Source organism: Serpens gallinarum (genome assembly GCF_014836765.1).
Taxonomy (GTDB): domain Bacteria; phylum Pseudomonadota; class Gammaproteobacteria; order Pseudomonadales; family Pseudomonadaceae; genus Serpens; species Serpens gallinarum.
The window spans coordinates 115,343-169,654 of sequence record NZ_JACSQG010000001.1 but is presented as its reverse complement, the minus strand read 5'-3'; the positions used below and the strand labels follow the sequence as shown (position 1 = coordinate 169,654).

General features: G+C 62.2%; 59 protein-coding genes and 2 pseudogenes (2 of these 61 only partly in view). 24 read left to right on the top strand and 37 right to left on the bottom strand.

All coding sequences use genetic code 11. From position 1 onward, the window contains the following. Both rpiA and H9642_RS00790 read left to right on the top strand, forming a co-directional pair. A protein-coding gene (gene rpiA / locus H9642_RS00795) for a ribose-5-phosphate isomerase RpiA (RefSeq protein WP_251834512.1) crosses the window boundary here: on the top strand, positions 1–112 show its end. Its footprint begins 560 nt before the window's first position; the window shows 112 of its 672 coding nt (coding positions 561–672); its start codon lies off the left edge, out of view; the stop codon is at positions 110–112. 77 nt (positions 113–189) lie between these two features. Then, positions 190–525: a YegP family protein gene (locus H9642_RS00790; RefSeq protein ID WP_251834511.1), complete on the top strand. Its 336-nt coding sequence runs from the start codon at positions 190–192 to the stop codon at positions 523–525. A 60-nt stretch (positions 526–585) separates the two neighbouring features. Here H9642_RS00790 and H9642_RS00785 read toward each other — a convergent pair whose 3' ends face one another. From H9642_RS00785 to H9642_RS00775, 3 genes are all read right to left on the bottom strand, one after another. Next, complete coding sequence (locus H9642_RS00785; RefSeq protein WP_251834510.1) at positions 586–933, bottom strand: YgiW/YdeI family stress tolerance OB fold protein; 348 nt, start codon at positions 931–933, stop codon at positions 586–588. Positions 934–1,218: 285 nt separating this feature from the next. Beyond that, the gene (locus H9642_RS00780) at positions 1,219–1,884 is read right to left on the bottom strand and encodes a fumarylacetoacetate hydrolase family protein (protein WP_251834509.1); all 666 of its coding nucleotides are present in this window, start codon (positions 1,882–1,884) and stop codon (positions 1,219–1,221) included. Positions 1,885–1,921: 37 nt separating this feature from the next. Further along, positions 1,922–3,316 carry an FAD-binding oxidoreductase gene (locus tag H9642_RS00775; protein ID WP_251834508.1) on the bottom strand — a complete coding sequence of 465 codons (1,395 nt, stop codon included), beginning with the start codon at positions 3,314–3,316 and terminating at the stop codon, positions 1,922–1,924. A 200-nt stretch (positions 3,317–3,516) separates the two neighbouring features. Here H9642_RS00775 and serA point away from each other — a divergent pair, with 200 nt between their 5' ends. Next, a complete protein-coding gene (gene serA, locus H9642_RS00770; RefSeq protein WP_251834507.1) occupies positions 3,517–4,746 on the top strand; it encodes a phosphoglycerate dehydrogenase in 1,230 nt (409 codons plus the stop codon). A 73-nt stretch (positions 4,747–4,819) separates the two neighbouring features. Here serA and H9642_RS00765 read toward each other — a convergent pair whose 3' ends face one another. Then, positions 4,820–5,338, bottom strand: coding sequence for a 2-thiouracil desulfurase family protein (locus tag H9642_RS00765; protein WP_251834506.1), 519 nt, complete (start codon positions 5,336–5,338; stop codon positions 4,820–4,822). A gap of 40 nt (positions 5,339–5,378) precedes the next feature. After that, a complete protein-coding gene (locus H9642_RS00760) occupies positions 5,379–5,969 on the bottom strand; it encodes a 2OG-Fe(II) oxygenase (protein WP_433962652.1) in 591 nt (196 codons plus the stop codon). A 167-nt stretch (positions 5,970–6,136) separates the two neighbouring features. Here H9642_RS00760 and H9642_RS00755 point away from each other — a divergent pair, with 167 nt between their 5' ends. Then, on the top strand, positions 6,137–6,895 hold the full coding sequence (locus tag H9642_RS00755; RefSeq protein ID WP_251834504.1) for a hypothetical protein: 759 nt from the start codon (positions 6,137–6,139) through the stop codon (positions 6,893–6,895). 37 nt (positions 6,896–6,932) lie between these two features. On the opposite strand, the gene bipL is transcribed toward H9642_RS00755, so the two are convergent. After that, the gene (gene bipL, locus H9642_RS00750) at positions 6,933–7,868 is read right to left on the bottom strand and encodes a phospholipase BipL (protein WP_251834503.1); all 936 of its coding nucleotides are present in this window, start codon (positions 7,866–7,868) and stop codon (positions 6,933–6,935) included. 125 nt (positions 7,869–7,993) lie between these two features. Between bipL and H9642_RS00745 the strand changes: the two genes are divergently transcribed. After that, the gene (locus H9642_RS00745) at positions 7,994–8,563 is read left to right on the top strand and encodes a DUF6436 domain-containing protein (protein WP_251834502.1); all 570 of its coding nucleotides are present in this window, start codon (positions 7,994–7,996) and stop codon (positions 8,561–8,563) included. 29 nt (positions 8,564–8,592) lie between these two features. On the opposite strand, the gene H9642_RS00740 is transcribed toward H9642_RS00745, so the two are convergent. Continuing rightward, on the bottom strand, positions 8,593–9,258 hold the full coding sequence (locus H9642_RS00740; protein WP_251834501.1) for a glutathione S-transferase family protein: 666 nt from the start codon (positions 9,256–9,258) through the stop codon (positions 8,593–8,595). Between the two features lie 135 nt (positions 9,259–9,393). On the opposite strand from H9642_RS00740, the gene H9642_RS00735 reads away from it, so the two are divergent. The 3 genes from H9642_RS00735 to H9642_RS00725 all read left to right on the top strand — a co-directional run bounded on the left by H9642_RS00735 (position 9,394) and on the right by H9642_RS00725 (position 12,905). Then, positions 9,394–9,678, top strand: coding sequence for a DUF1841 family protein (locus H9642_RS00735; RefSeq protein WP_251834500.1), 285 nt, complete (start codon positions 9,394–9,396; stop codon positions 9,676–9,678). Positions 9,679–9,764: 86 nt separating this feature from the next. Further along, a complete protein-coding gene (locus tag H9642_RS00730; protein ID WP_251834499.1) occupies positions 9,765–10,007 on the top strand; it encodes a TIGR02647 family protein in 243 nt (80 codons plus the stop codon). Positions 10,008–10,085: 78 nt separating this feature from the next. Continuing rightward, the gene (locus H9642_RS00725) at positions 10,086–12,905 is read left to right on the top strand and encodes a class I adenylate cyclase (RefSeq protein ID WP_286010168.1); all 2,820 of its coding nucleotides are present in this window, start codon (positions 10,086–10,088) and stop codon (positions 12,903–12,905) included. Between the two features lie 263 nt (positions 12,906–13,168). Here H9642_RS00725 and rnk read toward each other — a convergent pair whose 3' ends face one another. Beyond that, positions 13,169–13,579 (bottom strand): nucleoside diphosphate kinase regulator, encoded by a 411-nt coding sequence (gene rnk / locus H9642_RS00720; RefSeq protein ID WP_251834497.1) that lies wholly within the window; start codon positions 13,577–13,579, stop codon positions 13,169–13,171. A gap of 147 nt (positions 13,580–13,726) precedes the next feature. Further along, the gene (gene cyaY, locus H9642_RS00715) at positions 13,727–14,059 is read right to left on the bottom strand and encodes an iron donor protein CyaY (RefSeq protein ID WP_251834496.1); all 333 of its coding nucleotides are present in this window, start codon (positions 14,057–14,059) and stop codon (positions 13,727–13,729) included. Positions 14,060–14,253: 194 nt separating this feature from the next. Here cyaY and lptM point away from each other — a divergent pair, with 194 nt between their 5' ends. Genes lptM through H9642_RS00690 form a run of 5 tightly spaced genes read left to right on the top strand, consistent with a single transcriptional unit; the run spans position 14,254 to position 17,927 of the window. Next, entirely contained in the window at positions 14,254–14,388 is a 135-nt protein-coding gene (gene lptM / locus H9642_RS00710) for an LPS translocon maturation chaperone LptM (protein ID WP_251834495.1), read from the top strand. Between the two features lie 54 nt (positions 14,389–14,442). Then, on the top strand, positions 14,443–15,690 hold the full coding sequence (lysA, locus tag H9642_RS00705; protein WP_251834494.1) for a diaminopimelate decarboxylase: 1,248 nt from the start codon (positions 14,443–14,445) through the stop codon (positions 15,688–15,690). A 9-nt stretch (positions 15,691–15,699) separates the two neighbouring features. After that, on the top strand, positions 15,700–16,530 hold the full coding sequence (gene dapF, locus H9642_RS00700) for a diaminopimelate epimerase (protein ID WP_251834493.1): 831 nt from the start codon (positions 15,700–15,702) through the stop codon (positions 16,528–16,530). Beyond that, on the top strand, positions 16,527–17,207 hold the full coding sequence (locus H9642_RS00695; RefSeq protein WP_251834492.1) for a DUF484 family protein: 681 nt from the start codon (positions 16,527–16,529) through the stop codon (positions 17,205–17,207). Before dapF ends, H9642_RS00695 begins: the two co-directional genes overlap by 4 nt. A 21-nt stretch (positions 17,208–17,228) precedes the next feature. Continuing rightward, positions 17,229–17,927: an HAD family hydrolase gene (locus tag H9642_RS00690; protein ID WP_251834491.1), complete on the top strand. Its 699-nt coding sequence runs from the start codon at positions 17,229–17,231 to the stop codon at positions 17,925–17,927. Between the two features lie 90 nt (positions 17,928–18,017). On the opposite strand, the gene sutA is transcribed toward H9642_RS00690, so the two are convergent. From sutA to glnK, 4 genes are all read right to left on the bottom strand, one after another. Further along, positions 18,018–18,335 (bottom strand): dormancy-specific transcriptional regulator SutA, encoded by a 318-nt coding sequence (gene sutA / locus H9642_RS00685; RefSeq protein WP_251834490.1) that lies wholly within the window; start codon positions 18,333–18,335, stop codon positions 18,018–18,020. Positions 18,336–18,409: 74 nt separating this feature from the next. Then, a complete protein-coding gene (locus tag H9642_RS00680; protein WP_251834489.1) occupies positions 18,410–18,835 on the bottom strand; it encodes a secondary thiamine-phosphate synthase enzyme YjbQ in 426 nt (141 codons plus the stop codon). Positions 18,836–19,021: 186 nt separating this feature from the next. Further along, positions 19,022–20,338: an ammonium transporter gene (locus H9642_RS00675; protein ID WP_251834488.1), complete on the bottom strand. Its 1,317-nt coding sequence runs from the start codon at positions 20,336–20,338 to the stop codon at positions 19,022–19,024. 41 nt (positions 20,339–20,379) lie between these two features. Beyond that, entirely contained in the window at positions 20,380–20,718 is a 339-nt protein-coding gene (gene glnK / locus H9642_RS00670; protein WP_251834487.1) for a P-II family nitrogen regulator, read from the bottom strand. A gap of 466 nt (positions 20,719–21,184) precedes the next feature. Between glnK and H9642_RS00665 the strand changes: the two genes are divergently transcribed. After that, positions 21,185–21,457 carry an accessory factor UbiK family protein gene (locus H9642_RS00665; protein ID WP_251834486.1) on the top strand — a complete coding sequence of 91 codons (273 nt, stop codon included), beginning with the start codon at positions 21,185–21,187 and terminating at the stop codon, positions 21,455–21,457. Positions 21,458–21,569: 112 nt separating this feature from the next. Next, positions 21,570–23,069, top strand: coding sequence for a YifB family Mg chelatase-like AAA ATPase (locus H9642_RS00660; RefSeq protein WP_251834485.1), 1,500 nt, complete (start codon positions 21,570–21,572; stop codon positions 23,067–23,069). A gap of 144 nt (positions 23,070–23,213) precedes the next feature. On the opposite strand, the gene H9642_RS00655 is transcribed toward H9642_RS00660, so the two are convergent. Both H9642_RS00655 and H9642_RS00650 read right to left on the bottom strand, forming a co-directional pair. Continuing rightward, positions 23,214–24,209, bottom strand: coding sequence for a cytochrome-c peroxidase (locus H9642_RS00655; protein ID WP_251834484.1), 996 nt, complete (start codon positions 24,207–24,209; stop codon positions 23,214–23,216). Positions 24,210–24,407: 198 nt separating this feature from the next. Continuing rightward, positions 24,408–25,619 (bottom strand): OprD family outer membrane porin, encoded by a 1,212-nt coding sequence (locus H9642_RS00650; protein ID WP_251834483.1) that lies wholly within the window; start codon positions 25,617–25,619, stop codon positions 24,408–24,410. Positions 25,620–26,095: 476 nt separating this feature from the next. Between H9642_RS00650 and dibA the strand changes: the two genes are divergently transcribed. Next, complete coding sequence (dibA, locus tag H9642_RS00645) at positions 26,096–28,030, top strand: phosphodiesterase DibA (protein ID WP_251834482.1); 1,935 nt, start codon at positions 26,096–26,098, stop codon at positions 28,028–28,030. A gap of 67 nt (positions 28,031–28,097) precedes the next feature. Here the strand turns inward: dibA and H9642_RS18390 are convergent. The 4 genes and pseudogenes from H9642_RS18390 to H9642_RS00625 form a co-directional block, all read right to left on the bottom strand. Then, positions 28,098–28,218: pseudogene (locus H9642_RS18390) on the bottom strand (TOBE domain-containing protein); the annotation flags it as partial. Positions 28,219–28,293: 75 nt separating this feature from the next. Beyond that, positions 28,294–28,525, bottom strand: a pseudogene (locus H9642_RS00635) (sulfonate ABC transporter substrate-binding protein); the annotation flags it as partial. A 155-nt stretch (positions 28,526–28,680) separates the two neighbouring features. Then, entirely contained in the window at positions 28,681–29,217 is a 537-nt protein-coding gene (gene ssuE, locus H9642_RS00630) for an NADPH-dependent FMN reductase (RefSeq protein ID WP_251834481.1), read from the bottom strand. Positions 29,218–29,229: 12 nt separating this feature from the next. Continuing rightward, positions 29,230–29,868: a peroxiredoxin gene (locus tag H9642_RS00625; RefSeq protein WP_251834480.1), complete on the bottom strand. Its 639-nt coding sequence runs from the start codon at positions 29,866–29,868 to the stop codon at positions 29,230–29,232. Positions 29,869–30,094: 226 nt separating this feature from the next. On the opposite strand from H9642_RS00625, the gene H9642_RS00620 reads away from it, so the two are divergent. Then, complete coding sequence (locus tag H9642_RS00620; protein WP_251834479.1) at positions 30,095–30,667, top strand: xanthine phosphoribosyltransferase; 573 nt, start codon at positions 30,095–30,097, stop codon at positions 30,665–30,667. Positions 30,668–30,913: 246 nt separating this feature from the next. On the opposite strand, the gene H9642_RS00615 is transcribed toward H9642_RS00620, so the two are convergent. From H9642_RS00615 to dadA, 5 genes are all read right to left on the bottom strand, one after another. Further along, positions 30,914–31,339, bottom strand: coding sequence for a c-type cytochrome (locus tag H9642_RS00615; RefSeq protein ID WP_337955273.1), 426 nt, complete (start codon positions 31,337–31,339; stop codon positions 30,914–30,916). A gap of 256 nt (positions 31,340–31,595) precedes the next feature. Beyond that, on the bottom strand, positions 31,596–32,144 hold the full coding sequence (locus tag H9642_RS00610) for a cupin domain-containing protein (protein WP_251834478.1): 549 nt from the start codon (positions 32,142–32,144) through the stop codon (positions 31,596–31,598). Positions 32,145–32,311: 167 nt separating this feature from the next. Continuing rightward, positions 32,312–33,403, bottom strand: coding sequence for a YkvI family membrane protein (locus H9642_RS00605; protein WP_251834477.1), 1,092 nt, complete (start codon positions 33,401–33,403; stop codon positions 32,312–32,314). A 54-nt stretch (positions 33,404–33,457) separates the two neighbouring features. Next, complete coding sequence (locus tag H9642_RS00600; RefSeq protein ID WP_251834476.1) at positions 33,458–33,814, bottom strand: RidA family protein; 357 nt, start codon at positions 33,812–33,814, stop codon at positions 33,458–33,460. Next, positions 33,789–35,084, bottom strand: a complete 1,296-nt coding sequence (gene dadA, locus H9642_RS00595) for a D-amino acid dehydrogenase (protein ID WP_251834475.1) — start codon at positions 35,082–35,084, stop codon at positions 33,789–33,791. Before dadA ends, H9642_RS00600 begins: the two co-directional genes overlap by 26 nt. Positions 35,085–35,235: 151 nt before the next feature. Here dadA and H9642_RS00590 point away from each other — a divergent pair, with 151 nt between their 5' ends. After that, positions 35,236–35,724 carry an Lrp/AsnC ligand binding domain-containing protein gene (locus H9642_RS00590; RefSeq protein ID WP_251834474.1) on the top strand — a complete coding sequence of 163 codons (489 nt, stop codon included), beginning with the start codon at positions 35,236–35,238 and terminating at the stop codon, positions 35,722–35,724. Between the two features lie 254 nt (positions 35,725–35,978). Here H9642_RS00590 and H9642_RS00585 read toward each other — a convergent pair whose 3' ends face one another. Continuing rightward, positions 35,979–36,332: a YkgJ family cysteine cluster protein gene (locus H9642_RS00585; RefSeq protein ID WP_251834473.1), complete on the bottom strand. Its 354-nt coding sequence runs from the start codon at positions 36,330–36,332 to the stop codon at positions 35,979–35,981. 164 nt (positions 36,333–36,496) lie between these two features. On the opposite strand from H9642_RS00585, the gene H9642_RS00580 reads away from it, so the two are divergent. Beyond that, on the top strand, positions 36,497–37,798 hold the full coding sequence (locus tag H9642_RS00580; RefSeq protein WP_251834472.1) for an NAD(P)/FAD-dependent oxidoreductase: 1,302 nt from the start codon (positions 36,497–36,499) through the stop codon (positions 37,796–37,798). A gap of 9 nt (positions 37,799–37,807) precedes the next feature. On the opposite strand, the gene H9642_RS00575 is transcribed toward H9642_RS00580, so the two are convergent. Beyond that, positions 37,808–39,136 carry a tetratricopeptide repeat protein gene (locus H9642_RS00575; protein WP_251834471.1) on the bottom strand — a complete coding sequence of 443 codons (1,329 nt, stop codon included), beginning with the start codon at positions 39,134–39,136 and terminating at the stop codon, positions 37,808–37,810. Between the two features lie 147 nt (positions 39,137–39,283). Here H9642_RS00575 and H9642_RS00570 point away from each other — a divergent pair, with 147 nt between their 5' ends. Both H9642_RS00570 and H9642_RS00565 read left to right on the top strand, forming a co-directional pair. Then, a complete protein-coding gene (locus H9642_RS00570) occupies positions 39,284–40,225 on the top strand; it encodes an AraC family transcriptional regulator (RefSeq protein WP_251834470.1) in 942 nt (313 codons plus the stop codon). Between the two features lie 67 nt (positions 40,226–40,292). Continuing rightward, complete coding sequence (locus H9642_RS00565; protein WP_251834469.1) at positions 40,293–41,837, top strand: phospholipase D family protein; 1,545 nt, start codon at positions 40,293–40,295, stop codon at positions 41,835–41,837. A 40-nt stretch (positions 41,838–41,877) separates the two neighbouring features. Here the strand turns inward: H9642_RS00565 and H9642_RS00560 are convergent, their stop codons facing one another. Continuing rightward, on the bottom strand, positions 41,878–43,020 hold the full coding sequence (locus H9642_RS00560) for an MFS transporter (protein ID WP_251834468.1): 1,143 nt from the start codon (positions 43,018–43,020) through the stop codon (positions 41,878–41,880). Between the two features lie 150 nt (positions 43,021–43,170). Next, a complete protein-coding gene (locus H9642_RS00555) occupies positions 43,171–44,661 on the bottom strand; it encodes an aldehyde dehydrogenase (RefSeq protein ID WP_251834467.1) in 1,491 nt (496 codons plus the stop codon). A 242-nt stretch (positions 44,662–44,903) separates the two neighbouring features. On the opposite strand from H9642_RS00555, the gene H9642_RS00550 reads away from it, so the two are divergent. After that, a complete protein-coding gene (locus tag H9642_RS00550; RefSeq protein ID WP_251834466.1) occupies positions 44,904–46,091 on the top strand; it encodes an alpha-hydroxy acid oxidase in 1,188 nt (395 codons plus the stop codon). A gap of 59 nt (positions 46,092–46,150) precedes the next feature. On the opposite strand, the gene rpmG is transcribed toward H9642_RS00550, so the two are convergent. Then, entirely contained in the window at positions 46,151–46,306 is a 156-nt protein-coding gene (gene rpmG / locus H9642_RS00545) for a 50S ribosomal protein L33 (RefSeq protein ID WP_014854577.1), read from the bottom strand. Between the two features lie 11 nt (positions 46,307–46,317). After that, complete coding sequence (gene rpmB / locus H9642_RS00540) at positions 46,318–46,554, bottom strand: 50S ribosomal protein L28 (protein WP_013793374.1); 237 nt, start codon at positions 46,552–46,554, stop codon at positions 46,318–46,320. Positions 46,555–46,905: 351 nt separating this feature from the next. On the opposite strand from rpmB, the gene H9642_RS00535 reads away from it, so the two are divergent. Continuing rightward, on the top strand, positions 46,906–48,480 hold the full coding sequence (locus H9642_RS00535; RefSeq protein WP_251834465.1) for an ABC transporter substrate-binding protein: 1,575 nt from the start codon (positions 46,906–46,908) through the stop codon (positions 48,478–48,480). A gap of 60 nt (positions 48,481–48,540) precedes the next feature. Beyond that, positions 48,541–48,936, top strand: coding sequence for an NINE protein (locus tag H9642_RS00530; protein ID WP_251834464.1), 396 nt, complete (start codon positions 48,541–48,543; stop codon positions 48,934–48,936). Between the two features lie 112 nt (positions 48,937–49,048). Here H9642_RS00530 and H9642_RS00525 read toward each other — a convergent pair whose 3' ends face one another. The 7 genes from H9642_RS00525 to gshB all read right to left on the bottom strand — a co-directional run. After that, positions 49,049–50,320: a dihydroorotase gene (locus tag H9642_RS00525; RefSeq protein WP_251834463.1), complete on the bottom strand. Its 1,272-nt coding sequence runs from the start codon at positions 50,318–50,320 to the stop codon at positions 49,049–49,051. Further along, the gene (locus tag H9642_RS00520) at positions 50,320–51,336 is read right to left on the bottom strand and encodes an aspartate carbamoyltransferase catalytic subunit (RefSeq protein ID WP_251834462.1); all 1,017 of its coding nucleotides are present in this window, start codon (positions 51,334–51,336) and stop codon (positions 50,320–50,322) included. The genes H9642_RS00525 and H9642_RS00520 overlap by 1 nt, the downstream gene beginning before the upstream one ends. A gap of 11 nt (positions 51,337–51,347) precedes the next feature. Next, positions 51,348–51,857, bottom strand: a complete 510-nt coding sequence (gene pyrR / locus H9642_RS00515; RefSeq protein ID WP_251834461.1) for a bifunctional pyr operon transcriptional regulator/uracil phosphoribosyltransferase PyrR — start codon at positions 51,855–51,857, stop codon at positions 51,348–51,350. Between the two features lie 45 nt (positions 51,858–51,902). Next, positions 51,903–52,328: a Holliday junction resolvase RuvX gene (gene ruvX / locus H9642_RS00510; RefSeq protein ID WP_251834460.1), complete on the bottom strand. Its 426-nt coding sequence runs from the start codon at positions 52,326–52,328 to the stop codon at positions 51,903–51,905. Next, positions 52,325–52,891: a YqgE/AlgH family protein gene (locus tag H9642_RS00505; RefSeq protein ID WP_251834459.1), complete on the bottom strand. Its 567-nt coding sequence runs from the start codon at positions 52,889–52,891 to the stop codon at positions 52,325–52,327. Before H9642_RS00505 ends, ruvX begins: the two co-directional genes overlap by 4 nt. Positions 52,892–53,016: 125 nt before the next feature. Beyond that, positions 53,017–53,907 (bottom strand): energy transducer TonB, encoded by an 891-nt coding sequence (locus tag H9642_RS00500; protein ID WP_251834458.1) that lies wholly within the window; start codon positions 53,905–53,907, stop codon positions 53,017–53,019. Between the two features lie 106 nt (positions 53,908–54,013). Then, positions 54,014–54,312 carry the 3' end of a glutathione synthase gene (gene gshB, locus H9642_RS00495; RefSeq protein ID WP_251834457.1) on the bottom strand. The gene runs 658 nt beyond the window's last position, so only the last 299 of its 957 coding nucleotides appear in the window; its start codon lies beyond the right edge, outside the window — the gene reads right to left on this strand; it ends in the stop codon at positions 54,014–54,016.

Genomic DNA, 54,312 nt, shown 5'->3' with positions numbered 1-54,312 from the left:
AGCCGACATCAACGCCATCGTCGGCGTGGTCACCAATGGCCTGTTCGCCGCCCGGCCCGCCGATGTGCTGCTGCTGGGCACCGCTACGGGCGTGCAAATCCTCAAGCGCTGACTGCTGCCACGGACCATTGCGCGCGCCACCGTTGCGTCTAGCCTGTAATACAGACGTACACATCAGGAGGTGTCGCAATGTCCGGCAAATTCCATCTGAAACGTTCCAGCAACGGCCAATTCCACTTCAACCTGTTGGCCAGCAATGGCCAGATCATCCTGACCAGCGAACTCTACAAAGCCAAGGACTCTGCGCTAAACGGCATTAAATCGGTGCGCAACAATTCCCAGCGTGAGGGTGCTTTCGAGATCAAGGCCGGCAGCAACGAAAAGCACTACTTCGTGCTCAAGGCCACCAATGGCCAGGTGGTCGGACAAAGCCAGATGTATACCAGCCGGGGCAGTGCCGAGCACGGCAGCGAGTCGGTCAAGCGCCACGCTGTTGAAGCCGTGCTGCTTGATGAAGCGGTGTAACCGCAACTGAACACAACGAACCCGCCAGTGGCGGGTTCGTTGTGTTGATCTGCCAAAGTGTTACTGCAGCAGCTCAACGCGCTCGACGTCGATATCGCGACTGGTCATGCCCGCGTCCACTTCACCGCTGATGCGCACCTTGGCGGTTTCCGAAACGGTCTGGTTCGGCCATTCGTCATCATCAATCTCCACCTCGATGGAACCGGTGGCGTCCTTGAACTCGTAGGTTTCTTTGCCGATGCGCCGCACGATCTGGCCTTCCAGGGTGACGGGCGTGTCGTCGGCGGCTTCCAGTGCAGCAGACACAGTGGTGACGGATTCGACCCCGCCCGGACCACTGTAACCGGCCGCAAAGGCCGTGACGGAGAAGGCCGGTACCAGCAGCAAAGCCAATAGAGTACGTTTCATGAGGTTTACCCCTTGATCATGGTTTGACCAGCACAGGGTAAGCCTAGCCGCTGAAGCGAAGCTGAAGAGCGCCTTAAACGAAGCTTAAAGACCGCGTGTCTGACCCAGGCGCAGCTCGTTTGGCTGCGGCAGAGGGTCGGTACCCATAGGCGATTTGCCTTATCGGGGTCGCTTGGTAGGAGGAGCGGACGTGTCCGCGATATCGGCAGCACGGAAATGGCCCTCAAATCGCGGACACGTCGCTCCTACAGAGTCAGCAGGTGGCGAGTTATGCGAGAGACCGGTTTACAACACGCGGCTTTCGAAGCGCGACAGGCCCGGCAACTCGAGGACCAGTTCGTCACCACGCTGCAGCGGGCCAACGCCGGCGGGCGTGCCCGTGAGGATCACGTCGCCAGGCTGCAGATTGAAATGCCCGGCCATGTGCTGGATCAGCGGCACGATGGGGTTGAGCATGTCGTAACTGTGGCCATCCTGGCGCACTTCGCCATTGATGCTCAGGCGAATGCCCAGGTCGGCTAAGTCAGCGATGGCGTCGCCGGGCACGAAGGGCGCCAGCACACAGGCGCCGTCGAACGACTTGGCAATCTCCCAAGGCAGGCCCTTTTCCTTGAGCGCGCTCTGTACGTCGCGCAGGGTCAGGTCCAAGGCCGGCGCAAGGCCGGAAATGGCATCCAGCACTTCCTCGACACTTGGCCGGCGCGACAGCGGCTTGCCAATCAACACGGCGATTTCCGCCTCGTAATGCACACCGCCGCGCTCTTCGGGAATGCTGAATCCACCTATCAGCGATACCGTGCAACTGCCTGGCTTGATAAACAGCAACGGCTCGGTGGGCACCGGGTTGTTCAGCTCCTTGGCATGTTCGGCGTAGTTGCGCCCCACGCAGACCACCTTGCCCAGCGGGTAATGAATGGTGGTGCCGTCAATGTATTGGTGTTGGTAGCTCATGGCGACTCCTTGAAAGGCTTGTTGTTGTCAGAGCGAATCAAACCGCAAAAATCTTGCCGGGGTTCATGATGCCATTGGGGTCGAACACCGCCTTGACCGCCTTCATGCAGGCAATTTCCGCGGGCGAGCGGCTGTAACCCAGGTAATCACGCTTGGTCATGCCCACACCGTGTTCGGCGGAGATCGAGCCGTTGTAGCGCTCGACGGTCTCGAACACCCACTTGTTCACCGTGGCGCACTTGGCGAAGAACTCGTCCTTGTCCATGGCATCGGGCTTGAGGATGTTCAGGTGCAGGTTGCCGTCGCCAATGTGGCCGAACCATACCACCTCGAAGTCCGGGTAGTTGGCCTCGACAATAGCGTCGATATCCTTGAGGAACGCCGGCACCTTGGAAACGGTCACCGAGATGTCGTTCTTGTAGGGCGTCCAGTGGCTGATGGTTTCAGAAATGTACTCGCGCAGCTTCCACAGGTTGTGCAACTGCTGCTCGCTCTGGCTCATCACGCCATCCAATACCCAGCCCTGCTCGACGCAATGCTCGAAGATCGCCAGCGCCTCGTTGGCGATGTCTTCGCTGATGGCTTCGAACTCCAGCAGCGCATAGAACGGGCACTCGGTCTCGAACGGTGCCGGTACATCGCCTCGGCCCAGCACCTTGGCCAGAGCCTTGTCGGAGAAGAACTCAAACGCGGTCAGATCGAGCTTGCTCTGGAAGGCATGCAGCACCGGCATGACCGCGTCGAAGTCGGCGGTGCCGAGCACCATCGCGGTGAGATTCTTCGGCGTACGCTCCAGGCGCATGGTGGCCTCGACCACGAAGCCCAGGGTGCCTTCGGCGCCGATGAACAGCTGGCGCAAGTCATAGCCGGTGGCGTTCTTGATCAGATCCTTGTTCAGCTCGAGAATCTCGCCTGCGCCGGTCACCACTTTCATGCCGGCGACCCAATTGCGGGTCATGCCGTAGCGAATCACCTTGATGCCGCCGGCATTGGTGCCAATGTTGCCGCCGACCTGGCTGGAGCCGGACGAGGCGAAGTCCACCGGGTAGTACAAGCCCTTTTCTTCCGCAGCCAGTTGCAGCTGCTTGGTGACCACGCCGGCCTGGCAGCGAGCGGTACGGTCGAACTCGTTGAGTTCGAGAATCTGATTCATGTAGTCGAACGATACAACCACTTCACCATTGGCCGCCACGGCCGCAGCCGACAGGCCGGTACGCCCGCCCGAGGGCACCAGCGCGACTTGGTGCTGATTGGCCCAGCGCACAATGGCTTGCACCTGCTCGATGCTTTTCGGGAAGACAATGGCGCTCGGTGCGGGCGCGAAATGCTTGGTCCAGTCCTTGCCGTAGGCCTCCAGCGAGGCGGCGTCGGTGAGGACTTTTCCCGGCTCGACCAGGGTCTTCAGTTGTTCGATCAGGGCGGCTTGGGTCATTGTGGAACTCTCGAATCATTCATGGTCGCCCTGAGCACAGTTCAGGTCGCGACCGAGCCAGAAAAAAGGAGATCATGCTAGCATATGCCCCCCGCTAATCGTGCGCTTCGGCCGATTTCCGGGGCCGGCCGACGCCGGCCCGGCCAGCCAATGCCGCTGACCGCTCCCCTGCCATTCAAAACGGGATCACAGGTACGCAGATGAGCAAGACCAGCCTCGACAAGAGCAAAATCAAGTTCCTTCTTCTGGAAGGGGTTCACCAGAACGCCGTGGATACCCTGAAGGCCGCCGGGTACACCAACATCGAATACCTTGTCGGCGCGCTGCCGGAGGCGGAACTCAAGGAAAAGATCGCTGACGCCCACTTCATTGGCATTCGCTCGCGCACCCAGCTGACCGAAGAAGTCTTCGATTGCGCGAAAAAACTCGTCGCGGTCGGTTGCTTCTGCATCGGTACCAACCAGGTCGACCTCAACGCTGCCCGTGAGCGCGGCATTGCCGTGTTCAATGCGCCCTATTCCAACACCCGCTCCGTGGCTGAACTGGTGCTGGCTGAGGCCATCCTGCTGCTGCGCGGCATTCCGGAAAAGAACGCGGTCTGCCACCGCGGCGGCTGGATCAAGTCGGCGGCCAACTCCTTCGAGATCCGCGGCAAGAAGCTGGGTATCGTGGGCTACGGTTCGATCGGCACCCAACTGTCGGTGCTGGCTGAAGCGCTGGGCATGCAGGTCTTCTTCTATGACGTGGTGACCAAGCTGCCGCTGGGCAACGCCACACAGATCGGCAACCTGCACGAACTGCTGGGCCACTGCGACATCGTCTCCCTGCACGTACCGGAACTGCCTTCCACCCAGTGGATGATTGGCGAAGCGGAAATCCGCGCCATGAAGAAGGGCGGCATCCTGATCAACGCCTCGCGCGGCACCGTGGTGGAAATCGAGCCGCTGGCCAAGGCCATCGAAGACGAGCACCTGATCGGCGCCGCCATCGACGTGTTCCCGGTGGAGCCACGCTCCAACAACGAGGAATTCGTCAGCCCGCTGCGCGGCCTGGACAAGGTCATTCTGACGCCGCACATCGGCGGCTCCACTGCTGAAGCCCAAGCCAACATCGGTTTGGAAGTCGCCGAGAAGCTGGTCAAGTACAGCGACAACGGCACCTCGGTGTCCTCGGTCAACTTCCCCGAAGTGGCCCTGCCGTCGCACCCGGGCAAGCACCGCCTGCTGCACATCCACCAGAACATTCCCGGCGTGATGAGCGAGATCAACACGGTGTTCGCCGAGAACGGCATCAACATCTCCGGCCAGTTCCTGCAGACCAACGAATCGGTCGGCTACGTGGTGATCGACGTCGACGCCGCCTACTCCGATCTGGCGCTGCAAAAGCTGCACGACGTGAAGGGCACCATCCGTAGCCGCGTACTGTTCTAAGCGCGCGCAGCGGATAGAAAAGGGAGGCCAATGGCCTCCCTTTTTTGTTTCTGGTCACACCGTCTCACTGCCGTCAGCCCCGCAGGTTACGCCTCGCATTCGGGTCAAATTCGAGCTGCCGCAACGCCTCAGCCGCCGCGTCCAACTGCTGCTCGTTGAACACATGCACACCGGCTCGGCGCAGCGCGGCGGCCGTGACGCCTTCGCCATCGACCAGCGTGCCGCTGAAACTGCCGTCATAGTTCTGTTGATTGCCACAAGATGGGCTACGCGCCTTGAGCACCGCCAGGCGCAGGCCGTGTTCGCGCACCAACCGCAAGGCAGCCTGCGCACCTGTCACAAAGGCAGCGCTGACATCAGCTCCGTCGATACTGATCACCGCCACACGGCCATCCAGCACCGCTGCGCCCTGCCCGCCCGGAATTTCCGCGGGCGGACGTGGCGTCGGCAAGCCGCCGCTCACTTCCGGACACAACGCAACCAGTCGCCCTTCGGCCCGCCACTGGCGCAACAGATCGAACGGGCCGTGACTGCCACCGTCATAGCGCACCCGCTGCCCCAGCAGGCAGGCGCTTACCAGAATCTTTTCCACAACAGTCCCCCTGCCTAAACGGTTGAAATTCCACCGCCGGTTACAGCGGCCGGCGACGAAACCAGCCCGCCAGCGACAATCGCGGCCGTGTGGCGGGTAACACCTCATGCTCGATCCGGTCGGACATGAAGCAGATCAGCGTCCCGCCCATCGGCACCACGTCCCGTGGGCCATCCGGCAAATGCAACCGCAAGGCACCGCCATGCTCGGGCAACCAGTCAGCCTCGTTGAGATAGGCCACGACAGTCACCGTGCGGCAGTCATCATCGCGAAAGCGGTCCAGGTGGCGCAGGTAATAGCCACCCGGCGGATAGAGCGCGAAGTGACACTCCAGCTCCTCCAGGCCAAGAAACAATTCCCTATTGAGCGCCTGGCGCAACTCATCGAGCAATGCCAGATACTGATCGCCCGCTGCCGATTGCCCCGCTTCCAGCCATAGAATATGGTCGTTGCGGATCCCTTCGTTGACGATCTGCCCGCCGCCCCGGCCAATGGCCGCTGGCGCCAATTCGCCGGCGGCGTTACGGGTACGGCACTCTTGCGCCAGTTCAGCGGTCAGAGTCTGCGGAAGGAACACGGGCTGTTGCGACCAGCCGTGAGTCACGAGGTCGTCGATAATAGGAGCCAGCAAGGAAGAGTCACCAGAAGGGTGGAGGAGCGGGCATTCTAGAGTGGCGCAAATGCCTACGCATAGTGACTTGTGTAACGACGGACGAGGTGTATTCGCCATGCTCGTTCTCTCCTTTTACCTTCCCTTCATCAATCCATTTGATTACTACCCGCATGACTGGAGTTCCCATGCACTTTTTCCTTGGCCTGTGTCTGGCCCTGCTCAGCCTGCCTGCTTTCGCCGATGACCATGCTCGCCTGTACCAGGCGGGCGGCTGGCCGCAACAACGCGCCCATTTCCATGATGCCCTGAGCGTGGCACAGCAGCGCTATCGCAGCAGCCTGCCACCGGCGGTGTTCGCCGCCTTGGTGGAAAACAGCAATCGCCGTTTCCAACCTGCTGCCATGGACAACCGCGCCCTGGCGACCCTGCGCCAGCAACTCGCCGACCCGCAACCGGCACTGCGGTTTTTCACCAGCCCTCTGGGGCGCAAGATCGTCGCCGCCGAAGTCGAGGCCTCCAGCAAAGCCGCCTTGCAGCGCTATGCCAAGGGCATGCCGCTGCCCACCGTTACGGACAGCCGCCGGGCGCTGATCCAGCGCCTTGCCCAGGCCTTGCCCGCCAGCGAGGCCGGCGCGGAAGTCAGCCTGGCGCTGGCCGGCGTCGCCGCCGACAGTCTCAGCCAGATGATTCCCGGCCTGCCGTTCGGCAACGCCCAGACCCGCGGACTGCTCAATACCCAGCGCCAGCGGCTGATGCGCCAGATTGAAACCAATCTCGACAACACGCTGCTGCACGTCTATCGCGACCTGTCCGAGCAGGAACTGAGCGCCTTCGTGGCATTTGCCGATTCACCCGGCGGCCAGGCGTATTATCAGGCTGCCCTGGCCGCGCTGCGCGCAGCCCTGGCGGTGGGGCAAGGTACTGAGGAGCTTCAGCCACTCTAACCCCTGACGTTGCACGCGCCGCCGATCAGGCGGTACCTCACCCCAGATGCTCACGTAAAAAAGAAAAGTACTGCTCGCGCACCAACTCCCGTTCATTGGCCAGATGATGGCGGGCATCGCGTAATAACAAGGTGCGCGGTTGGCTGAATTTGTCTTGCAGGACATCCAGATTGTGTCGCCAATCCACCGTCATGTCCTCTTCGCCCTGCACGATCAGCGGGCTGTAGGCGCTGCGCGAGGCACCTTCGATACGCGGAATCCAGCGCGCCAGCGCGCCGACCCAGGCGGTCGGCAAGACCCGTGGCTGCAGCGGATCACGAGTGTGCACGAAATCAATGAACTGCTGATCGCCGGAATTGACACTGAAACGGCGAGGTATCGAATCCACAAAGGGCCTTGCCAGATGGTAGCTCAGCTGTGACCAGCCCCAGGAGCGCGGGCGCACCAAAGGGGCCAGCAGGATGGTTTCACCCAATTCGGGACGCCGCCGGGCATGCAGCAGGTGATCGATCAGGATTGCGGCACCGGTGCTCTGTCCGCACAAGTGCCAAGGGCGGGGCATCGCCAGGGCTTCGGCCTGGCTGAACAGAGCATGCAGAGCACTCTGGTATTCGCCGAAATCACCGATGCTGGCGCGCGGTCCGCTGGACAGCCCGTGACCGGGCAGGTCGCAGCTCAGCACGGCGAAATTCATCCGCAACGCCCAATCGATCACATGCCGATACAGGCCCATGTGGTCGTAATAGCCGTGTAGCAACAGCACGCTGCCCTCGGCCCGCGGTGGCCACCAGGCTTGCACCGCCAGCCGATAAGGCCCTGCACGCACAGTGCCGAGCCGGGTGCTGACGTCAGGATGGGCTAGGTCCAGACCATAGAAACTGCGATACGCCAGCGATTGCGGCGACTCGTCCTGCTCCGCGGCCAAGGGTCGCAGAGCGGCACGCAGAAGTTCGGGCTGGAAGACATCAATCATGGGGTTTTTACCAAGGTCAGACGCAAAGAGCAGCGGATGGGCCGCGCCACTCTGGCCCATTGGTATACTGCCAGGCCCCGCTCCATGGCAAGCTATACGTCCTTTAGTCCACCCCGCCCCTGACCATGTCTCCCACTCGCAAGACCGTGCTCGCCTGGCTGCTCGCCGTCCTCTGGCTCTTCGCCATAGCATGGGCCTTCTGGTGGTATCAGGGCCAGTATCTGCGCCCCTTCGACAACCAGACCACGCTGTTCAGCGGCCAGCAATTGCAGCTGCCGGCTGCACTTGCCGGGCCCGGGCCCATCCGCGTGGTGCATTTCTGGGATCCGGCCTGTCCATGCAATGTCGGCAATCAGCAGCATCTGGCCGAGCTGCTGGAACGCTATCAAGACCAGCCGCATGCGGTGTTCTATGCGCTGCAAAAGCCCGGCAGTCGAGGCCAGCTGCCTGCTCCGCTGGCCAGCCTGCAACCTCTGGCGACGCTTGCCGGCGCCGAGGGTTTGCCGGCCAGCCCTGCCGTCGCAATCTGGGATCAACAAGGCTCGCTTGCCTACTTTGGCCCTTACAGCGAAGGCGCGGTGTGCACCTCCGCCAACAGTTTTATCGAGCCGATTCTCGATGCGCTGCTACAGGGCCGTCCGGTACTCGCCACGCAAACCCTGGCCAGCGGCTGCTTCTGTGCCTGGCAGAAGTGACTGCAACACTGGCGAGGGATGCACAGTAATCAGGCCTGACGCTGATTTTTCACCATGGCCAGGAACGCCGGCATCTGCGCCTCCCGATCAGCGGCCACGCGTTGCACATGGGGATTCTGCTTGAGACGGGCAAGCAGCTCGGTGGCGGCCGGAAAGTCGGCCAGCAGGTCGAGGCCAAACAGTTTGCGCGCCACCTCGCAGGCCAGGTCCAGGCTGTACAGCAAATAGATATCCGCCAGGCTGAACTCTGCACCGGCTACATAGGGCGCAAAACGCCCGTGACGCTTGAGCGCGGCAATGCCGCCGAGCAACTCACCACGGGCTTTGGCCTTGATCGCCTCGTCGACCTGTGCGCCAAAGAATGCTTCCGGGTAGCACGCCCGGGCCGGCAACTCGATGTACAGCTCAATTTCTCTCATCAAGGCCCGCACCTGGGCACGGGCATAGGGTTCGGCTGGTAACAAAGGCCGTCCCTCACCACGGTCTTCCAGATAGTCGAGAATGGCACTGGTCTCGCTGATAAAGCCCGCATCGGTCTGCAATACCGGCACCTTGCCTCGCGGGCTGCTGGCCAGAAACGCTTCGCTGCGCGTATTGAAAACGGTGACTTCCTCGAACGGCAGGCCTTTTTCCAGCAAGGCCAGCTTGACCATATTGAAGTAGTTGCTGACCGCGAAACCGTGCAGACTGAGCATGAGAAATCTCCAAGCCGGACAATTGAAGCAGAGGTTATAGACGGGCTCGGAGCCGCTGCCCAGGTGTATCGATGCGCTGAATGCTCTGTGCGGCAAACCGTGCCAACATACCCGCACGCTAAACAAGGTGATCCCATGAGCGACCATGACGAAAGCGAAGAGGAATCCTTCGCCCAACAGACATTGATCCAAGCCATCGAGAACCAGCTGGAAAGCGGTGAACCTCCCGCGGTACGCGCCACGCTCAACAAGCTGACCCTGGTTGGGTATGAGCGAGAGGAGATCCTGCACCTGATGGCGCTGGTACTGGCCGAGGAAATTAACGCGATGCTGCGCGACGATCGCCCCTTCGATCAGGCGGGCTACGAGTCGGCCGTGCGTGCACTGCCCAGCCTGCCAGGCGAGGACAGCCACGAATAACCCTGGTGATTGGCCAGGACAATGGGCTTTACTGTCGATCGACAGGCCGCCAGACGGCAGCGCTTTTTTCATCCCAGGGAGTCACCATGACCTACACCGCCGATGTGATCGCCGAACTTGAGTTGCTCAACCAGTTCAACCTGGCCAACAGCCTGGAAGGCTTGAAAATTCATAACAGCGCAGAAGCCGCAACGATTGCTGCCGCTCGCCGCCTGCACGAGAAAGGCCTGACCACCCTGCACGATGGCGGTTACCTGACCAGCCTGGGGCTGGAGGCGGCACGGCATGCCCAGAGCGTACTGACCATTCTCACCCCACCCACCGCCTAAGCGGGACTCACACGCTCAACGTTTCGCACCACTGGCCGATATCTCTGGCTTGCCCTCAAAACGGCCAGCCAGGACATCATGCTGTCGAAAGACCCTGTCGATGTAACGCCCGACCCTGTTGAACTCTCTCCAAAGTTTGACCGCCGGGCGCTTCGGCAGCTACGTCAACGCTTTTTGCAGGTAAACCAAGGCCGCCTCGAACGAGCCTTGCAGCTGCTTCCCACGCGCCAACAGCGGGTACTGCGCCTGCTGCCTCTGCTGTTTCACACCAATCATCCCGCGCTGCCCGGTTATGTCTCGGTCACCACCCCGGCCGGGCTGAGCAGTTATAACCCGACACCTGTGCTGCTGGCCGAAGCCCAGGCCGTAGCGCGCTCGTTCCGCTACCGCAAACCCGACCCGCATGGCCCAATGCCCCTGCAGGGTCTGTTCCTGATGGGCAGCCTGGGCACCCTGGCGCAGGCCGAGCAGAGCGATATGGACCTGTGGCTGTGCCATGACCCGCAATTAAGTGCCAGCGAGCTGACCGAGTTGCGGCGCAAGGCCACGCTGCTGGAGACCTGGGCCGCCAGCCAAGGCGCCGAGCTGCATATTTTCCTCGTTGACCCGCCGCGCTTCGCCAGTGGCCAGCGTGATGCCGAGCTGGGCGGCGAGGATTGCGGCAGCAGCCAGCACTATCTGCTGCTCGACGAGTTTTACCGCACCGCCATTTGGTTGGCCGGGCGGACGCCCACCTGGTGGCTGGTACCCGCCGAGCATGAAAATCACTACCTGGCCTATGTAGGCGCCTTGCAAGCACGCGGCCTGCTGCGCGCCGAGGAACACCTGGAGCTGGGACAGCTTGGACAGATTCCCGCGAATGAATTCCTTGGTGCCGGCCTGTGGCAGCTATACAAATGCATCGAGTCGCCCTACAAATCGATGCTCAAATTGCTGCTTAACGAAGCCTATGCCAGCGAGTTTCCACACGGCGACTGCCTGGCCCTGGATTTCAAGCGTGCCGTGTTCGCCGGCAGTCTGGACCTCGATGAACTAGACCCTTACGTGCTCCTGTACCGCCGCCTTGAAGGTTACTTGCTCAACCTCAACGACCAACCCCGCATCGCCCTGATGCGCCGTTGCCTGTACCTGAAGATCAATCGCCCCCTCAGCCGGCCGGTCACCGCGCAGCGCAAGAGCTGGCAACGCCAGCTGCTGCAGCGTCTGTGCGCTACGTGGGACTGGGACGAGCGCCTGCTGCTGAACCTCGACAACCGCCCGCAGTGGAAGCTGCGTCAAGTCAACGAGGAACTGCGCCTGCTGGCCGCCGGCCTGGTCAAAAGCTATCGCAGCCTGCAGCAGTTCGCCCGCGCGCAACTGGCAAGCCACCCGCTCAGCCAGCGCGACCTGGCGATTCTCGGGCGACGGCTGCGGGTTGTCTTTGCCCGCGCACCCGGCAAGATCGAAACCCTCAACCCTGGCATTGCACCTAACCTGACGGAAGGTCATTTGACCGTACAGCAGGTGGACCATGACCACTGGGCGCTGCATGGCGGCAGCCTGAGTCTGCGTCAGTGCCAGGACATTGTTCCGCTCAAGCAAGCCCCCAGCCTGGCAGAGCTACTTGTCTGGGCGATCCGCAACGGCATTATCGACGGGGCGAGCCGGCTGACACTGCATCCAGGACGCAGCGAGCTCTTCGATTTTGAACTGCAAGGCCTGCGCAGCAGCCTGCTGCAAACGTTGCCTGGCGCGCAGGCGCCGGTCAGCGAAGAGGCCATGCTACAACCCAGCAGGCCGGTTACGCTCCTGATCCTGGTTAACGTAGGTCTCGACCCTCTCAAGACCCTGTCCAGCGCGCAACTGGCCAGTGGTCGCAGCGATGTGCTGGACTATTCCGGCGCCCATCTCAACCTGGTGCAGAGCCTGGATCTGGTCAGTATCAGCAGCTGGAACGAGGTGCATTTCAAGCGCTACGAAGGTCCCCTGAGCCTGATTGACTGCCTGCAAGAGTTGCTCATCACGGGACGCGATAAGCGTCACCCGACACTCGCGGTACGCTGTTTCAACCGCAACCGTGCCACGGCAATCTGCCGGCGTCTTGAAGAACTCTTCGGGCAGGCGACACGCGTGCTCGCCGACGATAGGCAGCGCTTTGTGCTGCAACTCGGTGAAAACTACCACCTGTTGCAGAGTCAGGACGGCAGGCTCGTCCGCCAGCCGCTGAGGGACCTGCCAACCCTGCAGACCGCCCTGGCACGTCCACACCCGCATTACAGTCCACTGCACCTTGACCCCCAGGCGTTGCCTGGGCATCCACTGGCGCTGATCCTGCGCGCAGCCGAACCCAACTGCATTCAAGTGTTCTATCAGCTCAGCGAACGGCACGTGCAGCTTTACCTGCTTGATGAGCGCAATTCGCTCTGGCGGCAACGCTTGCCAGGTCATGATGAATCCGCCCTGCTGCCCCTGCATGGCTTTCTTACTCGGCTGCTGCACCATCGTCAGCAACCAAGCGAAGCAGCCCATCCGCTGGCGGCTCCGCTTACGCTGCGTTACTACCAGCTACTGCCCGTCGCGCCTTCGCCGGCCCGTGAGCTGCTCCGGCAAAAATCCCCGCCGGAGCCGGCCGGCGCTCCGCTGCTGCGCGCCCGCCTCACGCGCACGCCTTCGGGGGACAGCAGCATCAGCCTTTACTGTGGCCACCACGCATTCCATCAGGCCGAGCTGGGCCGCCATGGCGTCTACCGCGCCCTGAGCCAGTACTGGAGCCGCTCGTCCAGAGCCCGCAACGGGCTCCATCTGGACGCACTGGAGCTGTCCAGTCTGTTCGAACCCGGGACAGAGCAAACCTTCCACTATCTGGAATACAAACAGCAGATCGAGCAAACGCTCAGAGCGGCAAGCAGAAGTCCATAGCGCTCGAGGCCGGATACCGCTTGCAGTTGCGGATTCACAGAATGCCTTGGCAGAGGTATTTGAGGCCGGATGTTGAGCAAAGGTGCGCGAGTATTGAACCACCAGCAAACTCAGCGCACCGTTGCGGGGCGCAGCCATACGGGTGTGGAATTCTGCCGCGTGTCACCGGTTGGTGATTGTTTTCAGGTCAACCCGGGGTGTCGAACACGCCCGGGTTTTATCCGACCACCGGCAGGGGACGCACGGCGGCCATGCTGCAGCGCTTACAGCTGGAAGTCGCCCGCCGCTTCCGGCTGGTATTCCACCGCCAGCAGGACTAGTTTGAGCGGTTTTCCGCCCGGGCCCGGCCAGTCGATCTGCTGACCGACGGACAACCCCAGCAGCGCGCTGCCCACCGGGGCCAGGACCGAGACGCGACCTTCGCCAGCGCCGACGTCCTTGGGGTAGACCAGGGTCAGGTGATAGTCCTTGCCGCTGGCGTCATCGCGGCAATGCACGCGAGAGTTCATGGTGACCACGCCCGCAGGAACTTCTTCGTGCCCGACGACGAGAGCACGCGACAATTCAGCCTCCAGCGCCTCGGCGGCCGGGGTGTACTCATCCAGACTGTCGAGCAGTTGCTCAAGACGCTGCATGTCGAGACGGGTGACGGTAATCGAAGGTGCGCTGCTCATGGCCTGTCGGTGACTCCTTGTAGTGTGTTTGGCGAATGCGAAAAAACAAAAACCCCGCCCGAAGGCGGGGTTTTGCGTACCGGCATTGACCCTATCACAGCCAAGCAAATAAGCAAGAGGGCGGCGCTACCGCTGGGGATGCGCCTCTCAGAGCTCTTCGAATTCCAGTGCTTCGCCGGCCTGTTCATGGGTCACCCGCGCCAGTAATTCGCCCAAGGGCTCATCACTGGAGTCGCAAATCCATCGCTCGCTGGATTCATCGTAGTCGAAATGAAAACCGCCGGAGCGCGCGGCGACCCACAACTGGCGCAGCGGCTCCTGGCGACTCAGTATCAACTGGCTGCCGTTCTCGAAACGCACGGTCAGTACGCCGGCCGAATTTTCCAGATCGACATCCAGGCCGCTGTCGTCGAAGACATCCTCGATCTCCTGTTGCACAGCATCGATCAGGTCGTGAAAACGGGCTTCGCTAAGGCTCATGGAATTCCTCATGGTCTGGCAGGCACGGATGGATTTCATCCCGTCCGGTAAGGGGGACGAGCTGCAGGATAGCCGGACAAGTTACATCAAAAAAGGCGGCCAAGGCCCGCTATACGGGTGGCGTGGCGCATAGGCAAGCCGCCGGGGGGCCGGTATACTCCAGCGCAATTACCGCTTTTACAAGGATTTTCGCCATGAAGCGCCTGTTGCTCCCGCTCCTTGCGCTCTTCGTGCTCAGCGTTGGTCTCAGTGCCTGCGGTCAGAAAGGTCCGCTGTACCACCCGGATGATGAAAGCGCCGGACACAGCAAAGACCGTTTCGAATTCTAAAAAACCGGCGCGCCCGTCCTCTGTGGGCGCCCCAGGTTGCCCCAGGAGGCCCGCATGCAACCCTTCGAGTACCGCGACGGCGCACTGTTCGCGGAAGGCGTGGCGCTGTCCGCCATCGCCGAGCGTTTTGACACCCCCACCTACGTCTATTCCCGTGCCCACATCGAAGCCCAGTATCGTGCCTACGCCGATGCGCTGACGGGCATGCCGCATCTGGTCTGCTTTGCGGTGAAGGCCAACTCCAATCTCGGTGTATTGAATGTACTGGCGCGACTGGGCGCCGGGTTCGACATCGTCTCGCGGGGCGAACTGGAACGTGTGCTGGCCGCCGGCGGCGAGCCCGGCAAGATCGTGTTCTCCGGCGTCGGCAAGAGTCGCGACGACATGCGCCGCGCCCTGCAAGTCGGCGTGCACTGCTTCAACGTGGAGTCCGTTGACGAGCTGGAGCGCCTGCAACAGGTGGCCGCCGAACTGGGCGTCAAGGCACCGGTGTCGTTGCGCGTCAATCCTGACGTGGACGCCGGCACCCACCCGTACATCTCCACCGGGCTCAAGGAAAACAAGTTCGGCATCGACATCGAGCAGGCCGAAGCGGTCTATGCCCGCGCCGCCGAACTGTCCCACCTGCACGTGATCGGCGTCGATTGCCATATCGGTTCGCAGCTGACCACCCTGGCACCCTTCCTCGACGCCCTCGAGCGCCTGCTGGTACTGGTCGACCGCCTCGCCGAGCGCGGCATCCATATCAAGCACCTCGACCTGGGTGGCGGCCTGGGCGTGCAATACCGCGACGAACAACCGCCGTTGGCCGGCGATTACATTGCCAAGGTCCGTGAGCGCATCGCCGGTCGCGACCTGGCCCTGGTGTTCGAGCCGGGCCGTTCGATCGTCGCCAATGCCGGTGTGCTACTGACTCGCGTGGAATACCTCAAGCACACCGAGCACAAGGATTTCGCCATCGTCGATGCGGCGATGAACGACCTGATCCGCCCGGCGCTGTACCAGGCCTGGATGGACATCGTGCCGGTTCAGCCACGCGATGCCACGACCCGTCCCTATGACATCGTCGGCCCGATCTGCGAAACCGGTGACTTCCTCGGTAAGGATCGCGAGCTGGCCTTGGCGGAAGGCGACCTGCTGGCTGTGCGCTCGGCCGGTGCCTATGGTTTCGTCATGAGCTCCAACTACAACACTCGGGGCCGCGCCGCCGAAGTGCTGGTGGATGGCGAACAGGTTTACGAAGTACGCCGCCGAGAGACGCTCGCCGAACTCTACGCCGGCGAAAGCCTGTTGCCGGACTGAGGATGCCCCATGCTTTTGCGTTTCACCAAGATGCACGGCCTGGGCAACGATTTCATGGTCCTCGACCTGATCAGCCAGCACGCGCATATCCAACCCAAGCACGCCAAAGCCTGGGGTAACCGGCATACCGGCGTCGGTTTCGATCAGCTGTTGATCGTTGAGCCGCCGAACAATCCGGACGTGGACTTTCGCTACCGCATCTTTAACGCAGACGGCTCGGAAGTGGAGCAGTGCGGCAACGGGGCGCGCTGTTTCGCGCGTTTCGTGCTCGATAAGCGCCTGACCACCAAGAAAACCATTCGCGTGGAAACCAAGAGCGGCATCATCGAACTGAGCATTCGCAATGACGGGCAAGTCAGCGTGAACATGGGACCGCCGCGCCTGGCGCCGGCGCAGATTCCCTTTCAGGCCGAGGCCGAGGCGCCGAGTTATGCGATCGATCTGGATGGCCGCCAGGTTGAATTGGCCGCAGTATCCATGGGCAATCCCCATGCCGTGCTGCGCGTTGACAATGTCGACAGCGCGCCGGTGCATGAGCTGGGCCCACGCCTTGAGCATCATCCGCGCTTTCCGCAACGCGTCAACGTTGGCTTCTTGCAGATCATTGATCGCCACCAGGCGCGCCTGCGCGTCTGGGAACGGGGCGCGGGAGAGACCCAGGCCTGCGGCACCGGCGCCTGCGCCGCTGCGGTAGCGGCGATCCGCCAGGGCTGGCTGGACTCGCCGGTGCAGATCGAATTGCCCGGCGGCCGTCTGTCCATTGAATGGGCCGGTTCCGGTCGCCCGGTTATCATGACCGGACCCGCCGTTCGCGTTTACGAAGGACAAATCCGTCTATGACCGAACCTATGCTCGACGCCGCCGCCGTGGCTGCTTATCTGCGTCAGCACCCGGAATTTTTTGTCGACCACGACGAGTTGATTCCCGAGCTGCGCATTCCCCACCAATCCGGCCATGCTGTCTCGCTGGTCGAACGTCAGGTCAAGCTGTTGCGCGAGCGCAACATCGAATTGCGCCAGCGGCTCAGTCAACTAATGGACGTGGCGCGCGACAATGACCGCCTGTTCGACAAGTCGCGTCGCCTGATTCTTTCCTTGCTCGACGCCAGCGGTCTGGAAGAAGTGGTAAGCACCACCGAAGACAGCCTGCGCCATGATTTTCTGGTGCCTTATGTGAGCCTGGTGCTGTTTCGCGACAACCCCAGCGAAGTCGGCCGCACGGCAAGCCTCAGCGAAGCGCAGAAAACCATCGGCGGCTTGCTCGGGAACGGCAAGGCTACCTGTGGCGCCTTGCACCAGGGCGAACTGGCCTTTCTGTTTGGTGAAGACGGGGCGCAAATCGGCTCCGCCGCCGTGGTCGGCCTCGGCCCACAGGGCCAGTTCGGCGTCCTGGCCATCGGCAGTCCCGACCCGCAACATTACAAAAGCTCGCTGGGCACGCTGTTTCTCGGTTACATCGCGGAAATACTCGCCCGCGTACTGCCGCGTTTCGGCACGCCGCTGCGTTCGGTACGCTAGGAGCCTACAGTCAGTCACCCCATGGCCATTCAGCTGATCACCTTCGACCTCGACGACACCTTGTGGGACGTGGCACCCGTTCTGCTCAGCGCCGAGGCCGCGCTGCGTGACTGGCTAACCCGGCAGACACAGCACCTGGGTGAGATGCCGATCGAGCACTTATGGCAGATCCGCGCTGCGCTGCTGGAAAAAGAGCCTGCGCTCAAGCACCGCATCAGTGAACTGCGCCGGCGCATCCTGGCCCACGCTCTGATTGACGCAGGCTACGCAGCCGCAGAGGCTGCCGCGCTTGCCGAAGAGGGGTTTGAGGTTTTCCTCGCCGCCCGCCATCAGATCACCCTGTTTCCCGAGGTCCAGCCGACGCTGGAAGTGCTGGCCAACCATTACCGCTTGGCCGTCCTGACCAATGGCAATGCCGATGTCAGCCGCCTGGGTCTGGCCGACTACTTTCAGTTTGCGCTGTGTGCCGAAGACCTGGGCGTGGGAAAACCCGATCCCCGTCCATTTCACGAAGCTCTCAAGCGTGGCGGCGTGCAGCCCCATGAAGCCGTGCATGTCGGCGACCACCCTGTCGATGACATCGGCGGCGCCAAGGCAGCCGGATTGCGGGCAATCTGGTTCAATCCAGGCGCAAAAACCTGGGCCGGCGCGCCAGCACCCGATGCGCAAATCCGCAGCCTGGCCGAGCTACCCGCTGTGCTGAGCGCCTGGCACGCATAGCCCGAAGGGCTCGCCAGCCTGCAGAGAGCGTCGTGCGCATAAAAAAACCGCCCCATAAGAGGCGGTTTTTTCAATTAACAACCGGCGCGATCAGATCGGGCGGCTGCCGTATTTGCTGTCCGGTTTTTTGGGCGGATCGGCAACGACGTTCGGCTCGACTTCCTGAACCTTGCCACCACGAGCCAGGAACTCTTCCATGGCACGGGCCAATGCATCACGCTCTTTTTGCTTGGCCTCCACATTGAGTAGCTCCTCCGGCTCGGCAGCAGGTCTGGCCTTCTTGCCTACCGGGGCGACAACGTCTACATCACTATCGCCGTCATCCTCTTCGTCTGCGGTTGCCAGCTCCTCGCCGTCATCCTCATCGGTGGTTTCCAGTTCGTCTTGTTCGAGATCATCGTCACTCATATTCACCTCATGTCTGCTCGAAGCTGATTAGTTATAGACCAGTCGCGGAATTTATCGACCCGCGAGGAAAAAATTCAAAAACCTTCACCGTGCAGCGTGGCCACTACCTGCCGTACTCCGCCATGATCGCGATGTTCGCCGAGATAGACCCCTTGCCAGGTGCCCAGCTGCAAGCGTCCGGCGTTGACCGGCAGGCTCAGCTGACAGCCCAGCAGGCTGGCTTTGAAGTGCGCCGGTAGATCGTCCGGCCCTTCATCATCATGTTCATAACCGCGCTCGCCCTGGGGCACCAGGCGGTTGAAGAAGCGCTCAAAATCGCGACGTACCGCGGGGTCGGCGTTCTCATTCACGGTTAGCGAGGCCGAGGTGTGGCGCAACCAGAGGTGCAACAGACCCACGCGACATGAGGCCAGTTCCGGCAGACCGGCAAGCAGCTCGTCGGTCACCAGATGGAAACCTCGTGGGCGGGGTCGCAGGGTAATGATCGTCTGCTGCCACATGTCAAAAATCGCTGCTCAGCACCTTTTCGCGCGCATTCTAACGCGGTGCCAGAAAAAGCAAAGAGTCGGTTTGACTGAGATTTAAACTGGCCAACGCGGCACGTTAGCGGAGCAAATCGCGAGTGCGAAAAGCAACACGCCCCAGCCTCGTGCGAAGGCTGGGGCGTGTCTATTGCGTGCTGTCGTTTACAGGTTGTAGCCGCGCTCGTTGTGCAGGCTGAGGTCGAGGCCGACAGTCTCCTCCTCGTCGCTGACACGCAGCCCCATCACCACATCGATCACCTTGAGAATGAGGTAGGTAAGAACGGCGGTGTAGACCACGGTGAAGACAACGCTTTCAGTCTGGATCCACAACTGGGTGGCGATGCTTTCGAACTCACCGAAGCCGCCCAGGGCCGGGGCGCCGAACGCGCCAACCAGGATCGCACCCACGATACCGCCGACACAGTGTACGCCGAACACGTCCAGAGAGTCGTCGTAGCCCAACTTGCGCTTGAGGCTGGTGGCACAGAAGAAGCAGATCACACCGGAAGCCAGACCAATCACCAGTGCGCCGACCGGGCCCACTGCACCGGCAGCCGGGGTAATGGCCACCAGGCCAGCAACCACACCGGATGCGATCCCCAGAGCGCTGGGTTTGCGGTGCGTGATCCACTCGGCAAACATCCAGGACAGTGCGGCAGCGGCCGTGGCAATCTGGGTGACCAGCATGGCCATGCCAGCTGTGTCGTCAGCAGCAGCGGCAGAGCCGGCGTTGAAACCGAACCAGCCAATCCACAGCATGGCCGCGCCCATCAGGGTGTAACCCAAGTTGTGCGGTGCCATCGGCGTGGTCGGGAAGCCCTTGCGGCGGCCCAGCATCAGGCACGCCACCAGGCCAGCGATACCGGCGTTGATGTGCACCACGGTGCCACCGGCGAAGTCGATCACGCCTTCATCCCACAGCAGGGCGCCGTCGCCGCCCCATACCATGTGCGCCATAGGCGCGTAGACCAAGGTGAACCATACGGCCATGAAGATCAGCATGGCGGAGAACTTCATACGCTCAGCGAAGGCGCCAACGATCAACGCTGGAGTGATGATTGCGAAGGTCATCTGGAACGTGATGAATACGCTTTCCGGGAAGGCGCCGACCAGGCTGTCCTTGGTCAGGTTGGCCAGGAAGGCATTGTCCAGGCTGCCCACGAAGGAGTTGAAGTTGATCACCCCAGCTTCCATACCGGTGGTGCTGAATGCCAGGCTGTAACCGTAGGCGAACCAGAGAATGCTCATCAGGCCGGTGATCGCGAAGCATTGCATCATCACCGACAGGATGTTCTTCGAGCGCACCATGCCTGCATAGAACAGGGCCAGGCCCGGGATGGTCATGAACAGTACCAGGGCAGTGGAGGTGAGCATCCACGCCGTGTCACCGGAATCGAGCGTGGCCTCTTGGGCCAGGGCCACGGAAGGGGTTATTACAGACAACAGGGCGCCTAGCCCTGCGATTTTTCGCAGAGTCATCGTGTGTTACTCCTGGGGCGGGGTGGGTTCGGAGGGCTTGCTTAGATCGCGTCGGTATCGGTTTCGCCGGTACGGATGCGGATGGCCTGCTCCAGATTGACGACGAAGATCTTGCCGTCGCCGATCTTGCCGGTATTGGCGGCCTTGCTGATGGCTTCGATCACGCGGTCAAGCTGATCGTCGGCAATGGCCACGTCGATTTTTACCTTGGGCAAAAAGTCGACGACATATTCCGCACCGCGATACAGCTCGGTGTGCCCCTTTTGGCGGCCGAAGCCTTTGACCTCGGTCACCGTGATGCCCTGAACGCCGATCTCCGACAAGGATTCACGCACGTCGTCCAGTTTGAACGGTTTGATGATGGCAGTGACTAGTTTCATGAAACTTCTCCCGTTTAGGTGGACTTGCCCCAGAAGTACGAACCCGCTGACAAGTCTAAGCTCAGTGCCGTGCTTTTGTAATGACTCGATGGCTCTAGACCCAGCCGCTACATCTCCTGGCCAGGCTGCATCGGTGAGCTGCGCAGGGTTAGTGGTCGCTCTTCGTGCGCGCATCCACAGGGGATAAAGCAGAAAGCCTGCCAACTTTTTAATTCACTGATTTATCTAGCATTTATACGGAATAGGAGCGATGCAGCGCGTAATGGAGAGAAAGCGGAGCACCACAACGGTGCATAAACATCAGTACCCCTGCGCTCAAATCGTGCAGCCCTTTGTAAACAAGCCCCACCAAGGTCGCAGCCGAGCGGTCCTAACGGGTGGTAACCCCCCGCCCGCCCGGGACTGAATCAGTGCGGGCTAACGCCCCGTGCTAAACTGCGCGCCGACGTCCATCGGAATGACCTCAATGTTGCCGCCCAAAGCCCTGTTTGAAACTCTCAGCAATCAAGCGTCGCGCTTGTTCAGCGGCGAGACTTCGCTGCCTCATAACGAGCTGGAATCGCAGTTGAAAATGCTCCTGCAAAGCGCGTTCAGCAAACTCGATCTGGTCAGCCGTGAGGAGTTCGACAGCCAGATGGTCGTACTCGCCCGCACCCGCGCACGCCTGGAGGCACTGGAAGCCAAGGTTGCCGAGCTGGAAGACCGGCTGGCGGGCGACACGGCCGAGCCGCCCCTCTAGCAGAAGCGCTTTTTAGCCGCGGCTGCGGCAGGGTGGTGTCTGCAGTGCAGCCGCCCCGCTTCGAGCTGCGGGCTGCCGTTTCACCAAAGGATTCGTCATCAAGGAGTGATGCATGTCCCTGGCCCTCGTTCACAGCCGCGCTCTAGTGGGCGTTGAAGCCCCGGCCGTCACCGTCGAGGCACACCTGGCTAATGGCCTTCCCTCGCTGACCCTGGTCGGCCTGCCGGAAACCAGCGTCAAGGAAAGCAAGGACCGTGTGCGCAGCGCATTACTCACCTCCGGCTTCGATTTCCCGGCGCGACGCATCACCCTGTCCTTGGCACCGGCGGATCTGCCCAAGGATGGCGGGCGCTTCGATTTGGCCATTGCACTGGGCATCCTGGCTGCCAGCGGCCAGGTACCTGTCGAATCCCTCGAACATTCTGAATGCCTAGGTGAACTGGCGTTGTCCGGCGCTGTGCGTCCCGTACAGGGCGTCTTGCCCGCCGCCCTCGCCGCCCGCGCAGCGGGACGCAGCCTGATCGTCCCGCTGGCCAATGCGGAAGAAGCCAGCCTGGCCTCTGGACTGCGCGTGTACGCCATCGAGCACTTGCTGCAGCTCGTCGGCCATCTCAATGGCCAGGCGCCACTGGAACCCTACCAGGCCCAGGGACTGTTGCTGGAAGTCCGTCCCTATCCCGACTTGGCCGACGTGCAGGGCCAAGCGGCCGCCAAGCGAGCCCTGCTGATCGCGGCCGCGGGCTCGCACAATCTTCTTTTTACCGGGCCGCCAGGCACTGGCAAGACCCTGCTGGCCAGCCGGCTACCCGGTCTGTTGCCACCCCTGAACGAACAGGAAGCCTTGGAAGTAGCGGCCATTCATTCAGTAGCCAGCCACGCACCGCTGGACGCCTGGCCGCAACGACCCTTCCGCCATCCCCACCACAGCGCGTCTGGGCCAGCCTTGGTGGGCGGTGGCAGTAGGCCGCGACCAGGGGAAATCACCCTGGCCCATCAAGGCGTGCTGTTCCTTGATGAATTGCCGGAGTTTGATCGCAAGGTCCTCGAGGTGCTTCGCGAGCCCATGGAAAGTGGCGAAATCGTTATTGCCCGAGCCAGCGACAAGGTGCGTTTTCCGGCACGCTTTCAATTGGTCGCGGCCATGAATCCCTGTCCGTGCGGCTATCTGGGCGACCCGGGCGGACGCTGCCGGTGCGGACCGGAGCAAATCCAGCGCTACCGCAACAAACTGTCCGGTCCTTTGCTCGACCGTATCGACCTGCACCTCACCGTGGCCCGTGAAGCCACCGTACTTAATGCCCCTCCCGCCGCTAACGAAAGCAGTGCAACGGCAGCTGCCCAGGTGGCCCGGGCGCGCCAGCATCAGTTGGATCGCCAGGGCTGCGCCAATGCGTTTCTCGACCTGAACGGACTGCGTGAGCATTGCAGGCTGCAAGACGAGGATCGCCACTGGCTGGAGCAGGCCTGCGAACGCCTTGGCCTGTCTTTGCGCGCCGCCCATCGCATCCTCAAGGTTGCGCGCACCCTGGCCGACCTCGCCGGGCTCGACGCCCTGGATCGCCAGCACTTGGCCGAGGCGCTGCACTACCGTCCCGCTCGTGACAACGCATAGGATCGGTAAAGGGGCGCCGCGCGCTTCCGGCGCCTAGGGCCAAAACCTCGTTACCGCCTGGATACGAGCCAACCGGACACAAAAAGCCCCGAGCCTTGCGGTCTCGGGGCGTTCGCATGAGGCAGGTTGCGCCTCAGGCAGCCATCACTTGTTGAACGGCTGCGGCAGCGGGGTTTTGTTGGTGGACGGCGGCAGGGTCGGCATCGTGAAACTCGGCTGTTCGCCAGTAAGGGTCTTCAGGAAGGCCGTGATCTGCTCGATCTGTTTGGTTTCCAGCTTGCGGCCCAGTTGCAGACGCGCCATCACGTCCACGGCCTCTTCCAGTTTCCAGTAGGCACCGTCGTGGAAGTAGGGGTAGGTGAGTTCGACGTTGCGTAGGGTCGGCACCTTGAACTTCATGCGGTCGGCATCGTTACCGGTCAGGCCAGCGACACCTTCGGCCGGGTTAGTGGTGGCATAGGGTTCAACCAGTCCCATTTTCTGGAAGGAGTTGCCGCCCACTGCAGAGCCGTTGTGGCAAGCCGTGCAGCCCACGTCCTTGAACAGCTGGTAGCCCGCGAGTTCGGTCTTGTTCAGCGCCTTCTTGTCGCCCTTGAGCCACAGGTCAAAGCGCGAGTTCGGGGTGACCAGGGTCTCCTCGAAGGCGGCAATGGCGTCGGTGACATTGTCGATGCTGATCGTGTCGCTGCCGTAGACCTTCTTGAAGGAGGCACGGTACTGGGGAATGGAGTCCAGCACCCCCAGGGCCAGGTCGTGGGTAAACGCCATTTCCATCGGGTTGGCGATCGGGCCACCGGCCTGCTCTTTCAGGTCGGCCGCTCGGCCATCCCAGAACTGCGCCAGGTTCAGGCTGGAGTTCAGAACGGTCGGCGAGTTGATCGGGCCTTCTTGCCAGTTGTGGCCGATGGAGGTCGGCAGGTTGTCGCTGCCGCCCATGGACAGGTTGTGGCAGGAGTTGCAGGAGATGAAGCCCGACCTGGACAGGCGCGGATCGAACCACAGCTGCTTGCCCAGCTCGACCTTGGCCGGATTAGTGATCTTGGCCGGCTCGATTGGCTGGATCGGTTCATTACTGGGCAGCGCCGCCCAGGCGCCGGTCCCCATACTCAGGCCAAGGGCCAACAACAAGGGTTTGAACATGTGCCGCTCCTACTACGTGACAGATAGCTCAACGATGCCAGCATGGCAATCAGCCATATTGATGCAGATCAAGGTGGACAGAGAAAGACCAGACTAGGGGTGCGGCGAAAGGACCGGGACCGCTCCGGCGTTTCTGATAGAAATAAAAAACCCCTGTCGCCCGAAGGCGACAGGGGTTCGGTTACAGCAGAACCGTGATTACATCAGCGGAATGCTGTAGTTCACGATGAAGCGGGTTTGGTCGATGTCGGCATTGTCATCGCCGCTGTACATGCCGTGCATCAGGCGCACACCCAAGCCCTTCAACTGGCCTTCCGGAACGACGTAACCGATGATCACGTCGGTCTCCTTCTCGGAGCGATCCTTGGCAGCGCCGAGATCATAGTCACCTTTTTGGTGAATAACGGTCGCGCTCAGCCCCTTGATGCCCACAGTACCGAAGTCAAAACCGTAGCTGGCCAGCATGACGGTTTCATCCGGACGAGTCATCAGGCCCGCACCGATCATGCGCTCGGACATGGTGTAGTTGGTGTTGCTCATCTGTCCGAAACCGGTATCGCCGGACAGATCCTGGTAACCCAGGCCGAAGGTGTGGCCGGCAACCGAATAGTTAACCAGGGCGCTCCACAGCTGGTTGTCGTTCCGAGGATTAGCGCGGCCCAGACCATCGCCATCTTCCGAAGTATCGAAGTAGCGCAGATCAGCGCCCAGCTTGCCAACACCCAGGTTGGCAGCGTACTTCAGACCGGCAAAGTGCTGCTTGTAGGTGTTGTGCAACTGACCGAAGTAGTACTGAGCGGTCAGACCGTCGACGATCTTGTAATCGACACCTGCCAGGGAGAACTCACCACCGAACTCATCTGTCGCATCGGTCCAGACATCTTCGTCACGCATCGAGGCCTTGGTTATATGGGCAGCGGTCAGGGTCAGGCCGGCGACGTCCTGGTTAGTGACCATTACGCCTTCGAACAGTTGCGGCAGCATGCGGGCATCGTTAGCCACCAGCACTGGAGTGTTGGGACGCAGGGCACCGGCATAGGCAGTGGTCTTGCCTGCACGAGCCTTCAGCGTGGCGCCAGCCTTGTTGAGGCGCTCCGCAGATTCATCTGCACTGTACCGCTCGAACAGCATGCCAGCCTGCTGATCGCCATGGTCCGCCAGCTTGTAAGCAGCTGCACCAAACAGATCGACACCGACGCCCACCGCACCCTCGGTGAAGCCGGACTTGTAGTTGAGCATGAAGGCCTGGCCCCACTGGCCACCCTCGGCACCACCATCGGTTTCCTGGTTGAAGTAGTAATTACGCAGATCCAGGCTCAGCTTGCTGTCCTTGACGAAATCAGCAGCAGCGAACTGGCTCAAGCCCAGGGCGCTGACGGCTACGGCTACGGCCACGGCAGTTTTTTTCATGTTTCACTCCAGTTATTTTTTTAGTTCGAGGCGGTCGGCAGTTGTCCGACTGTCCGACGTCCTCGTTTCGCTTCTACCAGGCCAGCCCAAGACCCCCCTCGGCACAACCCTGGCGACATCTGCGTCCCGCATAGCGAAACCGCCACACGGTAATTTCCAAACGAACCGGTCTATCCCGACGTAAGTTCTGCGAACCTTTATGACAGAAATGTAATGAGTTTTGAAGCCCACAAAAAGCAGAGATTGCGGCAGGGCAAATTTTCCGAGCAGAGTTCAGTTAACGCTGGACTTCATCGCTCTGATCAGGGAGCCTGTCCGGCTTCTTTGCGGCCGGAGCCCCTTTTTAGGCCGCCGGCAACCCATATTCATGCGGCTTTGTCCCCCTGCCGGGCTCCCTCTAAGCCTTTGGTCGTAGCCTCGACCATGCGCCTGTCGATATACTCCGCGCACTCTTCATGATGGTCGTTTGCATTCACATGAAAGCCTCTCGTAATGCCCTGCGTCTGGCGTTGCTGTATGCCGCGTGCGCCACGTCCTGGGTACTGCTCAGCGACCATCTGCTTATGGAATGGCTCGGCCAGTCCGAACGCCTGGCGCAGTGGAAGACACTCAAAAGCCTGATCTTTGTCGCCTTCAGCAGCCTGCTGCTGTACAGCTTGCTGCGCCTGCAACTCAATCGCCTGGACAATCAGTTGCGTATTCGCCGCAAGCAGGAGAATCGCTTGCGCCAGGCGGCCGTGGTGTTTGATCAAACGTTGGAAGGCGTGCTGATCAGCAATGCCAAGAACCGCATCGTGCATGTAAATCCGGCCTTTGAACGGATCACCGGCTACAGCGCGGCCGAAGTCCTGGGCCAAACACCGCAGATGTTCAAGTCGGGCCGGCATGACCGCAGTTTTTACGAGGTCGTCTGGGATCAGTTACAGAACGCCGGCCTGTGGAGCGGGGAGATCTGGAACCGGCGCAAGAACGGGGAGATTTTTCCCCAGTGGCAACGCATCTGCGCCGTGCGTAATGAATTGGGCATGCTCACCCACTACGTGGCGATTTTTTCCGATGTCAGCGCCATCAAGCAGTCCCAGCAGGAACTTGATTACCTTGCCCACCACGACCCGCTGACCGGCCTGCCCAACCGCTTGCTGTTCAACGAGCGTGTCCAGCACGCCCTGGAGCGCTACAAACATCGGCAGGGCGGCGGTTGCGTGCTGTTCCTCGATATCGACTTCTTCAAGGACATCAACGAAAGCCTCGGCCACAGCATGGGTGACGAAGTCATCAAGATCGTGGCGGACCGACTCAATAGCCTCGGCAAGGGGCTTACCGTTGCACGTCTGGGCGGGGATGAATTCGCGCTCTTGTGCGACGACGGCAACCAGGCCAAACGCGCGGCCAGTCTGGCCGAAACGGTATTGGCTACGCTGGGCAGCCCGATCCGTCTCGCCGGCAACGAGTTGTTCGTCAGCGCCAGCATCGGCATCAGTCTGTTCCCCGACGATGGCACGCAACTCGAGCAGATCATCCGTAATGCGGACTCAGCCTTGTTCAAGGCCAAACACAGCGGGCGGCAAACCTATGCCTTCTACACCCAGGAACTGACCCTGCAGGCACGCCAGCGCGTGGAGCTGGGTGCCGCCCTGCGCCAGGCGCTGGAGCTGGGTGAGCTGCGCCTGCATTACCAGCCGATCATCGATCTGGCCAGCGGCCGGGTGCTCGGGGTCGAATCCCTGGTGCGCTGGCAGCATCCTGGCCTGGGCCTGGTGCCGCCCAACGTGTTCATCCCGGTGGCTGAAGAAAGCGGGCTGATCGCCGCCATCGACTCCTGGGTCCTGGCCCAGGCGTGCCGTCAGATGCGCGCCTGGCAGCAGGCAGGCATCCATCTGGACTTCATCGCGGTGAACGTGTCCAGCCGGCTGTTCAGCCGGGGCGAACTGGATCAGTATGTAAAAGACGTGCTCGAGGAAACCGGCCTGCAACCCCGCTATCTGGAACTGGAAGTCACCGAAAGCGCGGTCATGGACAACCCCGATAATGCCCAGAGCCTGCTGCATCGCCTGTGCAGCCTCGGTGTGCGCCTGTCGATCGACGACTTCGGCACCGGCTATTCCTCGCTGCTGCGCCTGAAAAACCTGCCGGTGCACAAATTGAAGATCGACCAAGGCTTCGTCGCCGGCCTGCCCGAGGATGACGATGACGCCGCCATTACACGGGCGGTCATCGCCCTGGCCCACAGTCTGGGACTGACGGTGGTCGCCGAGGGTATCGAAACGCCGGAACAGGCGATTTTCCTGCGCCGTCACGGCTGCGGTCTCGGCCAGGGCTACTGGTTCGGCCGTCCGGCGCCGGCCGAGTTGCTCGATTGGCGTCCCCGACCGTTGCCCAAGGTTGTGTATAACCTGCAGCAGAGTCGCTAAACCCATGCATCACGCGGGGTAAACGTGACGCTTACCCCGCGTCAGCATCAAACCCGAGCCTCGCCTTTTACAACGTGGCGATTGACACCTCGGTGGATTTCACGAAGGCGATCACCTCGCTGCCCACCTTGGAGGTCCAGCTCGCGCACCGAGCGGGTGGTGATCATTGAGGTGACGGTACCGGCGGCGTTTGCACGTCGCCGACTTGGCCGCCTTCGATCAGGATCACGCGCTCGGCGATGGCGACCGCCTCACGTCGTGGGATCCGCATCGCCGACATTCAGCTCTTCGAAAAGCTGCGGGCCTGGGGAACTCGGTCCACATCACCTCCATGCGCTGTTCGGCCAGGCGCTTTTTCAGCGTGCCTTTAGCTTGAGAATCACCAGCGTGCCGATACGCAAAGTTTCAGCCTGGGCCTGGGTGTGTGATGGCGCCGAGGGAAATTGCCGCAGCCAGCAGGCCGGCAACTCCGAGGCGCAAAGTACGTTGACTCATCAAAGTCGCTCCTTGGCAAAACGGATTGTTGGCTTCCTGCTGGCCCGTTCGCGGGCGAGTAAGGTGGGGTTCGTAACGTGATTACAACGGTGTTGCGGTCAATTACTCCGGCGAGACGTCCGCAAACGGTCATGCAAAATGACCGGATCCGGCGGTTACGGGCGACGCGCCAAGGCCAAGAGCAGATCCTCCAAGGCTTCGTCTAGCCGTTCGCGCAGGTGTGCCTCCAGCGCAGCGGGGCAATCGGCTTCGGCGTACTGAATCTGCGCATCCACCGCATACACCCCCTGTAGCACTTCCTCAGCCTTGAGCGCGGCCAGTACCGGCTTCAGTGCATAGTCTACCGCCAGCATGTGCGCCGCACTGCCGCCAGAGGCGATGGGCAACACCACCTTGTCAGCCAGGCCGCGCTCCGGCAACAGATCGAGCAGCGCCTTCAACGCGCCGGAAAATGACGCCTTGTAGACCGGCGTGGCAATGATCAACCCGTCAGCCTGCTGCACATGCTCGAGCAATTGGCGGACCTGTGGACTGTCGAAGCGCGCATACAGCAAGTCCTCGGCGGCGAAGTCGCGCACCCGGTAGGAGACGACTTCGACACCCCTGCGTTGCAGCAACTGCGAGGCATAGTTCAGCAGCTCACCGGAGCGCGAGCGCGTGCCGGGACTGCCGGCGATGGACACGACCAACATGGCGCTTGGTCCTCAGCGGTTCGGCTGAGGGGTCAGGCGCAGGTAGGGTTTCACCGCACGATACCCCTTGGGGAAGCGCTGCTTGATCTCCTCTTCATCTTTGAGCGACGGCACGATCACCACCTCGTCGCCGTCCTGCCAGTTGGCCGGTGTGGCCACCTTGTGGCTGTCGGTCAGTTGCAGCGAGTCGACCACGCGGAGGATCTCGTGAAAGTTACGCCCGGTGCTCGCGGGATAGGTAATAGTCAGGCGGACCTTCTTGTTCGGATCGATAACAAACAGCGAGCGCACGGTCAGTGTGTCGCTGGCATTGGGATGGATCAAATCGTAGAGATCGGACACCTTGCGGTCGGCATCGGCCAGAATCGGGAAATTCACCTGGGTATCCTGGGTTTCGTTGATATCGTCGATCCACTTCAGGTGAGAGTCCACCGGGTCTACGGACAGGGCAATGGCTTTGACGTTGCGCTGGGCAAATTCATCCTTGAGCTTGGCGGTAAAGCCCAGCTCCGTGGTGCAGACTGGAGTGAAGTCAGCGGGATGGGAGAACAGAATTCCCCAGCTGTCACCCAGCCACTCGTGGAAACGAATGCGACCTGCGCTGGATTTCTGTTCGAAGTCGGGGGCGATGTCGCCAAGCTTGAGGCTCATGTCGGTCAGCTCCTGGTCTGAAAGCCCTGCGAGGGCGAAGTGGAGCCACTATGCCTTGACCGCCTTGCAACCCAAAAAGAATCAATACTGATTTACTTATACCTTTAACGAATAACAAGGTCGTTTTCAGTAAAAACTGACCAATCGACTGACATCAGATCTTTTGGCCGCCCCCGGAATGGGCGAGAATGCGCGGCTTTCTCGCGAAGCAAGCCGGAGTCCACTCGTGGAACAGTTGAAACAGAAAATCCGCACCTGCGGTGTGGTCCTCTCGGACAAGGTGCTCAAGGTCGATGCCTTTCTCAATCATCAGATCGACCCTCTGCTGATGCAGCAGATCGGCCACGAGTTCGCCGAGCGCTTTCGCGACCAGGGCATTACCAAGATCGTCACCATCGAGGCGTCGGGCATCGCTCCGGCCGTCATGGCGGGCTTGGAACTGGGTGTACCGGTGATCTTCGCCCGCAAACATCAGTCGCTGACGCTCACTGACAACTTGCTGACCGCCGCGGTGTATTCGTTCACCAAGCAGGTGGAAAGCACCATCGCCGTGTCCACCCGCCACTTGGATGCCAGTGACCGGGTGCTGATCATTGATGACTTTCTGGCCAACGGCAAAGCCGCCAAAGGCCTGATCTCGATCATCCAGCAGGCAGGCGCCAGCATCGCCGGACTGGGCATCGTGATCGAAAAATCATTCCAGAACGGCCGCCAGGAACTGGAAGCCGATGGTTTCCGTGTCGAGTCCTTGGCACGCATTCAGTCGCTCGAAAACGGCCAAGTCAGCTTCGTCGAATAAGCGGTCTCAAGCGCGTAGGCGGAGCGCTCGCAGCAGGCGGAATAGCCCTGCGCCAGGCACGTATCCAGTGCGTCGCACGCCCCCGTTAACGCCAGACACGCGCCCCTGGGATGGCATGAGCAAAGCGGCGAATCAGCAGGCGCGCCGCTCAGTATTTTCGACGCGGCAACCGCCCCGCTTGTCCCAAAGTGTCCAGACATGACAAAGCCGCCCGAGGGCGGCTTTGTTGCAGCAGGCTGTGCGATCTTACAGACCGGACATTTCCTTGATAGCGGCCAGCATTTCATCGTCAGAGCAGTCTGCACAAGTGCCCTTCGGCGGCATGGCATTGATGCCCTTGATTGCCGACGCCAGCAGAGCGTCCAGACCACCTTGTGCGTCCGCGCGGGCTTGCCAGGCAGCGGTATCGTGATTTTTCGGCGCACCCAGCAGGCCGACGCTATGGCAAGCGTTGCAGTGCTTGGCGACGATGTCGCTACCGCTACGCGCGGCACCACCAGCAGCTGCAGCGGCGACTGCACCCACGCCCTTGCACTCCTGGCCCGCTACGCAGACTTCACCTACCGGCTTCAAGCGCTCGGCAATGGCATCGTTGGTCGTAGCCTGAGCGCTCACCGCCCACAGGGCCAATACGGCGGCGTTGGCCACCAGCATCTTCTTAGTCCAGTTCACCTTACACCCTCATCGTGGCTAGAAACGCCCGCGGCCACGGTTCGCGAGCGGGCGACAGTATAACGGGAAGCCCGGTTTGCCGAAACACGTGAGCAGCATGCCGCACAGGCCAGGCAGCGTTCGTGGCGGGCTTTAGGGGTTATTGCAACATTGCGCCAGTACAGGTGTGCGGCGCGTTTCTGGCATCTGCCGGCCTCCGCCAGGTCGACCTGGGTTTGCCAATGCCTGCCATGGCATGCGGCAATGGGTCGCAGGATCAAAAGTTGGCAGGTGTTGTCGTACTTATCAACCGCGCGGGCCGATCGAACGGATTGCGGAAACGGTGCGGTTTATTGCTTTCGAAATAATAACTGTCGCCACTTTCCAGGATGAACAACTCACCGCCCACGGTCAGCTCCAGTCGTCCCTCCACCACGACGCCGGCCTCTTCGCCATCGTGGTTGAGCATTTCCTCCCCCGTATCGCTGCCCGGCGGGTAGGTTTCATCCAGTACCGACATGGCACGGTTCGGGTACGCCTTGCCCACCAGTTTCATGGTCACCGCACCACTGCAGATGTCCATCAGCTCATCGGCCTTGTACACCACCTGGGTGTCATTGCCGTGCTCGGCATTCAGCGAGAAAAAGTCCACCAGCGACATGGGAATGCCGGACAGTACTTTTTTAAGCGAGCTGATCGAGGGGCTGACGCTGTTTTTTTCGATCATCGAGATGGTGCTGTTGGTAACGCCCGCGCGTTTGGCGAGTTCACGCTGGGACAGGCCTTTCTGTTTGCGAATGGATTGCAGTCGAACACCGACGTCCAATGGCGAATTCCTCAAGAAAAAGGCTGGATGGAAAGAATCGGACAATCATCGCAACAGTGTTCAGAATTTACAACGCGTCATCCCGCGATTGGCGCACACAGTGCCAGGCGGTGAAACAAAAACGCCCCGACACTCGCGTGCCGGGGCGTTCGGATGATGCGTGCCGGTTAGAGCGAAGCTTCCAGCTCAGCCTTCTGGGCCGCCGCATCAGCAGAGCGACCGCGAATCCAGCTGAAGGCGATGGCCAGGATCAGCGCAAGGCCCACGTAGCCCAGCAGCGGATAAACCGTGCCCACCAGCTTGGTGAAGCCCACCTGGCTCAGGCCCAGGCCGATCAGGATGGAGACCAGGCTGACCAGCTTGAAGCGGGTGGTTTCCGGCCGCGCGAAGCGCGCGCTGAAGGCGAAGAACATGCCCACCGCGGTGCTGTAGATCATGCAGATCAGCGACAGCGACATCAGCACGCTGAGCCACGGCGCGATGCGCCCGGCCAGTGCCAGGGTCGGCAGTTCGACACCCTGCAGCTGGTTGATGTTGGCGAACAGACCGACGTTCAGGGTCAGGATCAATGCTCCCAGGCCCAGACCGCCCACGACGCCGCCAATGGCTGCAGCCTTGGGCTGCTTGGTCAGGCCGCCGATCACCGCCAGCATGGGGAAGCCCACGGCGATGTTGAACGAGGCATAGAGCAGCGCGCTGAGGAACCAGTTGGACGACGCCTTATCGGTGTTGCTGGTCGCCACGGCTTCCAGTGTTTCCAGCGGTGCGTTGTAGTTGAAAATCGAGTAAGCAGTGATCAGCAGCACCATGGTCAGCAGGAACGGCATCACCACGCTAATGAGGTGAATGATGCGCTTCACGTTCAGGCACAGAGTCAGAACGGCCAACACTGTCAGCAAGATCGCGCCCGCCAAGGGTGGCAGACCAAACTGTTGGCTCAAGGTAGAGCCGCTGCCCGCCAACATCACCACACCGACGCCGAACAGGAAGAACGACAACACCAGGTCGACGCCCAGGCCGGCTTTCGCGCCAAATAGCCTGCTCAGCACCTGTTTGTGGGAATCGGCCTGCATTTTCGAACTCATGCGGGCGATCTGCATGCCGATGAAAGCGAACAGCAGAGCGCTGATCACGGTGCCAGCAACACCTATCACGCCGAAGTGAGTGAAAAACTGCAGCACCTCCTGGCCGGAGGCAAAGCCTCCGCCAATCACCACTGACATGTACGCAAGCGCTATTTGAATCGACTGCTTATTCATTACTACATCATCTCTTTTTTAGATTTATTGGTGACCGCATGAGAACGTCTCGAGTCAGCCTGGCAGGGCGGCGACTACCGTGGCTTCTATAAGAATCTCCGGCTCGCACAGGGCGGCCTGAACAGTGGCGCGCGCAGGCGCGACGCCGTCAGGCAGCCATTGATCCCACACCGCGTTCATGGCCGCGAAGTGGGCATCAATGTCCTTCAGGTAAAGGGTCACCGATAGCACATGATGCTTGTCGGTTCCCGCTTCAAGCAACAGCTGCTCGACCATCGCCAGGGTTTCGCGGGTCTGTTGCTCGATATCGGCGCTCAGGTCATTGGCTACCTGACCCGCAAGATAGACGGTGTCGCGATGGATAACGACCTGACTCATCCGTTTGTCAGTGTGCAGACGCTGTATTGCCATCAAGGGCCTCCTGGGTGTCGCCGTAGCGAGAAATATCCAGACCTTCGGTGCTGATCTGCGGGCGCTTGGCGGCCAACAGGTCGGCCAGCAGGCGGCCCGAGCCACAGGCCATGGTCCAGCCCAGCGTGCCGTGACCGGTATTCAGGAACAGGTTGCTGTAACGGGTCGCACCCACGATGGGCGTACCGTCCGGCGTGGCCGGGCGCAAGCCCGTCCAGAATTCGGCCTTGGCCAGATCGCCACCCTGCGGATACAGGTCGGCGGTAATCATTTCCAGCGTGGCCCGGCGACTCGGATTGAGGCTCAGATCGAAACCTGAAACTTCGGCCATGCCGCCCACCCGAATGCGCTGGTCGAAACGGGTAATGGCCACCTTGTAGGTCTCGTCAAGGATGGTCGAGGTGGGCGCCATCTCGGCATTGGTGATCGGCACGCTGAGGGAATAGCCCTTGAGCGGATACACCGGCGCCTTGATGCCCAGCGGCTTGAGCAGTTGCGGACTGTAGCTGCCCAGAGCCAGCACGTAATGGTCGGCGGTTTCCAGCGTGCCGTCGATCCAGACACCGGCAAGGCGATTACCGTCGCCTTCAAGGCGCTCGATGTTCTGTCCGAAACGGAATTCGACACCCAGCTCTTTGGCCATTTCCGCCAAACGCGTAGTAAACAGCTGGCAGTCGCCAGTCTGGTCATTGGGCAGCCGCAGGGCACCGGCCAGCTTGTCGGTCACGGCGGCCAGGGCCGGCTCAACGCGGGCGATACCGGCACGATCCAGTACTTCGTAAGGCACGCCGGATTGTTCGAGAACGGCGATATCCTTGGCGGCGGCATCCACTTGGGCCTGGGTGCGGAACAACTGAGTGGTGCCCAGCTGACGCTCTTCATAGGCAATGCCGGTTTCTGCGCGCAGCTCGTCGAGGCAATCGCGGCTGTATTCCGACAGGCGCACCATGCGCTCTTTGTTCACCGCATAACGGCTGGCCGTGCAGTTGCGCAGCATCTGCAGCATCCACAGGTACTGGTTGATGTCAGCGGTGGGACGAATAGCCAGCGGCGCATGCTTTTGCAGCATCCACTTGATGGCCTTGAGCGGAATGCCCGGGGCCGCCCATGGCGAGGCATAACCCGGAGATATCTGCCCGGCATTGGCAAAGCTGGTTTCCTGAGCCGGCGCGGGCTGGCGATCCACCACCGTTACTTCAAAGCCCGCACGGGCCAGGTAATAGGCGCTGGTCGTGCCAATCACACCGCTGCCAAGTACCAGTACACGCATGACACAACCTCCTCGATTCTGGATGGCGGGCACAGACGGCGCCGCACAAGAGCCCGAGTATAAGAAAGCGTCAGTAGTGATATTCACTATATAACTGGCTATATTTGCCGTTAAGTCACGGCAATAATGCCTTTAATAGAGGTAAATATTCATGAAAACCCCGCGTCGGGCCCGTCATGATCTGGATAAGATCGACCGCAGCATCCTGCGCATCCTGCAGGACGAAGGGCGTATCTCCTTTACCGAGCTGGGTGAGCGAATCGGCCTGTCCACCACGCCCTGCACGGAGCGGGTGCGGCGCTTGGAGCGCGAAGGGGTGATCATGGGCTATAGCGCGCAGCTCAATCCCCATCACCTGAAAGCCGACCTGCTGGTCTTCGTCGAGATCAATCTTGCGTACAAGTCAGGGGATATCTTCGAAGAATTCCGCCGCGCCGTGCTCAAACTGCCGCAAGTGCTGGAATGCCACCTGGTCTCCGGCGACTTCGACTACCTGATCAAGGCCCGCATCTCGGAGATGGCCTCCTACCGCAAGCTGCTCGGCGACATCCTCCTCAAGCTGCCCCATGTGCGCGAGTCGAAGAGCTATATCGTCATGGAAGAGGTCAAGGAGACCTTGAAACTGCCGGTGCCGGGCTAAACATAATGCGCGGCGCTGCCATAGGCGTCGCTCGCCGCACACGGGCAAGCTGTAGGATGGATGTCGCTTGTACATCCACCCTGGGCACCGCTCGGTGGACAAGAAAAACGTTGTCCACCCTACATGCTGAACCCGTAAGCAGCATCGCCACTCGTAGGGTGGATGTCGCTTTGTACATCCACCAGTGCCTCGCTCGGTGGACAACCGCACACGGCGGGGCGGGCCATCACTTACTGCGCACAGGTTACGGTGAGCTACACCAACACCTGCCGGGTGGTTGCAATCAGACGATGCACCCCGGCCTCGATGTGCGGCTCGACCCATTCATCGGGGCGACGGCCATTGGGGCACGGCATGCGCGGCGTGGTGCCGAACAGCCGGCAGATCAGCGGACGCTCGTTATACACCTCGCAACCGTTGGCCCCCAGATGCACGCAGTTCAGTTCGGCCAGCGCCGCCTCATGCTCGGCGTCGCTTTTGACCGGCAGGCGGGCCATTTCCTCCGACGACGCGGTCACCGGACCGCAACAGTCGTGACAACCCGGCACGCAGGCGAAGGCGGGGATCTGCCCACGCAAGGCGCGAATCTTCTGGCTGTTACAGGACATCGATGGGCTCTCCGGCGGGACTCTGTGGCCATCAGCTTGCCTAGCCAGGCGAGCGGCCACAACCTGCTCGGCTCAGTGGCCCGTTTTTGATGATTGGCAAGCTGGCCGCGGGCGCCTTACTCTGCGTAAAAATTTCCACACACCCGCGCACCTAGGATCTCGTTATGCCCGCCCATGCCCCGGAGCAGCACGCCGCCTCTTATTACGCAGCCACACGCAACCGCCCTACTCTGCAATTTCCGGCCCTTCGTGAAGCGGTGCAGGCTGACGTGTGCATTGTTGGCGGTGGTTTTTCCGGGCTGAATACCGCCATCGAACTGGCCGAGCGCGGCCTTTCGGTAGTGCTGCTGGAGGCGCGGCAGATCGGCTGGGGCGCCAGCGGGCGCAACGGCGGGCAACTGATTCGTGGCGTAGGCCATGAGGTCGAGCGCTTCTTGCCTCTGCTCGGTGAAGATGGCGTTCGTGAGCTGAAATTGATGGGGCTGGAAGCGGTGGACATCGTGCGCCAGCGCATCAAACGGCATGCCATCGACTGCGACCTGACCTGGGGCTACTGCGACTTGGCCAACAAGCCCGCCGATCTCGAAGGGTTTGCCGCCGACGCCGAGGAATTGCGCAGCCTGGGTTATCGCCATGAACTGCGCCTGCTGCAGCCTGGGCAGATGCACGAGGTGGTGGGTTCGGAGCGCTATGTCGGCGGGCTGATCGACATGGGCTCCGGTCACCTGCACCCGCTCAACCTGGCGCTGGGTGAAGCCGCCGCAGCCGCCGCGCTGGGCGTGCGCCTGTACGAGCATTCGGCGGTGACGCGCATCGAGCATGGGCCGCAGGTCAGCGTGCACACAGCCCAAGGTCAGGTGCGCGCCGATACGCTGGTACTGGCCTGCAACGCCTACCTCAACGACCTGGAACCCGCCATTGGCGGCAAGGTGTTGCCCGCCGGCAGCTACATCATTGCCAGCGAGCCGCTGAACCCCGAACACGCCCATGAATTGATTCCGCAGAACATGGCGCTGAGCGACCAGCGCGTGGCCCTGGATTACTATCGCTTGTCCGCCGACCATCGCCTGCTGTTCGGCGGCGCCTGCCATTACTCCGGGCGCGACCCCAAGGACATCGCCGCGTACATGCGGCCGAAGATGCTCAAGGTGTTTCCGCAGTTGGCCAACGTGCGCATCGAGTACCAGTGGGGCGGCATGATCGGCATCGGTGCCAACCGCCTGCCACAGATTGGCCGGCTGCGCGAGCACCCCAACGTGTATTACGCCCAGGCCTATGCCGGTCACGGCCTGAATGCCACCCACCTGGCCGGCAAACTGCTCGGCGAAGCCATTGCCGAACAGCACAGCCGCGGCTTCGAGCTGTTCGCCCAGGTGCCCCACATCACCTTCCCCGGCGGGCGTCTGTTGCGCTCGCCGTTGCTGGCACTGGGCATGCTCTGGCATCGCCTCAAGGAGCTGAGCTAACCCACGCCCTCAGGCCGCCTCGGTCTGGCTCGCCCTGAGGGCCAGGCGGCGCGTTTGCGCGCTGTTCGGCCGGGCCAGCCGTCGCTCGTTGGCCAGCGCCCGTGCCAGCTCAGATTGGCCACTACGCCGCGCCGCTTCGAACAGGGTCAAGTCAATCAGGTCGCGCTGCGCGTGACTGCCGCCGAAACGCTGAGCGATGGAACGCAGCGGTCGGAGCAGGCGCACGCAGTTAACATACTCGCCAACGGCGAAGGCCTGGATCGCCCGGCACAGCGGATACCCCACTTCGCCGCTGAACTGCCGGTTGTCGTTAGCACACGTCTCGATCACTCGCTGCTGCGCCGCCAGCACCGCCTCAGCCTGCGCACTGTACCCGGCGCTGACGAAGGCCAGCATGGCGTGGGCGTCGTTGAACGCATAGAGGCCGACGTCCGCATGAGGCGTCCAGAGATCCGCCACCGCGCGCCAGCGTTCGCCCACGTCCACGCCGAGCAGTTGCAGGCGCCAGAGCAGCGCTGAAGCATCCACCAGATCGAGCACCAACGCCGAGCGGGCGCCGAAGACCGGGCCGTCGAACAGCGCCAGCACCTCGTCATACTGCTCCAGATCCAGGTGAAACAGTGCCAGATGCCACCAGTTATGCACCTGGAAGAAGCTGTCACCCGCCCAGTGCGGTTGGCGCTCGCGCATCCAGGCGATGCCTTCGCGCGGGCGGTTTTGCATCTCCAGCACATGGGCCACCGCATGCTGCGCCCACCCATCGCGTGGCTGTAGCTCGACGGCACGCCGCCCGGCTCGCTCGGCGGCGAGGTAATCGGCGTTTTCCTCCAGGCCGAACGCATGCATGCCAAGCAGTGCATGATAGCCCGGCATTTGTGCCTGCCATTCCGGCAGTGCGCGGCTGATGCGGTCGCGCAGCATGCGTCCATGACCGCAGAAGAAATCCACCAGATGGCCGGCCTGCAGGGCAAGAATATCCAGCGGCCAGGCGATGCTCACATCCTCCAACAACACGCCGGCCTCCTTCCAGCGCCCGTCGAGCAGCGCGCCGATGGCCTTCAGGTGTCCCTGCTCGCGTGCGTTGTGCGGCAATGCCGCGGCCTGCCGATAGGCCGCGCGCGCCGCGACCAGGCCATCGGGCTCGGTGCCCAGCAGGTTCAGCCAGGCCCGCAGCACGTGGGCCATGATCATCTCCGGGCGCTGCGCCTGGGCGGCGTCGAGGGTGGTCAGCGGGTCGCCGACATAACACTGAAACTGTGCCAGGGCATCTTGATAGTGGTGCAAGCTGTCGTGATCGGCACCGGAAATTTCCAGTCCCATAGGGTCGCGCATCGTCATTGGATGATCCTCATATGGCTGTCTTCTCAACGCGCTGCCGTACGGCCTGCTCCCGTCACCGCGTGCCTGCTACGGTAAAAAAGAGGCCAAGGGCTGCCTATAGCCCAGACGCCGGCATTTTTGATCCAGCCGCCAAGCGAGGCCGCCGTGGATGCGTTATCCAGCGTGCTGACGACGGTGCACCTGTCCGCAGGTGCCTTTCTGCACGCCGAATTTACCGCGCCCTGGTGCATACGCTCGCAAGTTGGCCCCGAGGATTTCAGCTCCCAAGGCCTACCTCCGGCTCATCTCATGGCCTACCACTATGTACTCGCCGGCCGCTTGCTGCTCAGCGTCGGCGAAGCCCCGCCGTTGGCTGTCGAGGCGGGTGAGATCATCCTGTTACCCCGCAACCCGCCACATATCCTCGCCAGCGCCACACAGCTACCGGTGCAGATTATCGATCATCTGCTGCAACCGCCGGACGGTCCTGGGCTGGCCCACCTGCGCTACGGTGGCGGAGGCGCCACGACAGAGGTGATCTGCGGCTACATCGGTTGCGAGGTGCCCGACAATCCGCTGCTGCGCACCCTGCCCGACATCCTCACGTTGCGCATCGCCGACGGTGCCTGGATCGAGCAGTCGTTCCAGCGCGCCGCCCGGGAAGCTGCCTCGCAGCGGCCGGGCTCGGTCACCGCGCTCAGCAAGCTGGCCGAGCTGCTCTTCATCGAGGCCGTGCGCCATTACCTAGACACCTCGTCAAACCGCGAGCATGGCTGGTTGGCCGGCCTGCGCGACCCACAGGTCGGCAAGGCCCTGGCGCTGCTGCATGGCCAGCACGCCCGCCACTGGACCACCGAGGCGCTGGCCAGCGCAGTCGGACTGTCGCGCTCAGCCTTCGCTGAGCGTTTTACCCAACTGATCGGCCAACCGCCGATGCGCTATTTATGTCACTGGCGCCTGCTGCTGGCTGCCCAGCAATTGCGCGAGGGCCGCACCCTGGCACGCATTGCCGAGGAAGTCGGCTACGCCTCGGAAGCCGCACTCAATCGGGCTTTTCGCCAGCATTTCGGCCTGCCACCAGCCGCCTGGCGGCGGCGCTACGCCTAGCCCCCGCCCAGCCTGCCTATCTGCCGCTACGCTAAAGGGCACCCGCAGTCATCGACGAGACCTCAAGGTGCACACCTATTTGCTGCTCGGCCTGCTCTGGCTCGCCGGCTGTACCAGCATTGCCCAACCCATCCCCAGCCAAGCCCTGGCGCCGGGGGAGTCACCCATTGCCTTGACGCTGCGCCAGCAGGCCCAAGCCCATCCGGCTGGCGAATCAGGCTTTCGCCTGCTGGCTTCCAGCAGCGAGGCGTTCAGCGCCCGCGCCGAGCTGATCCGCCGTGCCCGGCACAGCCTCGATTTGCAGTACTACATCGTCCACGAGGGCCTCAGCACGAGCCTGCTGGTCGAGGAACTGCTGCGCGCCGCCGATCGCGGCGTGCGGGTGCGCGTTTTGCTCGATGACACCGCAAGCGATGGGCGCGATTATGAAATTGCCACGCTGGCCGCCCACCCGAACATTCAGATCCGCGTGTTCAATGCCCTGCATGTGGGCCGCAGCAATGGCATCACCCGTCTCCTGGGCAGGCTGTTCAACCTCAACCGCCAGCATCGGCGCATGCACAACAAGTTATGGCTGGCCGACAGCAGCGTGGCCATTGTCGGCGGGCGCAATCTGGGCGACGAATACTTCGATGCCCAGCCGCAACTCAACTTCGCCGACATCGACCTGCTCGCCGCCGGGCCGGTGGCCGTCAGCCTGGCGGAAAGCTTCGACCAGTTCTGGAATCACCGCCTGAGCGTGCCGATTCAGCACTTTCTCTACCGACCGCCCTCTCAGCGGACCCTGGACAAGGCGCGCCGCACACTCACCCAGTACCTCGCCGACGTCCAGCAACACGAACCGCAGCGCATTGCGCCACTGCTCGCCTACCAGCAAACACCGCAACTGCAAGGCTGGCTGGAATCCTTGATTTGGGCACGCGGCCAGGCATTGTGGGATGCGCCTAACAAGATCCTCGCCGAGCGTGAGCCGGACCCGCACTGGCTACTCACGACTCAGTTGTCGCCCCACCTGGCGCATATCCGCAAGGAACTTCTGCTGGTCTCGGCGTATTTCATTCCCGCTCGCGAAGGCCTGCTGGACCTCACCCGCCGGGCGGATCAGGGCATCGATGTACGCCTGTTGACCAACTCGCTGGAAGCCACCGATGTGCCCGCCGTGCATGGTGCCTACGCGCCCTACCGCATCAGCCTGTTGAAGCACGGCATCCGGGTGTTCGAGCTGCGCCGCCAACCGGACGAGGAAAGCAGCTACAGCTTCAGCGGCTCGTCCGAATCCAGTCTGCACAGCAAGGCGCTGGTCATCGATGGGGAAAAAGTCTTCATCGGCTCGTTCAATTTCGATCCACGCTCGGTGCTGTGGAACAGCGAAGTGGGCGTGCTGGTGGACAGCCCCGCGCTGGCCGGCGAAGTGCGTCGCCTGACCCTGGAAGGCATGCGGCCGTCCATCAGCTACGAGGTGCAACTGGACGAACAAGACGCCCGGCCACGCCTGGTGTGGATGGCCGAAGACCAGGGCATTACCCGGCGTATCGAACGCGAGCCCGGCAACCTGTGGCGCCGCCTGAATGCCTGGTTGGCCGATTGGATCGGCCTGGAACGAATGTTGTAACGACCCCGCACGCGGCACGACGCGAAACGGCTCTATACCCTTATGGGCTGGCCTGTTGCGCCAAGCCATGCCTGCCGCGCAACAGAACTACCAACCCGCCGGCGCCCAGGGCCATCAACAGCGGCAGGGCATGGCCGCTGACCCACTGGCTGGCCGCTCCCGTGGCCAGCGGACCGAGCAGGCAGCCAATGCCCCACAGTTGCGAAACATGGGCATTGGCGCGCACCAGCTCGCTGTCCCGATACCGTTCGCCGATCAAAATCAGCGACAGGGTGAACAAGCCACCGGCGCTGGCCCCGAACAGTACCCACAGCGGCCAGATCAGCGGCGTGTGCAACAGGGCAGGAATGCCCAGGCTGCTGAGTAACAGCGCCAATGCGCAACCCTGGAACAACAGCGGGCGCGATACATGATCGGCGAGCCAGCCGATCGGCAACTGCAGCAGTGCATCGCCGACCACCACCACGCTGACCATCAGCAAGGCGATTTCCGGGGCAAACCCCTGGCGCAGGCCGTACACCGGCAACAACGTCAGCACCATCGACTCGAACGCAGCGAACAGCGCTACCGCCCAGGCAATGGCCGGCAGGCTGCGACAGAACTGCAGCAGCCCCCGCAGGCTGGCGTCATAACTGCTCACTTCAGGCGCGCCATCGCGCCCCACCAGCAACAGCGCGCCACCGACCAGCAAGCCAACGCCGCACCAGAATCCCGTGTCGCTCTCACTGCCCAATGCGCCGAGCAGCAGCGGTCCGCACAACTGACTGAGGGCATAGCCGGTGCCGTACAACGCCACCAGCCGGCCGCGCAGATGTTCCACCGCCAGTTGATTGATCCAGCTTTCACCGAGGATGAACACCACGGTCAGCGACATGCCCAGCCATAACCGCAACAGCAGCCACAGCGAATAGTGCGGCCACAGCGCCAGCAGACCTACGGACACCGCCCCGCTCAGCAAGCACAGGCGCATCAGCCGGGCGCTGCCCAGGCGCTGGGCCAGCCGCCCGGACAGCGCCGAGCCCACCAAAATGCCGACTGCCGGCATCGCCGCCATCACGCCAATGGCAAAGGTCCCGTAACCCCAGGCTTCCAGGCGTAACGACACCAGCGGCAGGCTGATGCCCAGCGCCAGACCGACGCTGATTACCGCACCGCAGACGGCAAAATAAGTTAACCAACGCATAGAAAATCCAGGTCGCATGCGGTGGACAACGCACAACGGTTGTCCACCCTACGGGTTACAGCAACCCGTAGGGTGGATGGCGCTTTTCCCATCCACTGGACAGTGTCGGATAGACACAGACAGCGAGTGCGCACCCAAGGGTACATCGGGTCATAGCTTGATCCAGGTGGCCTTGAGTTCGGTGTACTTGTCGAAGGCATGCAGGGATTTGTCGCGGCCGTTGCCGGACTGCTTGAAACCGCCGAACGGCGCGGTCATGTCGCCGCCATCGTACTGATTGACCCACACGCTGCCGGCGCGCAGGGCCTTGGCGGTCAAATGGGCCTTGGACAGGTTGCTGGTCCACACCGCCGCCGCCAGCCCATAAGGTGTGTCGTTGGCGATCTGTACCGCTTCCTCGGGCGTGTCGAAGGCGATCACCGAGAGCACCGGCCCGAAGATTTCCTCGCGGGCGATCTTCATCGCATTGCTCACGCCGTCGAACAGGGTCGGCTCCACATAGGTGCCGCCGGTATCTTGCATAACGCGCTGGCCACCGACCAGCAACTGGGCGCCTTCGGCACGACCCGCCTCGATAAAGCCCAGCACATTGCCCAGCTGCTGCTGATCGACGATGGCGCCGACGCGGGTCTGCGGATCCAGGGGATGGCCCGGCCGCCATTGCTTGAGCGCCTCGACCACCATGGGTACGAACTGGTCTTTGATCGAACGCTCGACCAGCAGCCGCGAACCGGCAGTGCACACCTCGCCCTGGTTGTAAGCGATGGCGCTGGCGGCAGCCTCGGCGGCGGCTGCAAGATCGGGAGCGTCGGCGAAGACGATGTTCGGGCTCTTGCCGCCCGCCTCCAGCCAGACGCGTTTCATGTTCGACTCGCCGGCATAGATCATCAGTTGCTTGGCCACTTTGGTCGAGCCGGTGAACACCAGACAATCGACATCCATGTGCAGCGCCAGCGCCTTGCCGACGGTATGCCCAAAGCCTGGCAACACGTTGAACACCCCGGCCGGAATGCCCGCCTCAAGGGCCAGCGCGGCCAGGCGAATGCCGGTCAGCGGCGATTTTTCCGAGGGTTTGAGGATTACTGAGTTGCCCGCCGCCAGCGCCGGGCCGAGCTTCCAGCAGCTCATGATCATCGGGAAATTCCACGGCACGATGGCCGCCACTACGCCGATCGGCTCGCGGGTCACCAGACCCAGTTCGTCATGGGGCGTGGCCGCCACTTCGTCGTAGATCTTGTCGATCGCCTCGCCGCTCCAGCGGATCGCCCGCGCGGCCGCCGTCACGTCGACCTTCAGGGCATCGGTGATCGGCTTGCCCATGTCCAGGGTTTCCAGCAGGGCCAGTTCCTCGCGGTGCGCCTCGATCAGGTCGGCAAAGCGGATCATCACCTGCTTGCGCTTGACTGGCGCCAGGCGCGACCAGACGCCGGACTCGAAGCGTGCGCGGGCCACCTGTACGGCCGCCTCAGCATCCGCCTGATCGCAGCTGGCCACCTGACCGAGCACACGGCCATCCACCGGGCTGATGCAGTCGAACGTGGCGCCGGACACTGCCGGGCGAAGGGCGCCGTCGATGAAGGCGCCGCCTTCGATTACCAGAGTGGTGGCACGCTGTTCCCAATCGCTGCGGGTCAGGCTCATGGAGGCTTCCTCTTATTTTGTGGGGCCGCCGGTATGCGGAGGCAGGTGATCACCGCACCCTACCCAGTGGCCGAATCGTTTTCAATATTTTTTACAGCAGCCCACAAATTTGGCGTACTGCGTTCGTTTTATCAAACGGAACCGCCCAAGCAAGCGCTCTGGTAATCTTGGCCGGCGCGCTGGCGCCCGCTGCGGGCCGGTAGCGCTGATTGCCTCTGCCTTTTCGCAACCAAGGATTGCTTATGCGGCGCTACCGTAACGACACTCGCTTTGAACACGCTCAGAGTATTGCCGAACTGGAACACATGGCGCGCCGGCACCTGCCCCATTTCGCCTGGGAGTACTTGGCCGGCGGCGCCGAGGACGAAGTCACCCTGCGGCGCAATCGCCAGGCCTTCGCCGAGATCGGCCTGCTGCCGTCGACGCTGATCTCCTGCGCGCAGATCGACACCCGCACCGCGTTTCTCGGCCAGCAGCGACCCCTGCCGCTGGCCATCGGCCCCACCGGCTTCAATGGCATGCTCTACAAGGATGCCGACATCCTGCTGGCCAGGGCGGCGCGCGACAAGGGCATCCCTTTCACCCTGAGCACTGTCTCCAGCAACTCGCTGGAAGAAGTCGCCGCCGCCGTGCCGGACGTTGAGCTCTGGTACCAGCTGTACAGCCTGAACGACCCGGCCGTCGAAGACGACCTGCTGCGCCGCGCCGAGGCGGTCGGCTGCCGCACCCTGCTGCTGACCAGCGATGCGGTGCTAATCGGCAACCGCGAGTGGGACCGGCGCAACTTCGCCAAACCGCTGCAGCTCACCTGGCGCAACAAGCTCGACGTCGCCTGCCATCCGCGCTGGATCAAGCGGGCCTTGTGGCCCCAGGGCCTGCCGAAGATGGGCAACCTGTTGGCTTACCTGCCCGGCGATGCCAAGAACACCGCCGGCGCCGCGCATTTCATGGCCCACAAGATGGAGCCCGGTTTGTGCTGGGAGCACCTGGCCCGGTTGCGCAAACGCTGGCCGCACCGCCTGGTGCTCAAGGGCGTGCAAACCGCCGCCGATGCGCGACGCTGCGTGGAGCTGGGCCTGGACGGCATTGTGGTGACCAACCATGGCGGCCGTCAGCTGGATGGCACCCCGGCGAGCATCGACTGCCTGCCAGCCATTAGCGAGGCAGTGCGCGGCCAGCTGTCGGTTTTGCTCGACAGCGGTATTCGCCGCGGCACCGACATTGCCAAGGCCTGTGCGCTGGGTGCCGACGGCGTATTGCTCGGCCGTGCCACGCTGTTTGGCGTGGCGGTCGGTGGCCAGGCCGGCGCGGCCCGTGCCCTCGGCTTGCTAGAGCAGGAGTTGCGCCTGGCGCTCGGACTGGTCGGCTGCCCGACGCTGAGCGAGCTGGAACGCCGGCATGTGCAGCCGCTGCGCTCGGCCTTGGCCTGAGGTTATTCAAGGCATAAAAAAACCCGCTGGAAGGCGGGTTTTTTTCAAGGGCCGATCAATTACTTGATCTTGGCTTCCTTGTAGATCACGTGCTTACGCACGACCGGATCGTACTTCTTGATCTCGATCTTGTCGGGCGTAGTGCGCTTGTTCTTGTCGGTGGTGTAGAAGTGGCCGGTACCGGCGCTGGACACCAAACGGATCAGGTCACGCATGATTATTCTCCTTAAACCTTTTCGCCGCGGGCGCGCAGCTCGGCCAGAACGACGTCAATGCCACGCTTATCGATGATACGCATGCCCTTGGTGCTCAGGCGCAGACGCACGAAACGGTTCTCGGACTCGACCCAGAAGCGGTGATGCTGCAGGTTCGGCAGGAAACGACGACGGGTTTTGTTGTTTGCGTGGGAAATGTTGTTCCCGGTTACCGGACCCTTACCGGTAACTTGACAGACTCTCGACATGCCTCAGCCCTCTATAAACCACATGCCCAACCCGGCATGGGTTGGCCGCTTGATCTCTTGCTTTGGCGCGTTGCGCCAGGATTTCGCCAGGGTCTTACCGGCAGTCACTGCTGTCGCAGGACCGGGCCCCTAGAAAAGAGCGCTGCTTTATATCAGAAGCACCGAACTGTCGCAAGAATTCCTGACATTTCAATACCTGCCGTACAGCGTCGATAAGCGTCATTTGCGTGGCGCACAGCGCGAGTCCGGGGGAACCGCCGTTCATCGCCAACCCAGCGTTGTACCTGCTTCGCGCATGGTCTAGGGTAGGCCACACAGTCGGCTCCCAAGCCGCTTCTAAAGGAAATGTTCATGCGTCTTGCCCTTCTTCCCCTGTTATTTGCACCGTGGCTGGCCCAGGCCGCCACCCTTGCGGTGTGCACCGAAGCCAGTCCTGAAGGGTTCGACGTGGTGCAGTACAACTCGCTGACCACGACCAACGCCTCAGCCGACGTGCTGATGAATCGTCTGGTGGAATTCGACGCCACGCGCGGCGAGCTGCTGCCCAGCCTGGCGAGCAGCTGGCAGGTATCGGCCGATGGCCTGACCTATGACTTCACGCTGCGCGATGACGTGGCCTTCCATCGCACCGACTATTTCAGCCCCTCGCGCACGTTAAATGCCGATGACGTGCTATTCAGTTTCCAGCGCATGCTCGACGCCAACCATCCCTGGCATGCCAGCGCGGCCAGCGGCTATCCCCACGCCCAGTCGATGCAATGGCCGGATCTGGTGAAATCCATCGAGGCGCCGGCACCGCACCAGGTGCGTATCACCCTGACCCGGCCGGATGCCACCTTTCTGGCCACCCTGAGCATGGGCTTCGCCTCGATCTATTCCGCCGAATACGCCGACCAGTTGCTGGCCGCCGGCACGCTGGCCGAACTGAACCAGAAACCCATCGGCACCGGCCCGTTCATGCTGCGACGCTTTCAGAAGGACGCTGCGGTGCGCTACGTCGCCCATCTCGCCTATTTTGCCGGCAAGCCGGCGGTTGATGCGCTGATCTTCGCCATTACCCCGGACGCCAACGTGCGCCTGCAGAAGCTGCGCCGCAACGAATGCCAGATCGCCCTGTCGCCCAAGCCGCAGGATGTGCGCAGCGCCGAAACCGACCCCAACCTCAAGGTGGTGCAGACCCCGGCGTTCATGACTGCCTTCGTGGCGATCAACACCCAGCATGCGCCGCTGGACAAACCCGAGGTGCGCCAGGCGATCAACCTGGCGTTCGACCGCGCCAGTTACCTCAAGGCGGTATTCGAGGACAGCGCCAGTGCGGCCAGCGGTCCTTACCCGCCGAACACCTGGAGCTACGCGGGCGACTTGCCCGGCTATGCCCATGATCCGGCCAAGGCTCGCGAACTCTTGACCAAGGCCGGCTTGGCGGACGGCTTCAAGACGACCATCTGGACCCGGCCTTCGGGCAGCCTGCTCAACCCCAATCCGAGCCTGGGTGCCCAGCTGTTGCAGGCGGACCTGGCCCAGATCGGCGTTCGGGCCGAGATTCGTGTGATCGAGTGGGGTGAGCTTATTCGCCGCGCCAAGGCCGGCGAGCATGATCTGCTGTTCATGGGCTGGGCCGGCGACAACGGCGATCCGGACAACTTCCTTACTCCGCAATTCGCCTGCGCCTCGGTGCAGTCGGGGCTGAACTTCGCCCGCTATTGCGATCCGCGCCTCGACCAGTTGATTTCTCAGGGTAAGACCCAGAGCGTGCAGGCCGAGCGCAGCAGGCTGTACGTGCAGGCGCAGCGCATCATTCAAGAACAGGCACTGTGGATTCCTCTGGCCCACCCCACCGCGTTCGCCCTGACCCGCGCTAATGTTGAGGGGTACCAGGTCAGCCCGTTCGGCCGCCAGGACTTTGCCAGCGCACGAGTGCGCTAGCAGGCCGTTGAAAAACGTAGGCGAGGCAATGCAGGTAGTTTTTCAAACAGGAGACGCGACATGCGCTATCACGATACCCACAGCAAAGCCGTTGGCTATCTGCTGTGGATTTTCGGTTTTCTCGGCTCGCATCGCTTTTACTACGGCAAGCCGATCACCGGCACGATCTGGTTCTTTACCCTCGGCCTGTTGTTCGTCGGCTGGATCATCGACCTGTTTCTAATTCCGTCGATGGACCGCGAAGCGGACCTGCGCTTCAACTCTGGGCGGCTGGATTACAACATCGCCTGGATTCTGCTGACCTTCCTCGGCGTATTCGGTGTGCACCGCATGTACCAGGGCAAATGGATTACTGGAATCATTTACCTGTTCACCGGCGGGCTGTTTTTCGTCGGCGTGCTGTATGACTTCTGGACGCTTAACAACCAGATTTCCGAACAGAACATTCGCGGTTAAAACCAGAACCTGGCTCCGTCGACCCAGACAAAAGGATCGGCCCCACCCATGAAGCATGGATGGGGCCGAATCTATTTAGTAGCGGTCGATTCAAGTGGCAGTGAGTGGCTTTTCAGCTCTGATAACAGATGCGCCCATCCACCAGCGTGTAACGCACCTTTCCCGGCAGGCAATGTCCCAGGAACGGACAGTTGCGGCCTTTGGAGTACCAGCTGTCGCCGGCCACGGTGCTCACCGTTGGGTCGAACAGCAGCAGATCGGCCGGCGCACCGAGCGCCAGGCGACCCGCCGGCAGTTGCAACGCCTTGGCCGGACCACTGGACAGGCGCGCCAACAGGGTCGGCAGATCGAGCAAGCCGTCTTCCACCAGCGTCATGGCCAACGGCAGCAGCAGCTCGACGCTGCTGATCCCCGCTTCGGTAGCGCCGAACGGCGCCAGCTTGGCATCCGCCTCATGGGGCTGGTGATGGCTGGCAATCGCCGAAATCACCCCGCTCTTCACCGCCTCGCGCAACGCCTCGCGATCGGCACGCGAACGCAGCGGCGGCTGCACATGGTAAGAGCTGGAAAAATCGATCAGCGCCTCGTCGGTGAGAATCAACTGATACAGCGCCACATCGGCGGTAACCGGCAGGCCACGCGCCTGCGCCTCGGCAATCATCTGCACGCCGCGCGCACTGGTCAATTGCGTGAAGTGCGCGCGCACACCGGCCTGCTCGGCCAGCAGCAGGTTGCGCGCCAGGGCCACGGTTTCGGCGCTTTCCGGAATACCGGCCAGGCCCAGCAGTGTGGCGGTCGGGCCTTCGTGGGCCAGGCCGCCTTCGGCCAGGTCTGCATCCTGGGAATGGAACACCACGGTCAGCTCGAACGTCGCCGCGTATTCCAGCGCGCGGAGCAAGTTGCGACTGTTGGGGAAGCCATTGAGGCCGTTGCTGAATGCCACGCAACCGGCATCACGCAAAGTGACCAGTTCGGCGAGTTGTTCACCGGCCAGATCCTTGCTCAGCGCACCGATAGGAAACACCTTGGCGTGGCCGGCTTCCTGGGCGCGATCCAGAATCAGCTCGGCAACGGTGGCGCTGTCCAGCACCGGCTTGGTACGTGGCGAGCAGCACAGGCTGGTGACCCCGCCCGCTGCCGCCGCTAGGGTTTCGCTGGCGATGCTGCCCTTGCGCCCATAGCCGGGCTCACACAGGGCCACGGACAGGTCCACCAGACCGGGGCTGGCGATCAGTCCGCGCGCATCGATTTCCTGATCGATCTTGAGACCTTGCGGGGCCTGACCGATGGCGACCAGCTTGGTGGCATCGATATAAAGGTCAGTAACCTGGTCCAGACCGCTGGCCGGGTCGATGATGCGAGCACCGAGGATACGAGTGGCCATCAATTCTGCTCCTCGGCAGCACGTTCGGATTCGAGTTGGCGTTCAGCGGTCTGGCCGCTCATGGTCATGGACAGCACCGCCATGCGCACGGCGATGCCATAGGTGACCTGGTTGAGAATCACCGATTGCGGACCATCGGCAACCGCCGATTCGATTTCCACGCCGCGGTTGATCGGTCCCGGATGCATGACGATGGCATCCGGCTTGGCCAGCGCCAGGCGTTCGCTGCTCAAGCCGTAGAGTCGGTAGAACTCGCCCTCGCTGGGCAGCAGACCGCCGTGCATGCGCTCGCGCTGCAGGCGCAGCATGATCACCACATCCACATCCTTGAGGCCCTCGCTTAGGCTGGTGAACACGCGCATGCCGTAGTCTTCCAGGCCGACCGGCAGCAGCGTCTTCGGGCCGATCACGCGGATGTCGCGGCAGCCCAGTGCGCGCAGGGCAAACATGTCCGATCGCGCCACCCGCGAGTGCAGGATGTCACCGACAATGGCCACCGACAGGTTCTCGAAGCCGCCTTTGTGACGGCGGATGGTCAACATATCGAGCATGCCCTGAGTGGGATGCGCATGACGACCGTCGCCACCGTTGATGATCGCCACATCAGGGCACACGTGTTCGGCAATGAAGTGCGCCGCACCGGAATCGGAGTGACGCACCACGAACATGTCGGCGGCCATGGCTTCAAGGTTGCGCAGGGTATCGAACAGCGATTCGCCCTTGCTGGTCGATGAGGTCGACACGTTCAGGCTGATCACGTCGGCGGACAGCCGCTGGGCCGCCAGTTCGAACGTGGTGCGGGTGCGTGTGGAGTTCTCGAAGAATACGTTGCACACCGTCTTGCCACGCAGCAGCGGCACTTTTTTCACCGCGCGTGCGCCGACCTCGAGAAACGAATCGGCGGTATCAAGGATCTCAGTGAGCAATTCGCGGGGCAAATCGTCGAGGGACAGGAAATGGCGCAGCTGGCCGTGGGAGTTGAGTTGTAGCGGGCACTTGGCGGCGGTGGGCAGCATCGCGGGGGGTCTCAATTGGCGGCGAGGTCTTGGAGCTCAAGCGCCAGGGGCGCGGGGCCGAGCAATTTTACCCGTTCCGAGGGTGCCAGCGACAGGCTGGCGCCGAGGACATCCGCGCGGATCGGCAACTCGCGGGCGTCCAGGTCGAGCAGGCAGACCAGCGTCACGCTGGCCGGACGACCATAGTCGAACAATTCGTTGAGGGCCGCGCGCACGGTGCGCCCACTCATCAGCACATCATCGATCAGCACCAGGTGCTGGCCTTCTACCTCGAACGGCAGCGCCGAAGGGCTGACCACCGGATGCAGGCCGCGCTGGCTGAAATCATCGCGGTAGAAGGAGACATTGAGCACGCCCAGCGGGCCGGGCTCGGCCAGCTCGGCGAGGAGCGCCTCGGCGACCCACAGCCCACCCGTCTGGATGCCGATGAAACGCGGCTCACTGATCTGTCGCTGGGCGAGGTGGGCACGCAGGTCGCGGGCCATCTGGGGCAACAGTTCGGCGGGGTTGGGCAGAGTCATGGGCTCTCCTTGCTTGGCGGACGGCCCGAACGGGCCGAAAATTAATCAACAGTTTTGCTCGAGCCACCCCTCGAGTAGCAAGGCGGCGGCCAGGGCGTCCACCGGGTTGTCCCGGTAGCCGCCACGCTGGCCCTGGGCCAGGCGTTGGCCCTTGGCCTCGAAGGTGGTCAGACGTTCGTCATGGGTGTGTACGGGTAGGTTGAAGCGGCCGTTCAGGCGTCGGGCGAACTTCTCTGCGCGGGCGCTCATCTCGCTGGGCGTGCCGTCCATGTTTAGCGGCAAGCCGACCACAATGGCGTCCGGCTGCCACTCCTTGATCAGCTTTTCCACCTGCGCCCAGTCCGGCACACCGTTTTGCGCCTTGAGCACACACAGCTCGCGGGCTTGGGCAGTGATCGCCTGGCCAACCGCGACGCCAATTTGTTTGCTGCCGTAATCGAAGCCCAGCAGCAGGCGTGGCGTCTCGCTCATGCGTGGCCAACCTGGCTGCTCAACAAGCTGAGATCGACGCCCAGATGGGCGGCGGCGGCTTGCAGGCGCTGCACGGCGGGAATTTCAAACAGAATGCGCGCATCGCTGGGGCAACACAGCCAGGCGTTATCGGCCAGCTCGGCCTCCAGCTGCCCGGCATCCCAACCGGAATAGCCGAGGGCAATCAGACTGCGTGCCGGGCCGGTGCCGTCGGCGATGGCGAACAATGCATCCTGGGAGGTGGACAGCGCCAGCTCGCCAAGCTCCAAAGTGGCCTGGAACTGCCAGCCGCCGTCGTGCAGCACGAAGCCGCGGTCGGTTTGCACCGGGCCGCCGGCATAGATGGGTTGCTCGTGACTGACCGGTGTGGGGATGTCATCGGGGCGCAGCTGTTCGAGCACATCGGCCAGGTCCAGGCCATTGGGCCGATTGATCACCAGACCCATGGCGCCCTGCGCGCTGTGTTCGATCAGGTAAATGACGGTCTGTGCGAAATTCGGATCGCCCATGTGTGGCATGGCGATCAGGAGATGATTCGTGAGGTAGCTCGGAGCAGTGTTCATGGGCCTAGTTTCGGCCTTCCCGGCGTGCCCGGCAAGAGACAGGCGTCAGGCCTGCATCGGCGCGCCTGAGTTGACAACTGCGAAGCATCGCCGCAAAAAGCGTTTCGCCACGAAGTTACTGCTGCTTACTGACTCGAGAGGCGGTCGCCGCGCTCAAAGCGCCAGGTCCGGATGATTTCCAGCCGATCAAAATCGGCCAGATCGCCCGTGAAAGGCGCATAGGGCGCCGCCAGGTGAACGATACGCATCGCCGCCTGATCGAGCACCGCGTGGCCGGAAGATTCCAGCACCAGCACTTCGTGCAACGATCCGTCGCGACGGATCGACACCAGCAGGCGCAGGTTGCCGTACAGGCGCTCGCGACGGGCCTGGTCCGGGTAATTGAGGTTGCCGATGCGCTCGACCTTCTTGCGCCACTCGTCTTTATACCAGGCGCCTTTGTCACGCATGGTCGAGGCGGCATTGAGGCGGTGGATCTTCGGTCGCTTGGCATAGAGCTGCTGCTCCAGGGCCAGGTCGGCTTCCAGGCTGGCAATTTCCGCGGACAACTGGGCGCTGTCGAACTCCGGCACCGGACGCGGTTGGGTCTCGGTCTTGCGCTGTTCTTGCTTCACCGGCGTCTTGACCGGCTGGGGCGCACGGGTGGCGACAGCCGCCTTGGGGGCTTCCTGCGGCACCTGTTGCGGTGCGGTGGGCTGCGGCGTGACCCGATTGATTTGCGTGTCGTGAAAAGGCGCTATTTCAGTGGTCTTGGTCGCCGCCTTGTGCTCCAGGGTGCCACTGCCCTGCTGATTGTCCTGAGCGAGGAAATCCGCCTCTTTGGGCGCTTCGGCGCTTTTGAACGTGGACAGGGTGATTTCCAGCGTCTTGCTGATCGCTGGCGGATCGGCCAACTGGAAGCCCAGGCCGAGAATCAGCGCCATATGCAGGACTGCGGCCAGGAACAGGGTAAACCCCAGGCGGTCGGCAGGACGCACGCCAGGGTTGTCGAGTTCAGGCAAAAAAGCTGCGGTCATGATGCACTGCTACGGGTCGAAAAGGCCGGCAGTCTGCCCGAGAGCCGGCGCAAAAGTCTATGAACCACACGGCAGCTTGAAGCTGCCGGTTCATGCCATGGGGTATTCAGGCGCGCGCCTGCAGCTTGGCTTCGATCGCATCCATCAGCTGCTCGCCGATACGCGTTCCATAAGCATTGTCGATTTCCCGGATGCAGGTCGGACTGGTGATGTTGATTTCCGTCAGGTAGTCGCCAATCACGTCCAGGCCCACGAACAGCAAGCCTCGCGCACGCAACTGCGGACCGACGATGGCGGCGATCTCGCGATCGCGATCGCTCAGCGGGCGCGCTTCGCCACGGCCGCCCGCAGCCAGGTTGCCACGCGTCTCGCCGGCCGCCGGTATGCGCGCCAGGCAGTAAGGCA

Excerpts from the sequence above, each read along its gene's own strand:
- dapF (WP_251834493.1), top strand. The coding sequence starts at position 15,700 with ATGCTTTTGCGTTTCACCAAGATGCACGGCCTGGGCAACGATTTCATG.
- H9642_RS00655 (WP_251834484.1), bottom strand. The coding sequence starts at position 24,209 with ATGTTCAAACCCTTGTTGTTGGCCCTTGGCCTGAGTATGGGGACCGGC.
- H9642_RS00550 (WP_251834466.1), top strand. The coding sequence starts at position 44,904 with ATGCGGCGCTACCGTAACGACACTCGCTTTGAACACGCTCAGAGTATT.
- H9642_RS00555 (WP_251834467.1), bottom strand. The coding sequence starts at position 44,661 with ATGAGCCTGACCCGCAGCGATTGGGAACAGCGTGCCACCACTCTGGTA.
- H9642_RS00740 (WP_251834501.1), bottom strand. The coding sequence starts at position 9,258 with ATGCTCAGTCTGCACGGTTTCGCGGTCAGCAACTACTTCAATATGGTC.
- H9642_RS00575 (WP_251834471.1), bottom strand. The coding sequence starts at position 39,136 with ATGACGATGCGCGACCCTATGGGACTGGAAATTTCCGGTGCCGATCAC.
- H9642_RS00585 (WP_251834473.1), bottom strand. The coding sequence starts at position 36,332 with ATGTCCTGTAACAGCCAGAAGATTCGCGCCTTGCGTGGGCAGATCCCC.
- H9642_RS00650 (WP_251834483.1), bottom strand. The coding sequence starts at position 25,619 with ATGAAAAAAACTGCCGTGGCCGTAGCCGTAGCCGTCAGCGCCCTGGGC.
- H9642_RS00695 (WP_251834492.1), top strand. The coding sequence starts at position 16,527 with ATGACCGAACCTATGCTCGACGCCGCCGCCGTGGCTGCTTATCTGCGT.
- lysA (WP_251834494.1), top strand. The coding sequence starts at position 14,443 with ATGCAACCCTTCGAGTACCGCGACGGCGCACTGTTCGCGGAAGGCGTG.
- ssuE (WP_251834481.1), bottom strand. The coding sequence starts at position 29,217 with ATGTTGGTCGTGTCCATCGCCGGCAGTCCCGGCACGCGCTCGCGCTCC.
- lptM (WP_251834495.1), top strand. The coding sequence starts at position 14,254 with ATGAAGCGCCTGTTGCTCCCGCTCCTTGCGCTCTTCGTGCTCAGCGTT.
- dadA (WP_251834475.1), bottom strand. The coding sequence starts at position 35,084 with ATGCGTGTACTGGTACTTGGCAGCGGTGTGATTGGCACGACCAGCGCC.
- H9642_RS00790 (WP_251834511.1), top strand. The coding sequence starts at position 190 with ATGTCCGGCAAATTCCATCTGAAACGTTCCAGCAACGGCCAATTCCAC.
- H9642_RS00680 (WP_251834489.1), bottom strand. The coding sequence starts at position 18,835 with ATGTGGCAGCAGACGATCATTACCCTGCGACCCCGCCCACGAGGTTTC.
- rpmB (WP_013793374.1), bottom strand. The coding sequence starts at position 46,554 with ATGTCGAGAGTCTGTCAAGTTACCGGTAAGGGTCCGGTAACCGGGAAC.
- H9642_RS00560 (WP_251834468.1), bottom strand. The coding sequence starts at position 43,020 with ATGCGTTGGTTAACTTATTTTGCCGTCTGCGGTGCGGTAATCAGCGTC.
- cyaY (WP_251834496.1), bottom strand. The coding sequence starts at position 14,059 with ATGAGCCTTAGCGAAGCCCGTTTTCACGACCTGATCGATGCTGTGCAA.
- H9642_RS00665 (WP_251834486.1), top strand. The coding sequence starts at position 21,185 with ATGTTGCCGCCCAAAGCCCTGTTTGAAACTCTCAGCAATCAAGCGTCG.
- H9642_RS00605 (WP_251834477.1), bottom strand. The coding sequence starts at position 33,403 with ATGAATAAGCAGTCGATTCAAATAGCGCTTGCGTACATGTCAGTGGTG.
- H9642_RS00755 (WP_251834504.1), top strand. The coding sequence starts at position 6,137 with ATGCACTTTTTCCTTGGCCTGTGTCTGGCCCTGCTCAGCCTGCCTGCT.
- pyrR (WP_251834461.1), bottom strand. The coding sequence starts at position 51,857 with ATGACTCTGCCCAACCCCGCCGAACTGTTGCCCCAGATGGCCCGCGAC.
- H9642_RS00530 (WP_251834464.1), top strand. The coding sequence starts at position 48,541 with ATGCGCTATCACGATACCCACAGCAAAGCCGTTGGCTATCTGCTGTGG.
- H9642_RS00600 (WP_251834476.1), bottom strand. The coding sequence starts at position 33,814 with ATGGCAATACAGCGTCTGCACACTGACAAACGGATGAGTCAGGTCGTT.
- rpmG (WP_014854577.1), bottom strand. The coding sequence starts at position 46,306 with ATGCGTGACCTGATCCGTTTGGTGTCCAGCGCCGGTACCGGCCACTTC.
- H9642_RS00505 (WP_251834459.1), bottom strand. The coding sequence starts at position 52,891 with ATGAACACTGCTCCGAGCTACCTCACGAATCATCTCCTGATCGCCATG.
- glnK (WP_251834487.1), bottom strand. The coding sequence starts at position 20,718 with ATGAAACTAGTCACTGCCATCATCAAACCGTTCAAACTGGACGACGTG.
- H9642_RS00725 (WP_286010168.1), top strand. The coding sequence starts at position 10,086 with ATGCTGTCGAAAGACCCTGTCGATGTAACGCCCGACCCTGTTGAACTC.
- ruvX (WP_251834460.1), bottom strand. The coding sequence starts at position 52,328 with ATGAGCGAGACGCCACGCCTGCTGCTGGGCTTCGATTACGGCAGCAAA.
- H9642_RS00590 (WP_251834474.1), top strand. The coding sequence starts at position 35,236 with ATGAAAACCCCGCGTCGGGCCCGTCATGATCTGGATAAGATCGACCGC.
- H9642_RS00525 (WP_251834463.1), bottom strand. The coding sequence starts at position 50,320 with ATGGCCACTCGTATCCTCGGTGCTCGCATCATCGACCCGGCCAGCGGT.
- H9642_RS00660 (WP_251834485.1), top strand. The coding sequence starts at position 21,570 with ATGTCCCTGGCCCTCGTTCACAGCCGCGCTCTAGTGGGCGTTGAAGCC.
- H9642_RS00785 (WP_251834510.1), bottom strand. The coding sequence starts at position 933 with ATGAAACGTACTCTATTGGCTTTGCTGCTGGTACCGGCCTTCTCCGTC.
- H9642_RS00520 (WP_251834462.1), bottom strand. The coding sequence starts at position 51,336 with ATGCTGCCCACCGCCGCCAAGTGCCCGCTACAACTCAACTCCCACGGC.
- H9642_RS00675 (WP_251834488.1), bottom strand. The coding sequence starts at position 20,338 with ATGACTCTGCGAAAAATCGCAGGGCTAGGCGCCCTGTTGTCTGTAATA.
- H9642_RS00535 (WP_251834465.1), top strand. The coding sequence starts at position 46,906 with ATGCGTCTTGCCCTTCTTCCCCTGTTATTTGCACCGTGGCTGGCCCAG.
- serA (WP_251834507.1), top strand. The coding sequence starts at position 3,517 with ATGAGCAAGACCAGCCTCGACAAGAGCAAAATCAAGTTCCTTCTTCTG.
- H9642_RS00745 (WP_251834502.1), top strand. The coding sequence starts at position 7,994 with ATGTCTCCCACTCGCAAGACCGTGCTCGCCTGGCTGCTCGCCGTCCTC.
- rnk (WP_251834497.1), bottom strand. The coding sequence starts at position 13,579 with ATGAGCAGCGCACCTTCGATTACCGTCACCCGTCTCGACATGCAGCGT.
- H9642_RS00735 (WP_251834500.1), top strand. The coding sequence starts at position 9,394 with ATGAGCGACCATGACGAAAGCGAAGAGGAATCCTTCGCCCAACAGACA.
- H9642_RS00775 (WP_251834508.1), bottom strand. The coding sequence starts at position 3,316 with ATGACCCAAGCCGCCCTGATCGAACAACTGAAGACCCTGGTCGAGCCG.
- H9642_RS00780 (WP_251834509.1), bottom strand. The coding sequence starts at position 1,884 with ATGAGCTACCAACACCAATACATTGACGGCACCACCATTCATTACCCG.
- H9642_RS00580 (WP_251834472.1), top strand. The coding sequence starts at position 36,497 with ATGCCCGCCCATGCCCCGGAGCAGCACGCCGCCTCTTATTACGCAGCC.
- H9642_RS00625 (WP_251834480.1), bottom strand. The coding sequence starts at position 29,868 with ATGAGCCTCAAGCTTGGCGACATCGCCCCCGACTTCGAACAGAAATCC.
- bipL (WP_251834503.1), bottom strand. The coding sequence starts at position 7,868 with ATGATTGATGTCTTCCAGCCCGAACTTCTGCGTGCCGCTCTGCGACCC.
- H9642_RS00730 (WP_251834499.1), top strand. The coding sequence starts at position 9,765 with ATGACCTACACCGCCGATGTGATCGCCGAACTTGAGTTGCTCAACCAG.
- H9642_RS00500 (WP_251834458.1), bottom strand. The coding sequence starts at position 53,907 with ATGACCGCAGCTTTTTTGCCTGAACTCGACAACCCTGGCGTGCGTCCT.
- H9642_RS00690 (WP_251834491.1), top strand. The coding sequence starts at position 17,229 with ATGGCCATTCAGCTGATCACCTTCGACCTCGACGACACCTTGTGGGAC.
- sutA (WP_251834490.1), bottom strand. The coding sequence starts at position 18,335 with ATGAGTGACGATGATCTCGAACAAGACGAACTGGAAACCACCGATGAG.
- dibA (WP_251834482.1), top strand. The coding sequence starts at position 26,096 with ATGAAAGCCTCTCGTAATGCCCTGCGTCTGGCGTTGCTGTATGCCGCG.